Below are 48,818 nucleotides of genomic sequence, written 5' to 3'. Positions count from 1 at the left end.
GACAGTGCGTTCTTGAGATGATAAACTAGTCATGAGTCGCAGTTCCTTTATGGTTGTTTTAGACAATTACCATTAAAGGCGCTGCGGCTTTTTTATTCAAGTGTTCGGTTTAATTTTACAATCTACCTTACATATAATATTTTTGACTTATGTTATAGTTAAAATAGTTCGATATTAAGGATTATTTTATGCGTAAAATACTGATTATCTTTCTAGCCAGTTCTTTCATAGTAACCTCAGCAAACGCAAGTAGCATTCAAAATCCAACCACTAGTTGGAAAAAAATCATAAAAAAAACTAACACTGACGCAACTGTTATTGCTAGTATTCGTGATTTATCGACCGGTAAGACCTATACCTATCGCAATAGCCAAACTAAAAAAATCATGATGGCCTCTACTATCAAAGTTTCGATTTTGGAAGCACTCATGATTCAAAAACAAAATGCGGGCGAACTCTTAACGGCCGATGAAAAAGAAAACGCAACACAAATGATTATCAATTCTGACAATGATGCAGCAACTGTATTGTGGACAGAAATCGGCGGTGATGATGGTCTAAACAATTTTTGGCAGAGTATTGGTGTTAAGATTACACAAGCCACTTATTTTGGCGAAACAATGGCTACTGCCAGTCAACAAAACAAAATACTAGATCAGCTATACAACACAAAGTCACTGTTAAATACAACCTCAAAAGCTTATATTTTGTCACTGATGAGTCATATCTCAGAAACGCAAGACTGGGGCGTTAGTACAGGGGCTAAAGATGTTGCGTTAAAAAATGGTTGGATGACAGATTACAACGCTAATAATGGCACTTGGATTGTCAACTCTAGCGGTATTATTGATGATAAATACATTTTAACAATTTATACAACGGGCAATAGTGATTACCAAACCGGGGTGACATTAGTCAATAAATTAAGCAAGGCCGCAAACAAGCAGCAAAATAAAAAAGCAACAACCCCTACCAGTATTTGGGACCGAATAAAAGCGTTACTAGTTTGATTAGCAACTCAATTCCTCGTATAATAGATTTAACAACTATGAAGAAATGATGGAAATTATGACACAACTTGTAACTGCAAACGAAATGCAACAAATTGATCAATACACAATTGATGTCATTGGCATGCCACAAGATGTTTTAATTGAGCGCGCTGCAATGGCGGTAGTTGATGTCATCGGTGCCGGCAATTTTGATCTCAACCATGTTCTTGTATTAGCTGGTTTAGGCAATAATGGCGCGGACGGTGTCGCCATTGCCCGTCTGCTCTATGCACAAGGCATTAACGTTTCGCTACAATTTGTAGGCAACGTTAATCGGGCTAAAGATAGTGTCAAACGGCAGTTGTCTATTATTGAGGCCTATGGTGTTGTTCGCTCTGAAAAAAGTGACTTCAACGAAGCAACATTAATTATTGATGCTATTTTTGGCGTCGGCCTAAATAATGATTTACCAGAAGGACTGCAGAAAATGATTAAGGCAGCCAATCATATTGAAAAGCCAGTTATTGCTGTTGACATGCCCACAGGCATTGACGCAACTACTGGCGAAGTAAGAGGGGCTGCATTAAAAGCCCATACAACCGTGACTTTTGGTTTTAAAAAAGTAGGACTAACAAAACGCGTAGGTGGCTACTTGTCAGGTGATACTATCGTAAAAGATGTTGGTATGCTTGTACCAGAAGATTTTGAAATTAGTCTGCCACTATCACAGTCCGCCACACATGAGAGTGAAGCCATTTAAGCATTATAAAAAATCCACCCACTGGGGTGGATTTTTTTTGTACCAATTCTTATTTGTGATAAGGAGACCCTTGTTGAATCATAAAAGCACGATATATTTGCTCAATTAGTACTAGTCGCATTAGTTGGTGTGGCAGGGTTAACAACCCAAAACTCATCTTAAAATTAGCGCGATGTTTCACTTCTGGTGACAGTCCTAATGAACCACCAATTATAAATGTCACATCTGAATAACCATCCACCGTAATTTGATTCATTTTTTCAGCAAAAACTTCTGAAGGTAGTTGCTTACCCTCAATGGCTAAAACAATAACATAATCACGTGCACCAATTTTTTCCTGAATACGCTGACCTTCTTTAGCCATAATTTGTGTATTCTCGGCTTCACTAGCCTTTTCTGGTGTCCTTTCATCAGGCACTTCAATTAAATGAACTTTAGCAAACCGGGATAACCGCTTGGTGTATTCTGCAATGCCATATTTTAAATATTGCTCTTTTAACTTGCCTACTGTGATAATTTTAATATTCAATGTCTATTACTTATTTAACCTTTCTTAATTATTTTTAGATTCTTGTAACTGCAATTCTAATTACGTTATCCACACGAACAAATTTTATTTGTTTTTAAATAAATGCCTTTATATCAACGTTTCTTCTGTTCGCTTGTAATAGTTATCCACAGTTTTCAACTTTTTCTGATAATAAGTGGATAACTTTATAAACTCATTTTGCATTTAATTAACTGAATTTCTGTCTCTAAAACACTACTTTTCCACAGTTATTCACAATGTTATCCACAGATGTGGATAAGCACATTTGTTCGCCAAACATTATGCAATAAATTGTCTACAATGTTCGTTAATTTTAAAATTAAGACTGATTATAAGAAATAAACACGATAGAATACAGTTTACACGAACATTACAATATCTACTCACTATTTTTGTGGATAAGTCTGTTTTTGATCGGTCAATCACCAATAATTTACTTTTTTTTTAAAGAACAGGCTTTCTTATCCACTATTATACTTGATTTTTCCACATTTTTCAGGAGTTTTCCCCCAAGTTATTAACATTTACACACAGTTTTCAACATTTTCTGAAAACACACGTTATCGTCTCGTTGTCAACTAAAGGTAAAGAAAAAGCTAACGATAATCGTTAGCTTGCTAATTTTTGGGTTAATTTAACTTTAACAGTTTTCTTATTACTGTGGTGGTAGTATGTCAATGTGATCGTATCACCTAATTTGTGTTTGTATAGGACTTCACGCAGATCGGCTTGTGTCGTCACTTTCTTGCCATCGATGCCTACAATCACATCATACTTTTTCAAACCAGCATTGTCAGCCGGTCCTTTTTTCGTCAAACTCATGACCACAACACCGCCTGTGACACTATCGGGAATTTTGAGTGTAGACTTTTGATCGTCAGCAGTCACTTCTGACAAATTAACTAAACCAATGCCTATGGCTGGCCGTGTAATTTTGCCGTCCTTGACCAATTTATTGACAACGTCTACCACTTGATCTGAAGGAATCGCAAATCCCACTCCCTCAACACTAGTACCTGATGACGAAGTAGCTAATTTCATTGAATTAATGCCAATTACTTGTCCGGCAAAATTAATCAACGGACCACCAGAATTACCTGGATTAATCGCGGCATCCGTTTGAATAACAGTCGAGCCACCGTAATTTTGACCATTTTCAGAAGTCGCTTCAACGAGTCGTTTTTTAGCAGAAATAATGCCTTGTGTAACTGAAGAGGCATACTCTGAGCCCAAAGGAGAGCCAATTGCTAACACATTTTCTCCAACCGCTATTTTACTGGAATCACCAAACTCAGCTGTTGTCGTCACATTGTCACTTGCAATCTTGAGAACCGCTAAGTCAGTCATAGCATCTTTACCAACCAAAGTGGCAGTCACTTTTTTCCCATTGTGGAGCATCACTTGAATTTTAGCTGCACCGTCAATGACATGATTATTTGTCACAATAAACGCCGATTGATCTGATTTTTTGTAAATGACACCAGATCCCTCAGACGATTCTTCATAATTCTGTCCCGATTTACTAAAATTCAACACAGACACGACCGCATCTGAAACTTTATTATAAGCTGTCGTAGCAGTTGCATTTTTAGAAATCGACGACGTTTTGGTTGCCGTTGTGCGTACTGTTTGTGTGGTACTTTTTTCAAGTCCCTCTTGCGCGTATAAAATAACGCCTCCGCCGACTAAACCTGCAATGACGCCAGTTAACACTGTTTTTGTTAATGTTGATTGTGCCATATATTACACCTCTTCATGTCGTTATGTTTTACTTTATCAAGTTGAAATTAACCTAAAATTAAATTACTCTGACAAATTATCCCCAGTAAAAGCGTTGATTTTCAACGTATCTCTCTCACCGTCACTGTGAGTCACTACAAACAGCCAAACTGGTGTATAGATATCATACCCATTCACTTTCAAGGCGGAATCATAGGATAACATTCCTTTAGATAACTTATCACCAGAATTTAATTCGTTAAATCTGTACAAACTAACAATCGCGTCCTCTTCACTCAACGTAACACGTTCATCCCTTAATTCAGTGATATGGGATATTTTGGTTTGTGTAAATCCAGTGGCTTTCCCATCCTTATCATAATTCACAACGAATAACCCTTGCTGTGAAACAACAGGTAACTTATCAATTTTTTGCGAGTAAATACCTTGTTTGGCACCTTGTTCGTAAGAAAGAATCTTATTATATTGATACCCTGCACTGTATGCTAAGGCCGTTGGGTCAATCTGATTACCAATATATTTACTTGTCTCGTTTTTACTGCCGCTACTCTTAATACTTTGTGGTGTTTTGAAATTGACAGAAAGCTTCTGATTTTTGACACTAGCATCATAATCGGACACTTTGCCCGATAATGAGATTAATTTGTCAGATTGCTTGCCAGCTAAATAATTTGCATACGGTATCTTGGTGCTAAACTTGGACAACTGGATGTTTTGATGCTTCATTTCAGCAATAATACTGGTATTGGCGTCGGTTACTTGGACACTGTCTGGGCGATTACTTCGCCACCACACGAAAAGAAAGGTATCTAAAGAAATAAATAAAATGATCATCAAAATTTTTAATCTTTTAAATTGCATTTTTTAAATTGTGACTGATACTATCATCACATACCAGTCAACAGCCTTCCTTTCTTAAATATATTGTTACCCTAATGGAATTGCTTATTGATTAGCACGAGTTTTCAAATAATCATCCACACTCAACCAACCACTAGCTGTTTCAATCATCCAAGTTGGGCGCATATTAACTGCCGCATGACTATCTTTGTTGACCAGCCACTCATAACCGGGTGTTATAAAATAATAATCGCTTTCTTTGACACCAGCCTGTCGTAAACGATTAAGGACATCCGATGACTTAGGTAGCGTAACTTCTTTTTGATTGTTCGGCACGGGTACACCCAGTTCATTCAACGAATACGTGCTAATCAAGTTACCATGATTGTCCAATGTCATGTGAATCGCGCCACTTTCAGATTGATAATATACCGGCATTCCTTCAACAAATGTGCGATAGGTGACGTTTTTACCAGCATTACGGCTTTCATAAAAGCGTGTATCAGTTAAGTTAAACTGCAACAAATTAATCTGAGAAAACCCAATATTTAATCTCGCAGCATAAGTTTTATCTAATTTGCCATCAGCCTTGTTGTCTTTAAAGGTAACCGTATCAAGATCCGGATCATAGGTGACTTGTTGGTCGCTAAATTTATTCGTATAGATAACTTTATTGCCGTCGGTTGTCGTTGTTAGTTGATTCGTTGTACCCAGTAATGCTGACACATATGTCGTTGGATCGCGGTGATTCACTAAATAAGAATAAACAGGTAATTTAATATCTTTTGGAAAATTTAATCGCACGCGATTGTTCAAAAATTTAAAATTGACTGTGAGTGATTTAGGCAACTCTTCAGCTACGGCCCACATGCTGGCCGTATTAATTTTACTCAAACTCACTGTTACCATTGTTTTCGTTTGGGTATTTATAAAGTAGGCTAGATTGGATTTATCAAGTGATAACACAAAGTAATCAAAATTAAAATTTTTAATTGCAGCAATGTGTTGGTTATATCTTGCGTTAAAATAATCAATCGGCACCACATCCGGATAACGATAAACCACTGCTTGTTTTTTACTAATTGCAGCAATAATCATTGTATTTGAAACTTTTTTCTTATGAGGATTTTTAATCTCAGCAGATGTTAAATAGCTGCGCATCGTTTTGATTTGCTGATTATCAGCGTGCATCACCATATTCTGGATGCCATCCTTATCGTTGACAATATAGTTTGTAGGTCTAAATGCCGTCACCGATTGTTGATCTTGCTGACCAGATGGGCTCACATTTTGTTGTTGCCCAATAGACATAAACACAAAGGCCGTCAGTATAATCGAAATTAAAATAGCCACCGTAAGTATGACGTTCATCGTAATTCCTTGAACAGATCGATTATTCCGCATCCCAATCATCCTCCGGAACTTCGTCCACATAGGCTAACGAAATATAGAACGTTGAGCCTTTGTTTTCCACAGAATCAACCCAAATTCGACCATTGAATTTCTCAACAACTTCCTTAGAAATGGCTAATCCTAAGCCTGTACCGCCTTGAGCGCGCGAACGAGATTTGTCCACTCGGAAAAACCTGTTAAAAATGTTGTCCAAATCCTTGCGTGGAATACCTAATCCTTGATCTGAAATACTCAAAATAGCGCGTGTCTTAGTCTTAATTAGACGCGCTGTAATGGTGCCACCATCTGGCGAGTATTTCACGGCATTATTCATGATATTGTCTAGTACTTGCGTAAATTTATCTGGGTCAACTTCAACCCAAACATCTTCTTTAGTAAATTCACGTAAGATATTATATCGTTTTGACGGTGATTCATCATTTTTAGCATCGTTTTCCAAGATCATATCAAAACGATTCAGCACAAAGTTAAACAAGCTATTTAAATTAATGACTTCTAATTTAACATCCATCGTGCCCTGATCAAGTCTTGATAATTCAAGCAAATCATTAATCATACGAATCATACGTTGCGTTTCATCTTGCACAACGCCTAAAAAGTTCTGCGCCATGTCAGGATCATTGATTGCACCTTCAGCAAGCGCGTCCACATACGAACGCACAGATGTTAATGGTGTGCGCAATTCATGAGACACGTTCGAGACAAACATTCGCCGTTCAGAATCTATACGTTGCTGTTCTGTAATATTGTGTAAAACTACAACTAATCCGGAAATAAAACCAGATTGACGCTTAATTAATGACACATAGGCTTGTACTAATAAATCCTTGCTATCATCCGACAAATCAACCCGAAAATCATCTAAGTTCTCAAGCATTTCCCGCAAAGTACGCTTGTTTTTCAGATGTAATAAATCAATAACATTCTTTCCCAAAGCTTCTTCACGGTCAACACCAACAAAATCAGCAGCGGCTTGGTTAATGATGGTCACTTCACCACGTCGATTAGCGGCCAAAACGCCATCGGCCATGTGTGTCAAAACCGAATCCAAACGATTACGTTCTGCGTTAACTGTTTCCGTTGACTCTTCGATACGCATTGAAAGTTCGTTCACCGACATCGCCAATTGACTCAATTCATCGGAACCATAAATATGATTAACCATTGAGTAATCACCATCAGCAATTTTGGTCGTCTGTTCATTAATTTGCTCAATTGGTCGTGTTAGCGTTCGCGCCAAAAAGAGAGCTAACGCAATACTAGCGACAAGCGCAACCAAGCCTGCAATGATAAACAACTTCATAACGTTGTTAATGTTTTTATAGACTGGCGATAGACTCGCTTTGACCACAATCACGCCGGGGACATCTTTAAGGCGACCGTTAGTCACGCCAAGCGGTGTTGTCATCAATTCTTTGCGATCGCCACCTTCATTAATGGTCCGTGTTTGTAAATATGATTGATCACCAGCCAATGCTTTTTGGGCGTTGATGTCCGTCGTTTTTTGTCCAATGGTCTGCTGTCCGGAAACAGAAATTGTCCCACGGATTGTTCCTGTTTTGTCAATAACTTGCGCTTCTTGTATATTTGTATTATTTAATCCAGACAAAACATCCTGAATTTGATGATTGCCAGATTCTGTATCCTTGTCTCGGAGCGCTGTTGTAATTTGATCCGTCAAATATTTTGGCAATGTAATTTGCTGTTGAAAGGTCGCTAAATTTTGCTGTTCCATTTGCCGTACGAAAAACGCACCCAATAATTCGAGTGCGATAATCATTAGCAACACGAATACGAGTGCAATACGAAAGCGAATAGATTGAAAGAATTTAGTCATTGCCGTCATGTCAGTTGTGCTCAGATAAGAGCTACGATCTCCCTAGTTATGTACGCGGTCAAGCCGCTTATTTTTTACTCTTCTGATGGGCGCAAATAATAGCCAACACCCCGTCGAGTGGCTAACCAATTAGGATGGCTGGGATTATCTTCTATTTTTTCACGCAAGCGACGCACGGTAACATCAACGGTGCGAACATCCCCAAAATAGTCATACCCCCATACCTGTTGTAGCAAATGTTCCCGCGTCATAACCTGGCCAATATGTTGTGCCAAATAGTAAAGCAATTCAAATTCTCGGTGAGTCAATTCAATGTCAGCACCGTTTTTGGAAACCATATAAGCTTGAGGATGAATAGTCAGATCACCCAAGTGAATGTCTTCTGTACTATTAAATGACTCTTCTGTACTTTGAGCAACTGATTTACGGCTACGTAAATTAGCTTTCACACGTGCTACAAGTTCACGGTTAGAAAAAGGTTTAGTCACATAATCGTCAGCGCCCATTTCAAGCCCTAGCACTTTATCAATTTCACTATCTTTAGCCGTTACCATGATAACTGGGATATCTGACTTCGAGCGAATTTGACGCAATACCTCGATGCCATCGACTTCTGGCAACATTTGATCAAGCAAAACAAGATCAGGATTTTCATCGTTGTACATGTCCAACGCTTCACGTCCGTCAGCTGCCGTCACAACATCGTAACCCTCTTTTGTTAAATTAAATTTGATAATATCTGAAATTGGCTTTTCATCGTCTACAACTAAAACTTTACTCATGCAGAACTCCTATCATAATAAGTGTATTCTAAGTACATTATAACATTTTCAACAGCTAAATGTGTTTATCGTCGGTATGTCCTACATTATAAACAAGCACCTCATTACTCTAAAGCAATCATGATGTTCACAATTTCGACACACCACGACACTTTGATTGCAAATTCATACTTACAAAAAAACCAATCACATCAAATGATTGGCAAGATTGCTTGAGACAAGACTTAATGACTTCTGCGATGGAAACGTGTTTTGAAAAGAGAACTAATGGCTTCATTGTTACTGATGCGACGAATAGCTTCACCAATTAACTCACCAACAGAAACAATTTCTAGTTTTTCAAACTTCTTTTCTTCTGGTAAATTAATTGAATCTGTCAAAATAACCTTTGTGAACACTGAATTTTGCAAGCGTTCCACTGCTGGACCTGAAAATACAGCGTGTGAGGCCACAACATAAACCTCTTTAGCCCCATGAGACATGATTAATTGTGCACCCTGAGTAATGGTTCCTGCTGTATCAATCATATCATCAATCATAATGGCAGTTTTACCTGCGACATCACCAACAATGCTGCCAATTTCAGCAACATTTGGCTTTGGTCTGCGCTTATCAATGACCGCCACTGGTGATTCTAATCCTAACATGTTGTTAAGGTTACGCGCACGTGTCATACCACCATGATCTGGTGAGACAACAACCGAATTTTGCTTGTTAGCTATACCTGACTCAATCAAATAATCAGCTAATAAGGGTGCCCCTTGTAAATGATCCATTGGAATATCAAAAAATCCTTGAATTTGGGCAGCATGCAAATCGAGTGCCAGCACACGCGTTGCGCCAGCACGTTCCAGCATATTAGCGACAAGCTTGGCAGTAATTGGTTCGCGAGAGCGTGCTTTACGGTCTTGACGTGCATAACCATAATAAGGTAATACAACATTAATTTGATTAGCGCTAGCTCGACGCAAGGCATCAATCATAATCAACAGCTCCATCAAATTATCATTGACAGGCGCAGAAGTGGACTGAATCACAAATACATTATCACCACGAATACTTTCTTCAATGTTAATTTGCACCTCACCGTCAGCAAAGCGTTTAACAGAAATTTCACTCAATGGCACGCCCACTGAATCAGCGATTTTTTGAGCAAGTGGTTCATTTGAACTCAACGAAAAAAGTTTCAATTTAGGTTCCGGCATGTCTAACTCCAAATTTTTATAGGTAAAATATCACTACTACACCCATTCTATCAAAAAAAACGTCTTAAATACATAGCTAACCGAATTTTAAAGTCAGTTTATTATGCCAGAATAAAACGACCACAGATGAAACTGCAATCGTCGATTAAAATTACCATATTTATGCTTCTAAAGCTTTTGATAAGGCTTGTAGGGCATCATCATAGTCAGGCTCTTCAGAAATTTCCGGTACAATTTGTGCATAAATCACAGTACCTGTTGCATCCAAAATATAAACAGCACGTGTGTCAAAGCCAGTATCTGGCACATATAACTTTGTTGCATAGCCAAATGATTCTTGTTCATCTGACAACATTCTCAAATTGTGCACACCTTCTGCAGCACACCAATCGCGTTGTTCAGCAACTGTGTTTGTTGATACAGTGATGAAATTAACACCATCGAATTGATCAACAGTTTGATTAAAATGGCGTGTTTGCAGTGAACATGTATCAGTGTTTAGATCTGGTACAACAGAAATAAGCGTGACTTTACCTAATAAATCAGCCGTTTTAACTTTTTCACCTGATTGGTCCAGCAACTTGAAGTGTGGCATTGCCTCACCAACTTTTGTTGGTTCCCCTTCTAACTCAACTTCTTTTCCACTTAATGTAACTTTCATCTTCTGCCTCCTTGGCTTATATCAGTAATCATTTTTAGATGGCACTATTTTAGAACATACTTCTCAAGTGCTCTTGCAACGCCGGATTCATTATTGGAAACTGTCTCAACATCAGCAATGTCTTTAATCTTTTTAATAGCATTACCCATAGCAACGCCCAGACCCGCGACTTCAATCATTGAAAAATCATTTTCTTGATCACCAATTGCCATTGTATCTTCAATATCAATATTAAGGGACTGTGCAAGCGCAGCTAAGGCATTACCTTTTGAAGCCTTCTTATTAATAAATTCCAAATTATTAGCAGTTGATCGAATAACGGAAACTGATTCAGTAATCACTGTTGGAATCAGTGACTGAACATGGTCTAATGCATCAGACTCATCGTTGGCAATGCCTTTAATGATTTCAACTTTTGCCAAATCGTTGATATCGTCAACGACGTGCAATGGTAATTTGACTAAAGCATTTTCAAAGCTCGCCCATCGGTGAACCAGATGGTTGGTTGTATAAGCAGCATTTTGACTTTCTGCCTGAATATATGTGTTTTGTTCGCGCATGAAATCATTAATTTGCTGATATTCCGATAAACGCAGTGCTGCTTGAAAGAGAATGCGAGAACCATCAGCAGTTTGCATTAAACCACCATTATGTGTAATGACAAATTGCTCACTACCGGCAATTTCTAACTGATCTAAAATATCTTGCACACCTGGTAAAGGACGTCCTGTTGTAATCACAATTTTAACGCCTTGTGCCATGGCTGCTTGGATAGCTGACTTCACGTCAGGTGTAATTTGTCGATCATCGTTTAATAGCGTGCCATCAATATCAATGGACACAATTTTTATTTCTGACATGTCTGAGCTCCAATTTTAGTGTAACTACATTATAGCAAAAAGTAATCGCTTTCAAAACATGGATTACTATTTTATTAATTAAACTGTTCTTTTTTCACGCAACATCACAACAGATAAATACGTAAACCAAATGCTGATGCCCGTTGCAATCAACAAAATAATTGCGGCGCCGACATTGCCGATAAACGCGGAAACACTTACAATCGCAGATGAAATAATAAAACCTACTGGTCGCATTGCGGCACTAAAACCACTATAAGTACCAATTTTTTGCTGATTCATCATTTCCGCGCGCAATGACTGCTGCGCTGGTGTCACAATCATTTCACCTAATGTCAGAAAAATTGCCACCAAAAATAATGGCCAAAAATCATTCAATAAAAACGACAAAGCAAAACCGGCCCCTTGCATTGCAGTTCCTACGGCAGTTGCTTTCATGTTTGACCACTTTTGAAAAAGCTTAGTCATAGTTCCCATTAATAACACAATCATTAATGTGTTGGTCACAGTAATTACGGAAAGCATTCGTTGACCGAAAATTTGCACGCCAAATATAGTTGTATTATTAAAGCTCTGTCCTAGGTGCGCTGCTAAATAATAATCAGGTGACGAAAAAATAACTGTCGCTCCGATAGCAGCAATCATAAACTTAAGATAACGTTTATCGGCAAAAACTTCTCGATAACTTTTAACTACTGACCAGACTGACTGGCCATGAACCGTACGCTTTGAGGCGGGAAAAGTTTCAGTAATCCATAAGACAACAATTACCAAACTCAACAGCGCCCCTAATGCTGTGCCCAGAAGCAACTCGAAACGGGCTGTTTTGAAAAACCAGCCACCCAAAGCCGCCCCAATCATGACCGCCAAATTAATGACCCAATAGATCATGGCATAGATGAATTTACGATTTTGTAATGTCGATACATCAATCATCATTGCTTCTTCTGCTGGTGAAGCAAAGCTAATACCCAAAGTCGCCATTAAAAAACCAAAAAAAGTTAGATATGGATTAATGTACAATGGTGAATTCATTGCAGCTGCTAGAATATAACCAACTGTCATGGTCGTAATGCCACCAATCATCACTCGTTTTCTGCCCCAATTATCAGCTAAATGACCACCATATAGACCGGCTAAAAAGCCAGCCACTTGCACTGCCACTAATAATATACCAGTTACAAGAGGACCAAAATAATCCACATAATATATTGTCATATTTGGGCCCACTGAAGAACCGATTGCAATTGTGATAAACATCATCACAATTCGCAATTGAATATTGCGATCTAATTTAAAAAAATCAGACATAATTTCTCCCTCGAGCCTGTGATTTATCACCAGACAATTTATACTTAAAATAATAAAAATAAATTATATCATATTAAGGGCTATGCGCTGTGCTTTTATTAGAATATCGTCGTCTAAATAATTTGGGTCACTGCTTATTTTTTGTGCGTCTTTGATTGATAACCAAGTCACTTGCTCAACTTCAGAAGTTTGAATTTTTAAACTGTCCAATGGCTGAGTAATGCTAGTGACATATAAGTCATCAAACCAATCTTTTTCCCAACTAGTCCGAATTCGTTCAAATTGCGTTGCCTGTGCACCCAATTCTTCGACAACCTCTCGTTGAATACCTTCTAATGATGTTTCCCCTTGCAAAACTGACCCACCAGTCGCCAAAACCCAGCCACCTGGTAATGCCATTTTTTTGAACGATCGCTGCTGAACAAGTAATTCCCCGTCTTGGTTAAAAACTAGCGCATTAGCAACCATATGGTAATCACCTTGTGCCAGCGGTTCACCACGTCGATGGGTTCGCCCAGTGAGTTGTCGTTGACGTGTATAAACGTCCCATAATTCGCCTAATTTATCAGCACGTTGATCACTCATGAATAATGATCTCCGTTAATTTCTTCGCATCACTAATGATATAATTAGGCTGAGATTTTTCCAAAATCGCCTGGTCATGCGATCCCCACGTAACTGCAATTGTATCAATCCCTGCAGCATTGCCAGCGTCAATATCAAACGTTGCATCGCCTATCATTATAGCTTGCCTGTCGTCAATATGGTGCTCTGCCATAGCTTGCAATAAACCACCAGGTAATGGCTTAAATGCCACAACGCGATCAGAACCGTAAATATCGCTAAAATATTGGTTAATATTAAGAATCGCTAAATTGCGCTGCGCTACCGCAGACTTTTTACTTGTCATAATAAACATCTCAACACCAGCACTTTTTAGTTGTGCCAATGCTGACACTATTCCCGGAAATACTGTTATTGTATCTGCGGACTCGCCACTTTGATAAGCGGCACGAAAATTAGTATATAATGTCTGCAGTTCTGACGGGTTTAAATCTTTAGCACCTAATTTAGAAAATGATGTTTCAATCGGAACACCCTGATAATGCACAATGTCTTGCGCGTCAGGAACGGGTAATTTTATTTGTTTAAATGCTTGTTGCGTTGCCAATACTGATAGTTTTTCGGTATTTGCTAAAGTACCGTCAAAGTCAAAGAATGCTGCTTTTTTCATTTGATAACCTCTTCTATTTCATTGAAAAACTGACCCACCTCACTAACACTCTGGGCATGAGAACTATAAACAACGTCAATACCCATATCAAAAGCTGAGGCAGCCACATCTAACGCTGGATAGGTATCACCATAACCAACGTCATTGAATCCAGCAGCATTGATTTCTAACTGATAGTCACGCGTCGCCATCATTTGAAATATATCACCTATCTGTTTGTAAATACTATCATCAAAATCAGGTAAATTTAATGTCTGTTGGAAACGCTTAATAATACCAAAATCAGCAATTCGGATAGGTTTATTGACACCAATAATTGCTTCAACACTCTGGGCCATTAATGCAAAATAGCGTTGGTAGAACACCTGAGGTGTTGTTAGCGTCTCAGCAAAATACCTGCTAATGGTATCAACATTATCATCAATACGACGCAATATACCCATATCATCTGGCATAAAGTGCACTGACAAAATTACTTCATCTACCCACTCTGCTTGTGAACGCAAAAATCGACGCATTTGATTTTCATAATCCGAAAAGTAGTTGATTTCAAATGCACGTTTAATAAGGATTTGATTTTGATACTTATCAGCTACCCGATCCACTGCTAATTTGTAAGTCGTCAAATCATCTGACGTGAGACCTAACTGTGATCGGTTCACATTTGATTCATCTGGTAAAGGTGCCATTGCAGCGATGGTGTATTCTTTAAATCCAAGTGAGATTGCACGTTCAATTAAATCATCTAAGTTGTCATTGTTTTTGTGATCTATTAGATTAGGAATGTGTGTATGTCCGTCTTTTTTTAACATGATTTTTCACCTTAATTTTACTCAATACAACCATTCTACATATTTGCAAAGCAAAAAGCGAACCAGAGTTATCTGATTCGCTTAATCTCTCACTCATGGTGAAGTCGCACTTTGTCTTACTTAAGTGCTGACCACTTCCAGTCAGTGAATTCTTCGATATCACGTCCTTCGTTACGAGTGACTTCGAAATGCTTTGCCAATGTTTCATCCATCTTAGCGATAAATGTATCAGCGGCTGCTTGATCAATCTTACCATTTGCTGACAAGATTTCTGCTGCTTCCTTAGCTTGGTGGAAACGATCCAAGTGTGAGTAAACACGCATGTCATATGTCGTTGTGATGTCACCATCTTCACGATAACCATGAACGTATACATCACCTTCAAACTTACGCTCGAAGAAGAATGATTCAATCAAATCTTCATACGCGTGGAAGCCAAAGATAACTGGTGTTTCAGGTTGGAAGAACTTGTTAAATTCTTCGTCTGACAACTCACGTTCGTCGTTCATGTTAGGTTCTGACTTCTTCTGCAAACGTAGCAATTCAACAACGTTAACATAGCGGAACTTAACTTCTGGGAACGCCTGGTTAATCAACCACAAAGCTGCCAAAGTTTCGATTGTTGGTTCTGTACCAGCAGATGCAAATGTAATATCAACATCACCAGAAGGTGCAGTAGAAGCCCAATCTATAATCTTCAAGCCTTCGTTAGCCAATACATCAGCTTCGTCAGTAGTAAACCACTGTTGACGTGGTTGTTTTGAAGCAATCAACAAGTTAACCTTCTGACGTTCTGAGAATGCACGTGCTTGAACGGCCAACAATGTGTTACCATCGGCTGGCAAGTATTCACGGATGAAGTTTGACTTCTTTTCAGCCAAGTGAGTCAATAGACCTGGATCTTGGTGAGTGTAACCATTGTGATCTTGTTGGAACGCCGTTGACGTTGCAATCAAGTTCAATGATGGGTAATCATTACGCCATGCTTGCTCTGAAGCGTGACGCAACCACTTGAAGTGTTGTGTAATCATTGTGTCGACAACACGTAGGAATGATTCGTATGAAGCAAAGATTCCGACACGACCTGTCAATGTGTAGCCTTCCAACCAACCTTCTGCTTGGTGTTCTGACAATTGCGAGTCAATAATACGACCTTCAGGACCTACATATTGGTCATTTGGCTCTTTAACTTCTTCCATCCATTGACGGTTAGTACTGTTAAAGAGACTCCACAAACGGTTTGACATCGTTTCATCAGGACCAAACACGCGGAATGATGTTGGATTCAACTTTGAAACTTCTTCCAAATAATTTGAAAGTGTTGTCATATCCATGTTTTGTGTTTGCTTTGGCAATTCAGTACCACGATTATCATCTGTGATATCGTTGGTAAATTGACGCCAATCAGGCAAAGTCAAGTCTTGCGCCTTTTCACCACGACGACGACCGCCGTTAGCAATTGGGTTAGCTGACATGCGCTTGTCACCCTTAGGTGCAATTGCCTTCAATTCATCTTTCAATGAACCGTCTGCGTTGAACAATTCTTCTGGCTTGTATGAATTCATCCATTCTTCGAATTGTGTCAAAGTTTCAAGCTTGTTTTGTGCCAGAGGCAATGGCACTTGGTGAGCACGGAATGAGTTTTCGATTGGATCACCATTCTCATCATGTGTTGGACCACCCCAACCCTTTGGCAAACGAGCAATGATAACTGGCCATGCAGGAATTGTACCATCTTGGTACTTACCGTTTTCACGCGCATCCTTTTGGATAGCTTGGATATCTTCAATTGCTTGATCCAAGACCTTAGCTGCTAATTCGTGATAAGCAGTGTAGTCATGAATATCATCGTTTTCGATGAAGCGTGGTGAATAACCCAAACCTTCAAAGAACTTTGTGATTTCTTCATCAGACATACGTGAGAAGATTGTTGGGTTAGAAATCTTAAAGCCGTTCAAATCCAAAATTGGCAATACGGCACCATCGTTCTTGGCGTTCAAGAACTTTGTTGAGTGCCATGATGTCATTGATGGACCAGTTTCGGCTTCACCATCACCAACAACTGCAAAAGCAATTTGGTCTGGGTTGTCCAAAACGGCACCAAAGGCGTGTGATAATGAATAACCTAATTCACCACCTTCATGCAGTGAACCTGGTGTTTGAGCTGTCATGTGCGATCCGATTCCACCTGGGAATGAGAAGCGCTTGAACAAACGGCTCATACCTGCCAAATCTTGTGTGATTTCTGGGTAATCCTCTGTATATTCGCCATCCAAATAAGCGTTTGTGACCATAACTTGACCACCGTGACCTGGACCACCGATATAGAACATGTTCAAATCATACTTGTTGATCAAGCGGTTTGCATGTGCATACAAGAATGTTTGACCTGAAATGGTTCCCCAGTGACCGATTGGCTTTACTTTAACGTCTTCGGCTTGGATTGGTGTGTTTGTTACTGAGAACAGTGGGTTACTCTTCAAGAAGATCATCCCAGCTGACAAGTAGTTGGTTGCACGCCACCACTTATCAACGAGTTCTAAGTACTCTTTTGAATCGAAATCTGCCATGAGATTAAGTACTCCTTATTTTTTGAGAGAATCGTAAACCACGAACCTATTTCCGTTATTTACTCTTACAGTATAACTGATTTTAGTAGTGAGTTCAAGAAGAAAGATTAGATTGGTTCTGGTCTATTGTTTTTTTGGTTGGCGCAGATAAGATTTTGGTACGGTCCAATTTTTTGGACTCTAAAAAAAAACTGCTAAATGCAGTATTTCATTCTGAGTCAAGACTGACAAAGGCATTATAACGAAGATATTTATAGTGCAAGCGCATTGTTGAAAATTCAAGTGGCGTACCATCATCCATGAAAAAAATACCTTCCATAATCCCAACTGGCTCTTTTTCCGATAATTTTAATAGCTTCTGATCTTCTTCAGTTGATGGTTCTGCCATAATTGTCATAAACGACTTTGTAACTGAACGGTGTTTATTTTTTTCAATATATTCATAAACTGAACCTGAAACAATATCACGATTCAGACCTGGTAAAACGCTAATCGGCACATAACCACGCTCAATCATAAATGGCACACCTTCCAAACGACGTAACCGTTTTATTTCATAAACAAAGTCACCCTCATTTAAGAAAAGTGCTTGTTGCTGCTCTGGCGTTGCTGGGATGACCTTGAAATCTATTAATTCAATTGCCGGTGCTTTGCCGTCGACACGAAAAGAATCAGAGACACCAAGATTTGATCCTTCATGTTGGAAAATAGCGTGGTTCTTCAAATATAATGGATTGACAAAAGTACCACTGCCACGTTTTTTGAAAATGACCCCTTGTTGAACAAGCACATTGAGCGCTCTTTTGATTGACGAACGTGAAACATCATACTGTTCAGCTAATGATCGCTCATCTGGAAGTTTCAAATTAGCAAATTCGCCTTGATAAATTTTTTGTTTTAAGTCCGCTTGTACGGTAACATAGATAGGTTCTGACATAATGTTAATAAGTATATCACATATTGGTCTGACCAGTCATTTCATTGGTTGTTCCAATTGTGGTAAAATATGAGCATGAGTAAAAAGAAAATGAAAAAAACATTGCCCGAGCAGGTAATGGATAAGCATAACATTCCATACGAAGCGCTGTCTCTCAACATTATTGACAAATCAGAAGCCGAACGTGATGCTATTTTAGAAACGTTTCACGTGAAACATGATGATATTTATAAGACCTTAGCCGCAGAAGGTGATAAAACTGGTCCAATTGTTGCTGTGCTCCCTATTACATCACATCTATCGTTAAAAAAGTTAGCGGCAGCTTCTGGTAATAAAAAAGTCAGCATGTTGCCATTAAAAATATTGCAAAAAACAACTGGCTACATTCACGGGGCCAATAATCCTGTCGGTATTTGGCAAAATAAGCACTTCCCAATTTTCTTCGAGCAAACTGCTCAAAATGCACCGTACATTTTGGTAAGTGGTGGTGAATTAGGTCGCTCTGACAAAATTAATCCCGTAGATGTTGCATTACTGGTTGGTGCCTCATTCGTAGATTTACTAGAACATGACTGATTGGCTAAATATGGTGGGCGAGCAACTGCTTTTTTTCTTTATCCTACCAATTATTATTGTTTATTTAGTAGGTAGTCTCTCATCCTATTTGACAGATCAACTCAATCAGCGACTAGGTCATAATCTTACGGCTATCTTAAGCTTTTTTGGCGTCGTAATACACGAATTAAGCCACTTGACTGTCGCCTTGATTTTTCGGCATCACATTGTCAGCTTTTGTCTCTGGCAAATTAGTGAGGACGGCATATTAGGTTATGTTAATCGTGAATATAATCCAAAAAGCTATTATCAACGCCTAGGCAATTTTTTTATTAGTTTAGCACCCATTCTTGGTATATGCCTAACTATTTGGTTCTTGTTATCCTTTGGCTGGATTACTGGTTGGCACATTAGAAATATCATTATTGTCTTCATTTTAGTCAGTCTGTTGTTGGGATTTCATCTTTCTCAAGCTGACTGGCAAAATTTTTGGCGAGGAACACCTTTTTATCTGACACTCATTGTAATCATCACTACCATCAAATTTATATTTTTCCAATAAAAAAAGCGCATTCGCGCTTTTTTTACCAACCAGAACTCATATCAGGAACGCCAGCATTCATACCATCACGATATAATGGCGCCATGGCATTAAATTTGAAAGTTGGCTTGTTAAACATTAATGTCGCAGTCCCTCGTGCACCAGCACGATTCTTTTCAAAAATCACTTCAATCGGCACTGCTTCTTGTTCTTCACGGGGATCCCCTTCGCCGTCTTCACCGTCATCACGAGAATAATCATCACGATACAGGAAAGCAACAATATCAGCATCTTGTTCGATAGAACCTGAATCACGCAAGTCAGAAAGAATTGGACGTTTATCTGTACGTTGTTCCACGCCACGGCTCAATTGAGCGAGCGCTATGATTGGCGTACTTAATTCTTTTGCTAACTTTTTGATTGATCTTGACACTTCAGAAACTGCTTGTTGGCGGCTTTCGGTGTTGTTTGACTCAATCAAGCCTAAATAATCAATGACAACGAGTCCGATTGGATGCGGATTTTGGACGCGATCTTCTGGTGACATTTCATTCAACAAATCACGTTCAAGTTGATGCAGTTTTGCACTAATTTGATTGATTTTAATGCCTGCGGTATCGTCCATGTAGATTTGCATTTGTGCCAAAGATTGCATAGCCAATGTGAGTGCTTGCCAATCTTCTTGCGTCATTTGCCCAGTTGTCAAATGGTTAGAATCAATAGATCCTTCGCCAGCTAATAAACGGCCAACAATGTCGGTCGCACTCATTTCCATTTCAAAAATAACTACTGGCACTTGTTCATTCTTGGCAACATTACGCGCAATGTTAAGTACAAAAGCTGTTTTACCGACTGCCGGGCGAGCACCAAAAACGATCATTTGATCATTACGAAAACCGTGTGTTATTTTATCCATTTCTGGAAATCCTGTGGATAACCCAACCACATCACTATCGTTTTTCACAGCCTCGTCTAGATTAGCTTGATATTCCCGAATGACATCTTTAATTTTTCGAAAATCCTCACTACCTCTATTCTCGGCAATAGTATCAATGCTACGTGATAATTGATCTAATAAATCTTCACTTGGTTCTGACGCGTCGTAGGCTAATGACATGCTACGCGTTAACGTATCAATCATTTTGCGTAAAATCGCCTTTTCTCGAACAATATTGGCATAGTGTTTTAAGTTAGCTGAAGATGCCGTTGACTCAGATATTTCTGCCAAATAGGACATGCCACCAACATTGTCAAGTTGTTGCATGCTATTTAATTTGTCTTGCAGTGTCAACATATCAATGGGGCGGTTGTCCTCAACCAAGGATTGCATCGCCTTAAAAATCGTTTGGTTCGCTTGTCGATAGAAATCTTCCGGCGCCAAAATCGCACTCGCCTCAATCATGGCGTTCTCTGATTTGACATCAAAAAAGATGGCGCCAAGCACTGCTCGTTCAGCGTCAATATCCTGTGGCACCTGCCGATATTCATTTGATACCGGATTATCCATCTTAACCCTCGCTCACATGCACACGCAAGTTAGCTGTCACTTGACGATGAAGCTTAACAGGGACATTCGTATATCCCAAAGCATGAATTGGCTGGTTTAAAACCATCTTACGTTTGTCAATTTTAATTTTATATTGTTTTTCAAGTCCGGCAGCAATTTGTTTGGTTGATATTGCACCAAATAAACGGCCATCTGCACCGGACTTACCAGTCAATTCAACGACTGTCTTCTCGTCCTCAAAGAACTGAGCTAACTTTTGCGCATCTGCTAGTTCTTCCGCAGATGCCTTTGCTTCAGCCTTTTGACGACCCTTAACAGCACCTAAATTCTTCCCCGTCGCTGGTTCAGCTTTTTTATTTTTTATCAAAAAATTATTGGCGTAGCCATCAGGAACTTCCTTGACTTCACCTTTTTTACCGCGACCTTTAACATCTTCTAAAAATACAACTTTCATTTTAAAACCTCATTCTTCTTTTTGCTCAGCCAATACGTCTAATAATTGTTCCTTCACTTCATCAGTCGTGACGTCAGCAATTTGAGTAGCAGCATTGGACAAATGACCACCACCACCTAGAGCCTCCATCACGCGTTGAACATTACGATCACCAGTTGAACGTGCAGAAATTCCGACACGCCCATCTTGACGTTTAGTAATCACAAATGAAGCATCAACACCACTAATTTGTAATAGTTCATCTGCTGCCTGAGCTGTAATTAACCCTGAATAATTATTTTGGTTTTCACCAGTCACAATCGCATTGCCATCCTGAATTTCCGCTAAGTTAATTAAGTGAGTTCGTGCTTTGAAATCCGTAAACTTTTCTTTCATGAATGACTGAATTAAGTTACTATCTGCACCGTTGGCACGCAAATAACTTGCTGCATCAAAAGTACGTGAGCCAGTACGTAAAGTAAAGTTCTTTGTGTCAATTTGGATACCACCAAGCATCGCTGTGGCTTCAATTTTTGTAATTGGCGCATTTGATTGATCTTGATACTGCAGCAATTCAACCACTAACTCCGAAGTTGATGAAGCGTATGGTTCAATATAAGACATTAACGGTTTATCTTTTAACCCTTGCTCAGCCAGACGGTGATGGTCAATAACAACAACACGATTTCCTAGTCGTGCCAATAATTGTGATGCACCCGATATATTAGTGTTAGCGTGATCAACCAAAACGAGTAAAGTATTATCGCGTACTAATTTAAGCGCGCGCGTTTCATCAATAATGGAATCATTAATATTTGATCCGGGTGCCACAAAGTCAGCAGGACTTTTTCTAAGTTCGGCCAGTAATAATTTGATATCACTGTATACCTGCTTTTCATCTATCACGAGAAACGCCGGTTTGTTTTTGGTCTGGGCTAGTCGCCACACACCCAATCCAGCACCTACTGAATCCAAATCTGGCATCACATGACCAGCGATCATAATGTTATCAGCTTGTTCAATTAATTCAGAAATGGTCTGTGAAACCATACGTGCACGGACGCGAGTTCGCTTTTCCATAGGATTGGTAGCACCACCGTAAAAACGTGCCGCCGAATCCTCAGCCTTAACGACGACTTGATCGCCGCCACGCCCCAATGCCAAATCAAGATTGGTTTGAGCTAGTTTTGCCAGCTGATTAATATCTGGCGTGCCATACGCAATACCAATTGATAAAGTCACCGGTAAGTTTTGTTGGGCAGTCGCTTCACGAATTGCTTTCAAAACACTGAATTTGTCAGCTTCTGCCTCTTCCAAGGCGGATTGATAACCAAACATTACGTAATGCACTGTGTTTAAGCGACGAATATAGATTTGATGATCTGCTGCCCAATCAGACAGTGAGCGCGTGACAAATGTTCGTAACGTTGAGGTCTCTGATTCACTCATCCCCTCAGTTACTTCCTCATAATTATCCACCGATACCAGACCGCTGAACAATTGATGATCCTCATATTGTTTAGCAATGGCAGCATATTCACTGATGTCCATTAAATAAATAACCCGTAAATTTTGTTGAACAAATAATGAAAATTGTCGCTCTTGCCAAGTAATGGTATTCGTGTCAGACGAATCAGCATAACTGTTAATTTCCTGTGCAAGCGTACCATCAAGTTCTGATAATTCCAAACCTAGCACATCTCTTTTGTCCAAATAAGACTGCATATAGGGGTTAATCCAGTCAATTTTTTGGTCTTGGTTCAGTAATATAATACCAATTGGCATACGAATCAAAGCTTCTTGTTCACTACGGGCAATACGATAACCTAATCCTGATAAGTATTCCTGTGCGTTTTCGCTAACCTCTTTGAACGCTTGCCCACTGAAGACAAGCCCAATCACAACTACCACCAACCAAATTAAACCAAATATCCAGTTAATAGCCACCGCAAAAACAACACTCATCACACTCGCTACTAACAGCAGCAAGGCAACCGTGCCTAGTTTTGTGTTTTGGAAAAAAATAGGTAAGTTTTTAAAATTAAAAAATCGTTTCACGCGTTACTCCTCGTAACTTTCATATCTACTATTTTACCACAGGGTGGCCTGTGGTTAAAATGAGATGGTCTGGTTAAAAAATACAACAAAAAAACCCAAGAATCATTTCTTGGGTTTTAAGCTGAATTAGTCTTCCGTAACGAAAGGCAACAAAGCCATGATACGCGCACGCTTGATAGCAGTTGTTACCTTGCGTTGGTTCTTGGCAGAAGTACCAGTTACACGACGTGGCAAAATCTTACCACGTTCTGAAATGAAACGCTCCAACAATTCAGTGTTCTTGTAGTCGATGTATTCGATGTGATTAGCAGCGATAAAATCAACCTTACGACGACGACGTGGGCCGCCTTGTGGACGACGTGAACGTTGTGGACGTTCAGAGTTTTGTGGACGTGAGTTTTGTTCTGACATAATAAAGCTCCTTTCTTAGTGTTTAATTTAATTTAAAATGGTAAATCATCATCTGATATATCAATTTCAGTGTTGCCACTAGCCGCAAATGGGTTAGGGGCATCGTTTTCAGATGTTGCTGACTTATTAGCTGAACCTTGGTTCGCACTAGCAAAGGGATCAACACCACTAAACGAATTATCATTACCGCCAAATGAATGGTCATTTGAGCCATTATTATAGCTACCCGCATTGCTGTTAGAAGAGCCGTTTTGTGCACGACGCTTTTCACTTTCTGCACGGGATTCTAGTAATGAGAAATTATCCGCAACAACTTCAGTCACGTAAACACGTTGACCTGCGTTGTTTTCATAATTTCTTGTTTGCAAACGACCTTCAATCGCAACAAGTGCGCCTTTTCCAGTAAAGTTAGCAAAGTTTTCAGCTGCTTTACGCCAAATAACTGCGTTAATAAAGTCAGCTTCACGTTCACCACTCGCGTTAGTGAACTGACGGTTAACCGCCAAGCTAAACGTGCCGACAGCTACACCCGATTGGGTATAACGTAATTCCACATCGCGGGTCAATCGCCCAATCAATACTACTCGATTAATCATTTAAAAGCTCCTTTCCCAGTGGAAATTCAGATTACTCTGCGTCGCGCTTAACAATCATGTGACGTAAGATATCTTGTGAGATCTTAGCCAAACGATCAAATTCATTAGTAGCAGCATCGCCTTCAGCTGTGAAGTTGATAATGTGGTAAGTACCTTCACGGTAACCAGCAATTTCGTAAGCAAAGCGGCGTGTTGCCCAATCTGCTGACTTTTGAATTGTTGCACCGTTGTTTGTCAAAATGCCGTCAAAACGCTCAACAAGCGTCTTTTTAGCATCCGCATCCAAATCAGGGCGAACAATATAAGTCAATTCGTATGATGTAGCCATTGTATTTCCTCCTTTTGGTCTCTGGCAGCCTTAGCTGCAAGGAGTGCACGCATAATTTTATGCATTCACAGGTATTAATGATACTACATATCGCCTATTATTATCAAGTGTTTCGCAAAATTATTTCCACAGGTAACTTATTTTACGGTTTGTGTTGAATTTTTACTTATGATTCAATTTTACCGAGAAATTTCATATAACGCATGAGCAAAAATTGATTGGGTCTTAGGAATATTGTCAATCAATACGTACTCATTGGGTTGGTGGCTCATGACCGGTACATCTGGGAATTGACCACCAAAAGCAACACCACGCTTGAGCAAACGCGCATATGAACCGCCATTAGAAATTTTGTATTGCTTAACTGTGTGTGTATGTTCGGCATAAACATTTTCTAGTGTCGTCACAATTGGATCGTTCAAATCGACCATGTGTGGTTGATTACCAAAGGACTCTTGCTTAAATGTTTTGCCGACCAAATCACCCATGTGTCGTTGTACCTGTGTCAAAATCGCCGTCTCAGTAATACCCATTGGATATCTAAAATTGATTCTGATTTCTGATTCAGCGTTTTTATTAAACGTCATTTGCCCAATATTTAGCGTCAAATCACCCATAATGTCATCGTGATACACTAGTCCCAGTTTCTCACCGAAAACATTTTGGTGGTTAGCAATCCCCAAAAATTCCAAAAATGCATGGGCTTGCTGATTGAAACCATAATCGACCAAAAAATGGGCCAAGTACGTTCCAGCATTCAATCCAGTTTCAGGATAAGCGCCATGAGCTGACTTTCCGTATAACGTTAATAAGATATGCCCATCATCATATTGACCAACACCAGAAATTATTGGTGTGTCATTCAAATAACGCTCATAGGCGCCCAAAAAACCGTTGATGTCAACCTGACTTGGTAGCTCGATATCAGCTGTGGCCATGCCCGGTACGACATTATCACGTTCACCAGCATGAAAATGATGCAATTGCCATGCGCTTGTCGTGACGCCTTGAAATTTGGTCGCCAATGTTAGCACACCCTTTTCACCCGGTACGACTGGAAATGCTCCGTCCGGTGAAAATCCTAATGTTGGCTCGCCAACTTCGCTTAAGTAGGCCTGCATATCACGCCAATCTGACTCCTCATCACTCCCGAAAATCAACCGTATTTTTCGTTTGGGTTGAAATCCCATATCTTTGAGCTGCTTTACCGCATAATAGGCAGCTAGCAGGTCGGCTTTCATATCGTGAGAACCACGCCCGTACAGTCGATTGCCTTCAATTTTGGGACTAAATGGCAGTGTCACCGTCCACGCATCCCCTGCGGGAACAACATCAACATGCGATAATACCCCTACGGTTTCCGACGCGTCTTCCGGACCATAGTCAACAACAACAATCATGTTATCAGCCACCCGATTGACTTTGAAACCGTCACGCTGCGCTATATCACTAATAAATTTGAGTGCCATATCAATGCCTGTGCCAAACGGGCGTTGGATATTAGCTGTTGTTGGATCAAGCACTGATGGAATAGCCAAAAATTGAAGCAAATCAGCCATTAAAGCTGGTTGATACTGTTGGGCATTTTCTTGCCACTGTGATGATGTTAATTGAATGGATTCCACAAGCGCCCCCCATTTTGAAATACTAACAAAATACCAATCGCGACAATGATTAATGTACCAATTATCATGCCAAAGTCACGACCAGAAAATTTTTGATCTTGATACCAAGTACGTTTATTATACCGGCCAAAGCGTCGTAATTCCATTGCCTGACTAATCGTATCAATGCGATCTAAACTAGAAAAAACTAATGGTAAAATAATTTGCACAGCGCCTTTCATACGTTTTGTTAAGGATGCTTTTTTAGAAATTTCATAGCCACGCGCCTGTTGCGCCAAACTGATTGTGTGGTAATCACTTTGAACATCAGGAATATAACGAAGTGTCAGGGCAACTGCGTAAGACACTTTGTACGGCACCCCAATTTTGTTTAAGCCAGAGGCAAACTCGCTTGGATTAGTCGTAAATAACAATACAATTGATAATGGAAATGAAAAAACATACTTTAATAGTAGATTTAATTCATAAAACAACTGCTCTTGTGTGATTGTCCAATAGCCAGTACCAAATAGGACGTGTTTTGAGCCATACAATTCTGCACCGTATTGTGGCGCTAAAACTGTAATCATAATTAAATTAAGGACCCCAATAAAAATCACTAGTTTCAATAACAAGGCATATTCGCGATATTGAATGTGCGAAACCTTAATCAGTATAAAAGATAAAATAACCAGTGCCACGAGAAAACGCGTATCGTAAGAAACCATACCAACTGTTGTCAACGCCAAAAAACCAACTAGCTTAGCTGTGCCAGTTGTTTGGTTCATCCATGTATCACGCGCTTTGTATCCAAATAACGAATTGTTCATATTACTTCCTTATCGCAGCATTGAGTTTTTCCGGTTGATTAATCGCCAATCGTTTCGCCAAACGATAGATACTCGTTGTCCGCAAGCTTGCTGCTGTGACCAGCTTTTCGTCGGCCAATAATTCAGCCGGCGTAGTTTCTGCTAGTAGCTGGCCGTCAACAATAACCAACACACGCTGGACAAAATTTGCCAGCAAATGCATGTCGTGCGTGATGATAATTATTGTAGTCTGCTGTTGGGCATTGATTTTCTGCAAAAAAGTCAGTAGCTGAGCAGTATGCGTCGCATCTTGTCCAGCTGTTGGTTCGTCCAAAATTAAAATTTCCGGTTGTAAGACTAAGACAGCAGCAATCGTCAATCGCTTCTTCTGACCAAAACTAAGTGCGGAAATTGGCCAGTGGCGCATGCCATCTAAATCAACTAATTTGAGCATATCACGCACACGTTGTTCAATTGTGTCAGCATCGACTTGGCGTAATATCAAACCACTGGCAACTTCATCATAAACTGTTGATTTCGTAATCATGTGGTTGGGATTTTGCAACACGTAGCCAATGTGGTCGGCGCGTTCTTTAATTGATTGCCCTAAGACAGACTCGCCATGCAATAAAACATCACCACTACTTGGTTGTAAAAATCCTGTTAGTAAATGTGATAATGTCGTTTTAACAGAACCATTCTTACCGACAATGCCGAGAATTTCACCGGTGTGGATTGTCGTTGACAACGCGTTGAACAATGGTTGTCCCGCACTGTAACCAAATGAAACATTTTGAATGATTAGTTGTGGATCGGCAAGTTTGGCTGGTGTTACAGATTGACCAATAGCTGCAATTTGTCCACGATATGGTGTCACATCAATTTGATCCAAATCAGACACATGTGGCAAATTGGTAATCGCCACACCAGCTTGGCGCAACAATTGCACATAAAGTGGCTCATCTAGCCCATTATCCAGTAATACGCCAGCTTGTACGATCTCGTCTGGTGTGCCATTCGCAACAATTTTACCGTCAGACATTACAATTACACGGTCAATATCTGCCCCCAGCACTTCTTCAATACGATGTTCAATGATGACCACTGTCAAATCACGTTCAGCCTGCAATTCAGCAATCATTTTCATAGCAGCATGTCCAGCAGCTGGGTCCAAACTCGCCAAAGGTTCGTCAAATAACAGCAACTTTCCGTCGTCAATTAACACACCAGCCATTGCAGTGCGTTGCTTTTGCCCACCTGATAAATCTTGTGGTGCCAAATTCAGGCGTTCCCCTAGACCAAAACGTTGCGCCCACTTTGCAACTTTTTGTTTGATATTGTTCACCGGTTGTGTATCATTTTCCAATGCAAAAGCGATATCTTCAGCCACAGTCATACCAACAAACTGCGCATCTGCATCCTGTAAAACAGTTCCAGCTTGTAAAGAGAGTTCAAATAGAGATTGATCCAAAATATTTTTGCCATTTAATAATAATTGACCTGTCACATCTCCCTGATAAGCTTGAGGAATCAAGCCATTAAGCAACCGCAACAATGTGGTTTTACCAGAGCCTGAGGCACCAGCAATCAAAACCTTTTCACCCGGATAAATCTGAAAACTCACGTCATGTAAAGTTGGTTCGGCTTGTGCATTGTATTTAAATGTGACATGTTGAAAATCAATTAACGGTTCCGGCATGATGACTCCTATGTACGCGGCAACTGCCGCATGAGAACTATTCGCTACGTAACGAACTCTTTTTGGGACGTGACTTCACATAAGCCACAATTAAAATTGAGCCAATGATTGCCACTGACAAAATATTCACAATTGCTGCCACAATGCCTTGCAAAAAGACTTTGTTAGCTGGCTGCTTATAAATTAAAATATCGCCAATTGGGGCAATCACTACCCATGACACAACGTTGGCAACAATTTGCCAAACGTTGAATTGAATCAGCTTTTTAGCCGTTAAATCCCCACCTTGCAAATCTAAAAAGCGTTTGCTCAAGCCAAGCAGTAAGCCAAAAACACCATCTGCCAACACCCATGACCACCAAGGCGCACCATAAGTGGCATCAGTCAACGTATGCCCGATAATACCCACTAAAAAGCCAACTACTGGTCCAAATAACCCAGCTATCAAAGCCAACCAGCCTTCAGCCACGTTAACGTTGGTGTTAGGAACACCTGTTGGAATCGCAATATACTTCATCAAAATGAAGAAAACTGCTGCGCCGATTCCAGTTGCGACTACTGCCCGTACAGATAGTCCTGATTTTTTGCGTTGTTCACTCATCGTTTTTCTCCTAATTATTCTATCATCTACTGTGCTTCTTTGGTAAGTACGACCGCCCAATTTTGACCAGCACCAACGTGATACGTCTGCTCAAAACTACCAGTGTGGACGCCAAAAGCAACTGTATACACCGAGTCAATATAAATCAACGGTTCTCCCGGATTAACATCTGTAAAGGTATGCACATAAGGCAAGACCTCATCAAACAAAACATGATCATGATGCGTTATCTGAACACGCAAAGTATCACCATATACCAGATTCAGCTTCTCAAACTCACTGATAGGAATGTTAGACCATAGTGAGCCAAAGTTAACATCGGTAATATCAATGTTACCAACGAGTTGTGGCTGTCCGTACTGCGTTTCTTGATAACGCCCCGGTGTAATTGGCAAACGTACTAAATCATCTACTGACACACTCTGATGATAATCCTCAAATTGTGTCTGCCCACTAGCTAATTTGGCCCCATTAAAAGCATAAATATCGCGCCCGTGGAACGTCGCTGATTTTTCTGATCCCGGCAACCGTTGCGTTGTTTCGTCAATCACACGTGCGCTTTCAATCAAACCATTAGTTAATAAATGAGACAAAGTACCATTATCTGGTGTCACAATATAATGCCCTGTTGTTGTCTTAGCAATGATAGATAGCCGATTGGACCCCACGCCGGGATCAACTACCGAAACAAATACCGTACCAGCTTGCCAATAGCGAAATGTCTGGAACAGTCGAAAGGATCCTTCAAATATATTAAAAGGCGTGATCCCATGGGTTAAGTCACTGACGACAATGTTATCAGCCACGCCGTAGGCAACGCCACGCATTGAGCTTACCGCACCATCTTGCAGGCCAAAGTCAGTCTGTAAAACGAGATGTCTACTAATCATTATACTTCTTCTTTCTTTTTTTAGTCGTTAAAAATGAAAAGTCCCTGTTAATCCTAAGATTAACAGGGACGTCAAAACGTGGTACCACCCAAATTCAGCACAATGTGCACTCATCACGATAACGGTGTTCATCCGGACGCACAGCTTGCACCATACGACATCATCCACGTTCATCTTCAATAAATTGCGTCATACCGGCTTTCACTATCCCGACTCGCTATATTGCCACGCCTTATCTACTCTTCGCTTCATTGATTTATTAACTTATCATTATTTTAAGATAATTCTTATTTATTGTCAATAATTTTGTTAGTATCAATGCTTTTTTAATCACAAATTATCATCATATTGATATTTAATCATCATAAAATCAAAAGCTCATGAGATTTGAACATCTCACGACTTTTTAGCTAACAACATAATCATTAATCACAGCGGCAAAATCATCATGGTAAATATCAAACTTTTTTTCACCAACACCAGAAATGGCCAAAAATGCTTCGTCTGTTTGTGGCCGATTTTGAGCCATGGCCATGAGCGTTTTATCGGAGAAAATTAAGAACGGCGGAATACCGGCTTCACGCGCCAATACTAAGCGCTTTTCTTTCAACTGAGCGAACAAGCGATTATCATCATCTGACAATTTCAAGCCCTCTTGCGTCGCTGATTGACGAAGAATACGAACCTTTTCCAATCGTTTGGTAACATTTCCCTGTCCTTTAAGGACATCGGCGCCAAGTTTAGTGACCTTTAACACCGGATACTCTGACCCTTCAAAACGCAAGTAGCCGTCAGCCGTCAAATAATCAATAAACTGAGTTAAATCTTTCAAAGTGCGCTCTTTCATCAGACCAAATGTGGGTAAGTCACGCAAATACTCATACTTTTTCACACTCGCATCATTAGAACCTTTCAACACTTTGGCAACCATTGTCTTGCCAAAACGCTGATTCATGCGCATAACATTAGCTAAGACTTTTTGTGCATCTACCGTCACATCAACTAATTCTCGCTTATCTAAACAGTTCGAACACCGACCACAGTCTTGTGTTACTGTCTCACCAAAATATTGCAACAAATAGCGTGGGAGACACGTTTGGGTATTCGCATACGCATTCATTTCACGAATTTTATCGTATTCATTTTGCTTGTAAGCTTCGGAACCTTCTGATTTTTGCACGAAGAATTCTTGCAGATGGATATCCTGAGGTGCATACAGCAAAATTGCTTCAGCTGGCAAACCATCACGACCGGCGCGGCCAATTTCTTGGTAGTATGCTTCAATATTGCCCGGTACTGAATAATGAATGACGTAGCGCACATTCGGCTTGTTAATGCCCATTCCAAAGGCATTCGTCGCCACAATGACTGGACTTTCGTCGTAGAGAAAAGCTTCCTGTTGTTTTTGCCTTTCCTTTTCTGACAAGCCCGCATGATAACGAGCAGCATGAATCCCAATTTTATTGAGGTAGGCTGTCAACTCGTCAACTTGTTTGCGTGTTGCCGCATAAATAATACCAGTTTGGTCAGCGTTTTCACGCAGATATTTAGCAATATAATCACGTTTATCTTGGTTGCGGACTATTTTCAACGCTAAATTATCCCGCGCAAATCCAGTAAGTACAGTGTCATCGTCACTAACGCCCAAAAGTTCTTGTAAATTTTCACGGACACGTTCAGTTGCTGTGGCCGTCAAACCAAGAATTGCCGGATTACCGGGAATTTCGGACAACAAAGGCAAGATGTTAAGGTAACTTGGTCTAAAGTCGTGTCCCCATTGCGACAAAACATGTGCTTCATCAATGGCAATTAAGTCCACCGGTAACTGTTGCACAAAGCTAAAAAAGCTTGGTACTTCAAGGCGTTCAGGCGCAACATACAACATTTTATAAACACCATGACGTAGATCCGACATGCGTTGGGCTTGTTCCTGACCATCGACTGTTGAGTTCAGAAAAGTTGCCGGGATCCCTAATGTATTTAAACCGTCAACTTGATCCTTCATTAAGGAAATGAGCGGTGAAATTACTAACGTTAATCCTTCAAACATCATGGCTGGCAACTGGTAGGTGATTGATTTACCACCACCGGTTGGCATGATGGCTAAGGCGTGCTTGTGCGCTAATACCTTGTTAATGACTGATAATTGACCAGTTCTGAATTGGTCATATCCAAAAGTTTCTTTTAAAATTGTTTCCGGCGTTTGATTCTGCATACTTTCCATTATAGCATGTGCTACCATCACTGATTTTTACTGGGATTAAGCTGGAATTTGATTGGTGAAACACGCCTAAATAGCCAATTCATCACAGCCAACACGGCAGAAATCACAACCAACCACCAGAATGTTTGTGCTTGAAAATCAATCACTTGTAAAATAATAAAGCCAATCGTAAACCAGCCAAAATAGGCGGCCATCAGATTACCACCAATGCGTAATATGATATCAATCAACGTTTCTTGTCCGTCTTGCGCAAATTTGTGATGAAGCCAGTCAAAAAATAGCATAATGAATACAAAACTAATGAGATCCATTGCCACAAATTTGGCAATTGTTGGATAATCTTGCGCCCGTAAGAAGTGAGTGTGATGGGCAATATTAATCCCATAGGTCATCATAATATCTGACCCGACAATGAATAACAACCAACTAATTGGCTTAGTGCGCACCATATCTCGAATTAACATTTTATACCCCCATCAAACAGTTACCGCAATTATATCATTTTTCAAGTTGCTTCAAACCAATTCCCGTCAAAGCCGACAGCAATGACATAACTGGTGAAAATAGTGCAAAGAAAGTGAATGGCGCAAAAGCAAGCACTGATACACCAAGTGTTTGCGCTGCAAATGCACCAGCAACACCCCACGGCACCAAATAATTCATCACAGTACCACTATCTTCAATCGTACGACCTAACGCTAGCGGTGATAACCCGACACGCTTAAAACTATCTTTGAATAATTGACCCGGCAAAATGGTTGCAAGATACTGTTCACCAACTAAAAAGTTCGCCGCAATCCCTGTCAACAATGTCGTCACAATCATAGCACGTTGTGTTTTTAAATAGACAACCACCGGTGCCATGACACGCGACAAAATCCCTAAACCACTGAGCAAACCACCAAAAGCCAAGGCAAGCATGATCATCATCACTGTTGGCATCATGGCAGACATGCCACCACGATTCATCAAAGCCATCAAAGTAGCGTTATGGCTACTTGTTTTGAAGCCATTAACCAATAAATCAGCCCAAGCTGTCAAACTATGTTGCGTTACAAAAACGATACTTGACACCAAAATATTAATCATCAAAGCCGGAATAGCAGGTACTTTTTGCCAAGCTGTGATGACTAACAAGCCAAGCGGTACAATAGCCCACCAAGTAGGCGCTAGTAGTGGCAATAAACGGCTAATTTTAGCGGTCGCTTCCCCACTTGTTTGATGACCAAATCCCAATATAATAGTCATCACAAGTGACAAAATCAACGCAGGTAAGGTTGTCCACATCAAGTTTTTAATATGTGCAAAAAGGTCTGTTTCAGAAATCGCGCTGGCCAAATTAGTCGAATCTGATAGCGGTGAACTTTTGTCACCAAAAATTGCCCCAGATAATACTGTTCCAGCAATTAGGGCAGGATCAAATCCCATCAACGTTCCAACACCCATTAGTGCAACGCCAACTGTCGATAATGTCGTAAAAGCACTACCAATCAAAGTACCAACAATTGCTGTTGATAATAAGGCCGTGGGTAAAAATAGTTGTGGACTGAGTAATTTAAAGCCAACCCAAATCATCGTTGGAATGACACCGGTTGCTAACCACAGTGCAATTAACGAGCCGATCAATAAGAACAAAAATAACGGTGCAATACCAGATGACACACCGCTTAACAATGCTTTTTGACTGGCTTGCCAGCTCACGCCAAAACAGCGTGCAACAACGATAATGATACCAATTACCAACATTAACGGCGCAATCGGAGATAATCCGAATCCAATCACACCCACTGCTAAAATTGCGACCGCCACTAGCAGCAGCGTCACAGAAATTTTAGTCTTCAATTTTGAAACCATAGTATTCTCTCCATTTTATGTCAAATAAAAAACGTCCCTGCCGTCATAATGACAAAGGGACGAATTGACATTTCATTAAGAATCCGTGGTACCACCCAGCTTATGCGTTATAAAACGCATCACTTTGGCATTTGTTAACATGGTGCTGCCACGCTTAAATGGATAGCTGTACTTCAGATTATGACACCTGTGCAGTTTTCACCAACCACTGCTTCTCTTCACGCCGAGTGTCGTCTTACTTATTTGTGCTAATTTCAAGTAAACCTAGTGTAACTGATTCAATTACTTTTTTCAAGTGGTACATTTAAAGGTTAAAGTTGTGCCAAACCTTGTTGAAAATCCGCAATTAAATCTTGGCTATCTTCAATACCAACTGAAATGCGAATTAATTCATCAGTGATACCGTGTTCATGACGTATGTCAGCCGGAATAGACGCATGTGTCATCACCGCCGGCACCTCTACCAAGCTTTCTACACCGCCAAGGCTTTCAGCCAACGTAAAAATTTTGAGACTTTCCACAAATTTTTTGACATCTAATCCTGCCTGTAATTCGACTGAAATCATCCCACCAAAACCACCCTGCATTTGTTTTTGCGCAATCGCATATTGCGCCGATGACGCGTCACCCGGATAATAAATTTTAGCCACTTGGGGTTGCGTCTGCAACCAGTTGAACAAAGCTTGCGCATTATCATTGTGTGCTCGCATACGCAGTGCAAATGTTTTGAGACTACGCAAGACTAAATAACTATCTGACGCACCCAAAGTTGCACCAATTGGCATTTGTAAATGTTTGATTTCAGCTGAATGTCGATCGTTATTTGTCACTACAAAACCACTCAAGACGTCAGAATGACCACCAATATATTTGGTACCAGAATGTATGACGAAATCTGCACCAAGATCAAGGGGCACTTGGTTATAAGGGGTCGCAAATGTGTTATCAACTGCCAAAGTGGCCTGATGCTTATGAGCAATTAATGACAAATCTTGGATATCGGCTAACTTCAACAAAGGATTCGTTGGTGTTTCCAAAAAAATCATCTTCGTATTCGGTTTCAACGCGCTAGTGACTGCCGATAAATCCGCCATGTCAACCTGATTATACGTAATACCTAAGCGCGCTAATATCGAATTAACTAACCGAAAAGTACCACCATAGACATCATCAGCCAATAAGATATGATCGCCTGCTGACAAGGTGCTCATTACCGCATGAATCGCACTCATACCAGATGAAAAGGCAAAACCAGCAGTGCCATGTTCCAAACTAGCAATTAACTCTTCTAAGGAGGCGCGCGTTGGATTTTCTGAACGTGTGTATTCCCACTTCGCGCCACCTCCTAATTCTGTCTGCTTGAACGTTGTCGTTTGATAAATAGGCATGTTAACAGCGCCTGTTCGTGGATCAACTTGATGGCCGCCATGAATTACCTGCGTTCTAATATTCATATTTTTGCTCCTTATTACAATGAATTATCAGTTATTATTGTACCTTGTTCTACCAATTATATGCCAACGTACGCTTACCAAAAAAGCAGATTGTATTGCTACAATCTGCTTTTTAAGATGTTTTAACATGTTTGTTTTTAAAAATAGTCCAAGCTAGACTTGCTGTAATGAGCAACATCATCACAAACACAGACAAGAACATCATATTCATCAGGCCACGATCCATCATAATACCCGAATAAATAGGACCAATCACACGACCTGAGCTAATCATCATTGAGACAAAACCTTGTGCCTGACCAGCCACTTCTTTTGGTGTAATTTTAGCAACCCATGCCGGAACTTGCGGACTTTGTAACATTTCACCAATCGTCAGCAGTTCAAACACTAGCACAATTTGCCAAAACGCTTTGACAAACACCAAAAAGAAAAAGCTGGAAGCAAAAATCAGACTACCAAGAATTACCGAAACTTGGTAAGGGCGCTTGTTGGCCCAACCGGACACCACTTTTTGTAACAAAATAATCGTAATGCCGTTAATCATCCATAAGTCTGCATAATTCCGTGTTGGCATACCCAATGCTTTCATGTGTGGTGCCATCACCGTTTCCCACAACATATAGGAAAGATAAGTAATAAATAATAAGGCGCCAATCCCCACTAATAAGGGCGTCAAACGAAAAGTCGGGCGTACTTGGTTCGTCTCCACGGTAGCATTTGCCGAATCCACAATCACTGTTTCCCCACGCACATGAGCAATCGGTACATTGAACTTAGTCGCAATAATCAGCATTAGGAAAAAATATAACACAGATGAAATAATCATCAACAGACTAAAGCCGTAATCAAACAAATAGCCCACAGCCAATGTTCCCAAAACAACACCAATATTTAGCACGATATACATATTATTGAAAACAATCCGTGTTTTTTCACCCGGAACAGTGGTAGCAAAGGAATTGACTAGCGTTTGCTCAACACCCATGCCAAAATTAGCCAACCAAATTAAGCCGGCAAACGCTGGCCAATCATTCCACACAATCAAACTAGATACCGCAATTAAAATGATGAAGCTAGTTATCAGCAAGGCTTCATAAGGTCGCCAGTGATCAAATAATTTACCACCGACAAACGAGCCAATCATACTGATAATTGAACCAATCATCAAAACAATGCCTGCGGTTGTAAATGTCTGATGCAATACACCGGTCATATACAGCGTTGTCACTGGCCAAATCATTGAGTTACCAGTATTTGATAGTAATGTTCCAAAAAGCAGCCACTTCTCATTAAGTGGCCGCGGTCTATCAGTTAAGTCAATTTGCATAAATTCTCCGAATATTGAATGCTTTTACAATAACCAATTGTATCATGAAAAGTGGCTATCAGCACACGCAGGCCCTACTGGTTACGCAATTTTTTAGCGACGTGAGTCGCGCCCGTTAGCCATCAGTTTAATGACCACATAAATCATGCCAGCGACAATTAAACCGGCAAATGCCCAACCAATACCCACAGTAAATGTCACAATCAAAAAGGCAGCTAATCCTATCCAAAACCATTTCATTGGTTGTACTCCTCATTTGCTTTTTTATTATTGTGTAACGAACAGATGATAAGGTCAAGTGCAAAATTTCACGACAGATATCCAATTTTAGATGATAAACGTTTAAAAAACGCTGAAAACGGTTACTTTTTGCGCTATTTTGCGCTATAATAAAAAGTGAATTTAACTAAAAATAAGGGGTACATCATGGTTTCAGAAATCAAGACGTTAGTAACTTTCTTTGGTGGCACTGGTGACTTGGCCAAGCGTAAGCTTTACCCATCAGTTTTCAATCTTTATAAAAAAGGCTACTTGCAAAAGCACTTTGCCATTGTTGGAACGGCCCGTCAAGCCCTCAATGATGACGAATTCAAACAATTGGTTCGTGATTCAATTAAAGATTTCACTGACGATCAAGCACAAGCTGAGGCGTTCATCGAACATTTCTCATACCGTGCACACGACGTAACAGATGCAGCTTCATACGCTGTTTTGAAAGATGCGATTGAAGAAGCTGCCGACAAGTTTGATATCGATGGCAACCGAATTTTCTATATGTCAGTTGCGCCACGTTTCTTTGGTACAATTGCCAAATATCTTAAGTCAGAAGGCCTATTGGCTGACACTGGTTACAACCGTTTGATGATTGAAAAGCCTTTCGGTACATCATATGACACAGCTGCCGAACTCCAAAATGACTTGGAAAACGCATTTGATGATAACCAACTATTCCGTATTGACCACTACCTTGGTAAGGAAATGGTTCAAAACATTGCTGCCCTTCGCTTTGGTAACCCAATTTTCGATGCTGCTTGGAACAAAGATTATATCAAGAACGTTCAAGTAACATTGTCAGAAGTCTTGGGTGTCGAAGAACGTGCCGGCTACTATGATACAGCCGGTGCATTGCTTGACATGATTCAAAACCACACCATGCAAATTGTTGGTTGGTTAGCAATGGAAAAGCCAGAATCATTCACTGACAAAGACATTCGTGCCGCTAAAAATGCAGCCTTTAATGCTTTGAAAATCTATGATGAAGCAGAAGTTAACAAATACTTTGTTCGTGCACAATATGGTGCCGGTGATTCAGCTGATTTCAAGCCATACCTTGAAGAATTAGACGTACCTGCTGATTCTAAAAACAACACATTCATCGCAGGCGAATTGCAATTTGATTTGCCACGTTGGGAGGGTGTCCCATTCTATGTCCGTTCAGGTAAGCGCTTAGCTGCTAAACAGACACGTGTCGACATCGTCTTTAAGGCTGGCACGTTTAACTTTGGTTCAGAACAAGAAGCACAAGAAGCTGTCTTGTCAATTATCATTGATCCAAAGGGTGCTATCGAATTGAAGTTGAATGCCAAGTCAGTTGAAGACGCCTTCAACACACGTACAATTGACTTAGGTTGGACTGTATCTGATGAAGATAAGAAGAATACACCAGAACCATACGAACGTATGATTCACGACACTATGAATGGTGATGGTTCTAACTTTGCTGACTGGAATGGCGTTTCAATCGCTTGGAAGTTTGTTGATGCTATTTCAGCCGTTTATACCGCAGATAAAGCACCACTTGAAACTTACAAGTCAGGCTCAATGGGTCCTGAAGCATCCGACAAATTATTGGCTGCCAATGGTGATGCTTGGGTATTTAAAGGTTAATTAAAGCAAAAAACGATCGATTGTGATCGTTTTTTTATTGCCCAATTTACACAGTTTCATCAAGAATCCGTTTTGTTTCACGAAAAACAGCCGATAAGTTTTTGTACTGATCCGCATGCAGCACAACAGTCACATAATGATGTTTTTTGTACGTAAAGAATCCAACAAATGACACACCAGATTTGACAGAAACACCTAGTTTACCACCAGTGACCTGATATTTTGTCTGACTAAAATAGTTATTCATTAATGAAAAATTTGACGCTTGGGTTGTGCCATTGAAAGTGTTAGTTGTTTGACTCAATATTGCTATTATTTTTGGCTGATGCTTCAAAATTTGCTCACTCATTTTGGCAACATCAATTGCTGACATCATGTTTTCAGCACTGTTGGGTGCGTTGACTTTGTCATCTTCCATTTCATCATTACGTATGCCCGCTGCATTGTACCATTTTGCTGTTTTGATGTTCCACTGCTTGGCGGTTGCTGCCATTAACTTTGTAAAGCGTAATTGCGACCCACTTATTTCATCCCCTAAGGCAATCGCGGCATCATTAGCAGATAATTGTAACGCCGCGTTGAGCAAATCATCAGTCCGATAGGTGGTTGCAGCGTTTAGCGGAACAGCTGCTAACTCAGATTTTTCACCAATTTTAACTGTATTAGCAGATGGTTCAATCATGTCTGTCATTGCTAATTTCTCCAACGTTAAATACCCAGTCATTAACTTACTAATCGAGGCAATCGCTAATGGTTGCGTTCCATTTTTTGTCCCTAATATTTTCCCAGTTTCACGATTCATGACAACTGCTGCTGAAGCTGTTGTCGTTAGTTTTTTGACTGTTAGTTGTTTAATTTTTTTAGTTTTTGCTATTCTTTTTGCCCCATCATGATGTGCCTGATTAAATGAACTAGCAAACCACAAAACACTCATTACGCCCGCCATAACTTCGATTGTTAAGCCGATTTTTTTCATAAGTCTAATTGTACTCAAAAACTGATGATTGACAATATTCAGTCTGACAAGATATACTTAACTAGTTAATTAACCGGTTAAGTATTGGAGAATATATGTCTGAAACAAATGAAATCATGGCCGCACTGAATCATTTCGTGCAAGAGTATGCTAGTCATTCAGAAGTCATCACAAGTACAGCGGGGCAAAATATCAACGCGACACAAGCTCATTTACTCATGCTATTACGCACACAATCGCTGACTAACACGCAACTCGCCACATCCGTTGGCCTGTCACGTCCAGCTATCACAAAAGCCATCAAAAATCTCATCACTCACAACTATGTCATCGCAACCATCGACGACACAGATAAACGCAGCACTTTTTATTCATTAACACCAGCGGGTGATCAGTTGGCAGTACGCCATGAAGCTGCCCATCAATCCATGCTAAATCATCTCAATACAATTATGACCAATTTTACCCCTAAACAACAAAAAACAATTACCAAATTTTTAGAACAGCTCAACCAGATTGGAGACAACTAATGAAAAAAGTTATCACCTTATTAGCTATTATCATGATTATTGTAATGGGGTTTGCTCTCATTAAAGGACAACACACTTCTTCAAAAAATAACCAGCATCGCCAAATTACAATTGTCGCATCCACTGATTTCTATGCCGAATTGGCACAAACAGTTGTCGGATCACATGGTAAAGCGACCGCTATCATCAAAAATCAAAATATTTCGCCCGAGGATTATGAGCCCACAACAGCAGTTGCCAAAGAAGTTAGTCAAGCTGATATCGTTTTGGCAAACGGACTTGGTTATGACACGTGGCTTAATAAATTAGCTAAGGCTTCTGACCAAGCAAAGCTCATTCGTGTTGGTGAAACTGTTTTAAAGCAAAAAACTGGCAATAATCCTCACCTTTGGAATAACCCCGAAACCATGATTAAAACAGCACACTACCTCGCTAAACAACTCGGCCAGCAAGATCCCACACATAAAGCCGATTTTCAAAAGAATGCCAACAAATATATTGCAAGCTTAAAGCCTATTCAATCACTAATCACCCAAATTTCAAAAAAATCTAACGGACATGCCGTTGCGCAAACCGAACCCGTGTTTGAATATATGCTAAAAGCAATGGGCTATCACGTCATGGATTCAGATTTTTCTGAGGCAATTGAGGCGGGTAATGATCCTTCACCCACAACATTGGCGACGCTCAAGTCAGCTATCGAGAACCACAAAATCACTTTTATTGTCAACAACAAGCAAACATCAAGCACAACTGTCAGTAACATCATTAACCTCGCTAAAACACACCACATACCCGTCGTAAACGTCACTGAAACAATCCCTAATGGCGAAAACTATGTGTCATGGAAATTATCTGAACTCCAACAAATTGCCAAAATTACGCAGTAAAAAACCAGCAATGCTAATAAGCAATTGCTTTTTTTATAGCCATTGATTAATTGGTTTTCCCGTCAAGCATCTCATACGATTCTGAAATGCTGCCAATAGCTCTGGATTGGGTTGACTGAGCCAAACAGATATAAAGGCTGTCAAAACTTCAATCAAATACTCTAATGCCAACCCTTCCTGCTCGTCAACTTGATGATGTGCCAACAAAATGCGCTTATACTTTGATTTAATGAATGCCAACCAAATCCCTTTAATATAAGGCCGGGTATATAAAACATGCAGCTGGACTCGTTTGTCATTGAGCAAAGGTGCCATATTATTGATAAAAATAGTCATCAAATCATGGTGCGAAACGATTTGTGCTTCAATTTCAATTTTGATATTGCGATCAACTTCATTGAAAAATTCATAGATTAATTCATCCGAATTAGCAAAGTATAGTGCGACATGTTCAGGTTCAAGCGACGCAACTTGTGCTACCTTTTTGATTGTTGGCCGCTTATCATACGAAGCAATCATACTTTCTAAAAAGGCATTCAAAATGACCTCTTTGGCTGTATATTGCGATTGCTGTATGACTGGGTCCAAAAAAAAATCGAACGGCAGTTGATATTTATCAATAATCGTAAACATCATTTCCGCCGTCGGTTCACTTAAATTTCTTTCCCACTTTGACACCAGTTGATAAGAAACAAATATTGCCTTTGCTAGTTCAGTTTGAGTCAATTTTTTTGCTCTTCTCAATAACTTGATGCGTTCTCCAATAATCAACGTTTTTCTCCCAATAATGTAACTACCCTCATACCATATACTGACAATCTGCTCTTCGACATAGATGGCATCGATTTTATTCTTTCAATGATATCATTTTATTAATACAAATTCTTGCAGAAAAAGTACCTATTTATCGGACAAAACTCATACCATGGCTTACTTGGCGCCCCCAATTCACAAAATCTGGCTTTGTCGTAACAGTAACATATTTATCAAAAATGTTATTTTAAATCTTTATTTATCACATTGAGACATATATAGTTGAATTGTGATATTTTTAGGTATAAAATTAATTTGTAAGCGCTTCCTAAACTTTGGAATTCGCGAAAAATGATCACATAACAAAAAATCTGGCAGGATAATTATGAAAACTAAAAAAATTAACTATGTTAGCATCATTTTCTTTATAGTGACAGCAATAATACCGTTTGTTTTCCTATTGGGTAGTCTGAAATAATTAAATTCACGACTAACTTATAACAGATCATGTCAGCATCAATTCACTGGCCTTTACCAAATCAGCTTAACTATCCCAATGCCCATTTCATTTTGTTGTCGGCGATACAGTTGGGCAGCCAGTTATATCCTAATAATGGCACGTTTGCAAAATTGATTAACTACCGAATGATTGCAATGATTTCAGACAATCAACAAGGCGTCAATCAGTTTGTCACCAACACAAAATATGAATTTTTAGATGCAGATCGACTGGCAATCTAAAAAGATATTTTCATTTTAATCAGAGAGGAGGTGTTATGATGTGGCAATTGATTATCGGTTTACTACTAATTTTGGCTGCCGTTTGGCAAGGTTTTGCTTCACACAAAGCATTTAGAACCTATCGCACAAACGCAACAAAAACAGATAGTCCTTTTAGAGTATTTGGTTACTTGTACGGTTTCTTTTTCACAGCATTGTTGGCTATGTTTGGTATTATAGAAATTCTAATTTTTTTGGGCTAAAAAACAACTTAACTTCAACAAAAAAGGTCAAAACCATTAAATTAGTTTTGACCCTTTTTTATTGTCATGTGGTGACCCAAGCAAACAAAAAACAACCCACCCAGAAATAATACTTCTCAAGTATAAAACCTAAGCAAATATCATTAATTATCAAACTAGCTACAATGTACAGCTATTCTCATAGCCGTACCCAGCAGTTTTCACTGAGCAAGTCGTTCTTAGATTGAAAGAAACCCATTCCTGCCATCGTCACTGACGGCGTCAACAAATTTGAATGTTATTAGGATCTCCTCCTAATCTCTACCTAAATTATAGCATGTCTTTTTTGCTTTTGCAAGCGCTTACATATATTTATTTTAAAAAGGTTACAGTATCTTCCTACTGTAACCCGTTAAATTTTAGTTCAGTCACCTTATTGGGCAACCAAAGAGAGGTTCCCATCTTGATCAGCATAATACCAAGTTTTACCTTGATCAACTGTGACAAAATTATTTTTCACCAAATTGCCTGAATCTGCGTCGTAATAATGCTGTTTATCACCATCAGCAATAATTTGGCCCTTTACTTGACGACCATCTGTCCTAAAGTATTGCGTTTCGCCGTTGATAATTTGTTGACCTGTTACAAGAACACCTGTTGCGTCGGCGTAATACCAACTATCATTGTAACTGATATATCGATTTGTGACTAAATCACCATTACCACCTTGATAATAATATTGTTGCCCATCATTTGATATGATTTGGTCTTTGATTTGTATCCCATTATCATCAAAATATTGATTGTGTCCATTAATATTCTGTACACCTGTCACGAGATTACCGTCTTGATCGGCATAATACCAAGTTTTACCTTGATCCGGTGTCAAAAAATCATTTTTGATAAGATTTCCAGTGTTGGCATCGTAATAACTTTTCTGATTACCAGTCACGACAATTTGACCTTTAATTTGTTGCCCATTGCTGGCAAAATATTGAACGTTACCATTAATACTCTGAGCGCCGGTCACTAACTCGCCCTTGGCGTTGGCATAGTACCAGCCGTTGTTGTAGCTGACATATTGGTTCGTTGCCAAATTACCGTTCCCAGCTTGATAATAGCGTTGCACGCCGTCAAGTGTAATGATGGCACCTTTTGTTTGAACACCATTCACATCAAAATATTGCGCATGTCCATCGACTGTATAAGCACCAGTTACCATTTCTCCATCACCATCAAAGTAATAACTATTACCTTCTGTGTCAGTCACATAGGCGTCCTTAACCTGTTCCCCAGTAGTCGCATAGTAATTGACGGTCCCATCCGCTGTTTGTAAAAAGGATCCTCGTAACTCTACGCCATTTGGCAAGAACATATAGTTTTTACCATTGATTGTCTTACTGCCAATTGTCATCAGACCATTCTTATTGAAATAGTAGTAATTGCCAGAAACATCATCTTTGACAAATTGATTTTTATCCTGAATACCGCTCTTAGAGTAATATACAACGCCCTTACTCGTTTGTTCAAATCCCGTCGTTGTGGGTTGCCCAGTCAGTTGATTAGGCAAAAAATCATCATCTGTACTGTTCGAAATCACTTTAAAGTAGTTCTGTGTGCCACCATCAGATAGCACATATCCAAAACCACGTCCTTGAATATTTGAACCATTAAAGTATTTTGCTGACCACTCTTTAATCTTAGTTGAATCATCAATTGGTAGTCCTGTCGAAACCTGAATTGTTTTAAACAAGCTTGGATATTTAGACTTAATAAGCGCTAAAAATTCGCCCCCATACTTGCTTTGATATTCACCACCACCAACTGTATGAGATACATACAATACATTGGCTGCATTTGAATTGGCTGACTGATTACCAAGACTATCGGTGCGTGATACAGAAACCAGTTCTGTTTGAGGCAAATTATAAATCTGGTCTGGCACAAAGTCAGCCATTGCTTGTATACCATTAGCATGCAATGCTTTAATTGCATCACGCAATTGCTGGTCCGTCCCATACTTCGTTGGCGTTTCAAATCCCAAATCGTAACGGTCAGTGAAGGCATAACCATTTTGAATAATTGAATCCAAAAAGCTTGTATCGGTGCTCGAGCGATATTGAGGTGCCATTTGGAAACTGGTGACACCCCAAGATTTAAACAGATTAACATTAGCAGCTATTTTGACATTTGCAAATTCACTTTCTGACTGAGGTGTAGATTGAAAGTTTGAAAAGCCTTCATAAATCAGGTTGGAATCTAAGGCAGCATTTGAATGAAGCGTATTACCATCATTAGAAGTCGATTCACTAGCAGTAGTACGGACATCTTGATCATCCGCAGCATCTTTGGGTGCCCAAACTGATAAAAAGCCTGATACTTGAACATTACTATACCCATGAATTTCAGAAGCTGTGAAAATCAAGTCACCATTGCTATCTGTTGTTTTAAAAATATCGGTATTATTTGCAATACCGTTGTCGGTTGTCTCAAGTATCTGACGATACACTTGATTTGCGTGTGCAATGCCCATATGGAGCACGACGGTTTCACCAGACGCCAACGAAAGATTGGGATTATTAGAAACAATGACACCTATGCCTGAGTTAATACTGGTTAAATCATCTGATGTCGCATTAGCGTCAGCCAAATTTTTGCCATAACGCACACTTGTTAAAATATCATGTTGATCAACCGCCATTGACTGTCCACCTGCAACATATTTAACGCGAGACTGCAATAGATTAACGATAGCATCATAATAGGGTGTTTGCGTACCCATATACTCACCATCATCTGTGTATAAATCACCGTAATACACACGTGGAATCGTATCTTTATTGGTCAAAAGCATGGCATAAGCACTTGGCATATTATATTGGGTATATTGTTTATCCACCCGATTCATATCAGCGTTATACACGGCAAATGCCTCTTCTAATTGTGCTTGATTTGGCGCAAGACTATTCACAACATCAGGATGTAAATCTTTAATTATCGTAGCAATGACCGTTTGAACTTCACTATCATGCGCACGAACAAATGAGTAATTTGGTGTTGCCACATTTTCAGTGGCATCGTTAGCACGATTAATCATAAAGTATTCTAGGAAACGTCGCATGTCAGCACGATTACCAACTGTTTTTGTCAATGAAAAGAGTAATTGTTGCTGCGTATACGTGTCCATTGTCAATTGATTACTACCCGTTTTTGACATGTATTCCGCATCATTAGCAGACCAATCTTACAAAATTGATAAATGTTGGTTAGCATTTGTATCAGATAAACTAGTGCCATACGCTAATTTAAAGTAATCCGATGCGATTTGCAACAAGTCAGCGTCTACGTTATCAACAGCATCAACTCTAATACCATCAAAATTAGCCGTTGGATCATTAGCTGTAATTGAGCCAAAATTCATTAAATAGTACAACCAGTTAAGTTGCTCAGCTTGAACTACTGGGTTTGAATTATCAACATCATTGGCTAATAATAATTCAAAACCACCTTCAGATTTGTCAGTATCATAACGCGTTGTGCCAGATTGATTAGTCGGGGTCCGATTAAGCAAACGAAAATTAGAATTGGCATCTGGCGTCAATGGACTATTGACATAGGTTAATGCACCGCCTTGCAAGTGATCATTGCTTGGTGATTCACTCACCTCATTCCACTGCGGTTGTGTATTAATAAACTGAGTCATCAGTGTTTTTAACCAATCAGTTGATTTTTCTTGGCTAATCCGTATTTCAATATTCTTTTGAACAGCTCTGACAGCATCATTCATAATGGCAAGGTCACTAGCAGTTGTAAATGGTGCGTTAATCGAGAGCAAACCATTTGCAGCCATCATGTTGAGATAATTGACCTCGGTCACAATATCAGGTTGCCAAGTAATTAAAATGGGACGTTTATCTTCAGTAGTAGACGGCCGCCATGACTCACCATTTTCCAGTATTTCTTTAGGTCTATACCAGCTTTCTGCCGTCAAATAACCATTGATATTATCAAAACTGGCGGCTGTATTATCATAGGCGGCATTATGCGTTGTGTAATCTGAGTTGTCAATTGTAACACCAGTTTTAATGGTTGAGGCGTCAGTATTATCTGCTTCACCCGTTGTGCTGTTGAAGAAAGTTACAACACCATTCAAGACTGCTGTATAGCCCTTCATTAATTTACCAGTACTGTCAAAATAATAGGTTTTGCCATTAATTTGCTGCACACCAGACACCGTATTACCGTCAGAATCAAAGTAATATTTGTCACCGTTGACTGCCGTTAAGTAATCTCCTTTGACTTGGACACCAGTAAGACCAAATCCCTTAATTGATTCTCCAATTTTATGTATGCCTATCAGTGCGTCACCACTATTATCATCAAAATAATAAGTGTTACCATTGATTGTTTTGTATGCGCCTTTCAACACTGTGCCGTCAGGATTAACGTATCTGACTTGATTATTAACTGTCACTAGTCCTGTTTCAGTTGTTGCATCACTATTTTGTATTGTTTCTGTTTGATTCGTTTGAGCTGTCACTGCTGTTGTGTCTGTTGATTGACTATTCGTTGTAACGTCCGTTTCAACTGTTTGCGTGGTGCCTTTTGAATCATCTTTTTGATCTGTTGATGCCTGAATATTGGCGTTATCAACTTGAGTATCATCCAAATTTGGACTAACTGTCGTCGTTACAGATGCGTCAATACCAGTGTCCTGATCTGTTGTGACATCCTGCGTTGTTGTTGTGACCGATGTATCACTTACATTTTGATCAGCGCTTACACTGGCTTGATTCACCATCAAAAAGGCAGTAGTCAAACCAGCTACCACCCAACTCTTTTTCGCCTTATAAAGCTTCTTTCTCGCCACGACTTTCTCTCTCATAACATTCGTTCTCCATAATTTTTTAACCACGTTTTAATTTAACGCGACTTGTAAATTGTATCACAATTTTTGCTAAACGTTTGTCAAAAATTCATAAAAATACTGTGCTATTAATTGCTCATTTGAAAATATAGCATGGCCGAAATCATTGACAAACCCTTATTTAGAAGCTTTTTAGATTTTATTCTGATAATGTTGCCAGAAGTGTTCACAATATAGTATGAAAAAACTTACTAATATTAAAGGTGAAGATTATTCTCGACGGAGATGATCTTCACCTTTTTTAGATTTATTCTAAAATTGGTTGTGAAACTTAGGTCGTTGGTCCTTTTGACACCAGATGTCGTAGAAAAAAATGGCCATTTCACTGGCTTTACCACACAATTTGATCTTAGTAAGTTAGGCACTAGACGTCGAGTATAGAAAATTAAATGGTCGTGAGGTTTCAGTGATTGTTTCAAATATTTTTTAAGGAGGTGCTATTATGCACTATGTTATTGGTATTGATGTCTCTAAAGCTACTAGTCAAGTTGCGGTGGC

At 39.6% G+C, this 48,818-nt stretch carries 43 protein-coding genes and 1 pseudogene; 9 read left to right on the top strand and 35 right to left on the bottom strand.

Annotation, left to right across the window (positions count from 1 at the left end; genetic code table 11):
• The first annotated feature begins 188 nt into the window (after positions 1 to 188).
• Positions 189 to 1,010: a serine hydrolase gene (locus tag BMG01_RS04965; protein WP_036068397.1), complete on the top strand. Its 822-nt coding sequence runs from the start codon at positions 189 to 191 to the stop codon at positions 1,008 to 1,010.
• 58 nt (positions 1,011 to 1,068) lie between these two features.
• Positions 1,069 to 1,752: an NAD(P)H-hydrate epimerase gene (locus BMG01_RS04960; RefSeq protein ID WP_036066484.1), complete on the top strand. Its 684-nt coding sequence runs from the start codon at positions 1,069 to 1,071 to the stop codon at positions 1,750 to 1,752.
• Positions 1,753 to 1,801: 49 nt separating this feature from the next.
• Here BMG01_RS04960 and rlmH read toward each other — a convergent pair whose 3' ends face one another.
• The 15 genes from rlmH to BMG01_RS04885 form a co-directional block, all read right to left on the bottom strand.
• Positions 1,802 to 2,281: a 23S rRNA (pseudouridine(1915)-N(3))-methyltransferase RlmH gene (gene rlmH, locus BMG01_RS04955; RefSeq protein ID WP_004911067.1), complete on the bottom strand. Its 480-nt coding sequence runs from the start codon at positions 2,279 to 2,281 to the stop codon at positions 1,802 to 1,804.
• Between the two features lie 630 nt (positions 2,282 to 2,911).
• Positions 2,912 to 4,042, bottom strand: a complete 1,131-nt coding sequence (locus tag BMG01_RS04950; RefSeq protein WP_004911070.1) for a S1C family serine protease — start codon at positions 4,040 to 4,042, stop codon at positions 2,912 to 2,914.
• A gap of 63 nt (positions 4,043 to 4,105) precedes the next feature.
• Positions 4,106 to 4,837: a two-component system regulatory protein YycI gene (gene yycI / locus BMG01_RS04945; protein WP_188349630.1), complete on the bottom strand. Its 732-nt coding sequence runs from the start codon at positions 4,835 to 4,837 to the stop codon at positions 4,106 to 4,108.
• Between the two features lie 150 nt (positions 4,838 to 4,987).
• Entirely contained in the window at positions 4,988 to 6,286 is a 1,299-nt protein-coding gene (gene yycH / locus BMG01_RS04940; RefSeq protein ID WP_036066464.1) for a two-component system activity regulator YycH, read from the bottom strand.
• Positions 6,276 to 8,141, bottom strand: coding sequence for a cell wall metabolism sensor histidine kinase WalK (gene walK, locus BMG01_RS04935; RefSeq protein ID WP_036066468.1), 1,866 nt, complete (start codon positions 8,139 to 8,141; stop codon positions 6,276 to 6,278). Before walK ends, yycH begins: the two co-directional genes overlap by 11 nt.
• Before the next feature lie 65 nt (positions 8,142 to 8,206).
• Positions 8,207 to 8,914 carry a response regulator YycF gene (yycF, locus tag BMG01_RS04930; RefSeq protein WP_004911084.1) on the bottom strand — a complete coding sequence of 236 codons (708 nt, stop codon included), beginning with the start codon at positions 8,912 to 8,914 and terminating at the stop codon, positions 8,207 to 8,209.
• Positions 8,915 to 9,138: 224 nt separating this feature from the next.
• Positions 9,139 to 10,119: a ribose-phosphate diphosphokinase gene (locus tag BMG01_RS04925; RefSeq protein ID WP_004911087.1), complete on the bottom strand. Its 981-nt coding sequence runs from the start codon at positions 10,117 to 10,119 to the stop codon at positions 9,139 to 9,141.
• A 160-nt stretch (positions 10,120 to 10,279) separates the two neighbouring features.
• The gene (tpx, locus tag BMG01_RS04920) at positions 10,280 to 10,780 is read right to left on the bottom strand and encodes a thiol peroxidase (RefSeq protein ID WP_004911091.1); all 501 of its coding nucleotides are present in this window, start codon (positions 10,778 to 10,780) and stop codon (positions 10,280 to 10,282) included.
• Between the two features lie 44 nt (positions 10,781 to 10,824).
• The gene (locus BMG01_RS04915) at positions 10,825 to 11,640 is read right to left on the bottom strand and encodes a Cof-type HAD-IIB family hydrolase (RefSeq protein WP_004911093.1); all 816 of its coding nucleotides are present in this window, start codon (positions 11,638 to 11,640) and stop codon (positions 10,825 to 10,827) included.
• 78 nt (positions 11,641 to 11,718) lie between these two features.
• Positions 11,719 to 12,951 carry an MFS transporter gene (locus BMG01_RS04910; RefSeq protein WP_004911095.1) on the bottom strand — a complete coding sequence of 411 codons (1,233 nt, stop codon included), beginning with the start codon at positions 12,949 to 12,951 and terminating at the stop codon, positions 11,719 to 11,721.
• A gap of 63 nt (positions 12,952 to 13,014) precedes the next feature.
• A complete protein-coding gene (locus BMG01_RS04905; protein ID WP_004911099.1) occupies positions 13,015 to 13,536 on the bottom strand; it encodes an NUDIX domain-containing protein in 522 nt (173 codons plus the stop codon).
• Positions 13,529 to 14,185 (bottom strand): HAD family hydrolase, encoded by a 657-nt coding sequence (locus tag BMG01_RS04900; RefSeq protein WP_004911102.1) that lies wholly within the window; start codon positions 14,183 to 14,185, stop codon positions 13,529 to 13,531. Before BMG01_RS04900 ends, BMG01_RS04905 begins: the two co-directional genes overlap by 8 nt.
• A complete protein-coding gene (gene hisJ / locus BMG01_RS04895; protein ID WP_004911106.1) occupies positions 14,182 to 14,997 on the bottom strand; it encodes a histidinol-phosphatase HisJ in 816 nt (271 codons plus the stop codon). The genes BMG01_RS04900 and hisJ overlap by 4 nt, the downstream gene beginning before the upstream one ends.
• Positions 14,998 to 15,113: 116 nt before the next feature.
• Positions 15,114 to 17,567: a phosphoketolase family protein gene (locus BMG01_RS04890; protein ID WP_004911110.1), complete on the bottom strand. Its 2,454-nt coding sequence runs from the start codon at positions 17,565 to 17,567 to the stop codon at positions 15,114 to 15,116.
• Positions 17,568 to 17,775: 208 nt separating this feature from the next.
• Positions 17,776 to 18,504 carry a GntR family transcriptional regulator gene (locus tag BMG01_RS04885; RefSeq protein ID WP_004911113.1) on the bottom strand — a complete coding sequence of 243 codons (729 nt, stop codon included), beginning with the start codon at positions 18,502 to 18,504 and terminating at the stop codon, positions 17,776 to 17,778.
• A gap of 75 nt (positions 18,505 to 18,579) precedes the next feature.
• On the opposite strand from BMG01_RS04885, the gene BMG01_RS04880 reads away from it, so the two are divergent.
• Positions 18,580 to 19,080, top strand: a complete 501-nt coding sequence (locus BMG01_RS04880) for an aminoacyl-tRNA deacylase (protein ID WP_036066487.1) — start codon at positions 18,580 to 18,582, stop codon at positions 19,078 to 19,080.
• Complete coding sequence (locus tag BMG01_RS04875; RefSeq protein ID WP_036066470.1) at positions 19,073 to 19,621, top strand: hypothetical protein; 549 nt, start codon at positions 19,073 to 19,075, stop codon at positions 19,619 to 19,621. Before BMG01_RS04880 ends, BMG01_RS04875 begins: the two co-directional genes overlap by 8 nt.
• Before the next feature lie 22 nt (positions 19,622 to 19,643).
• Here the strand turns inward: BMG01_RS04875 and dnaB are convergent, their stop codons facing one another.
• The 17 genes from dnaB to BMG01_RS11310 all read right to left on the bottom strand — a co-directional run bounded on the left by dnaB (position 19,644) and on the right by BMG01_RS11310 (position 37,635).
• The gene (gene dnaB / locus BMG01_RS04870) at positions 19,644 to 21,107 is read right to left on the bottom strand and encodes a replicative DNA helicase (protein ID WP_004911121.1); all 1,464 of its coding nucleotides are present in this window, start codon (positions 21,105 to 21,107) and stop codon (positions 19,644 to 19,646) included.
• A 1-nt stretch (position 21,108) separates the two neighbouring features.
• Positions 21,109 to 21,561 carry a 50S ribosomal protein L9 gene (rplI, locus tag BMG01_RS04865; RefSeq protein ID WP_004911126.1) on the bottom strand — a complete coding sequence of 151 codons (453 nt, stop codon included), beginning with the start codon at positions 21,559 to 21,561 and terminating at the stop codon, positions 21,109 to 21,111.
• A 9-nt stretch (positions 21,562 to 21,570) separates the two neighbouring features.
• Complete coding sequence (locus tag BMG01_RS04860; RefSeq protein WP_004911129.1) at positions 21,571 to 23,598, bottom strand: DHH family phosphoesterase; 2,028 nt, start codon at positions 23,596 to 23,598, stop codon at positions 21,571 to 21,573.
• Positions 23,599 to 23,724: 126 nt separating this feature from the next.
• Positions 23,725 to 24,009, bottom strand: a complete 285-nt coding sequence (rpsR, locus tag BMG01_RS04855) for a 30S ribosomal protein S18 (protein ID WP_004911134.1) — start codon at positions 24,007 to 24,009, stop codon at positions 23,725 to 23,727.
• Positions 24,010 to 24,041: 32 nt separating this feature from the next.
• Positions 24,042 to 24,605 (bottom strand): single-stranded DNA-binding protein, encoded by a 564-nt coding sequence (gene ssb / locus BMG01_RS04850; protein ID WP_004911137.1) that lies wholly within the window; start codon positions 24,603 to 24,605, stop codon positions 24,042 to 24,044.
• Between the two features lie 31 nt (positions 24,606 to 24,636).
• Positions 24,637 to 24,933, bottom strand: a complete 297-nt coding sequence (rpsF, locus tag BMG01_RS04845; RefSeq protein WP_004911142.1) for a 30S ribosomal protein S6 — start codon at positions 24,931 to 24,933, stop codon at positions 24,637 to 24,639.
• A 179-nt stretch (positions 24,934 to 25,112) separates the two neighbouring features.
• Positions 25,113 to 26,558 (bottom strand): dipeptidase PepV, encoded by a 1,446-nt coding sequence (gene pepV / locus BMG01_RS04840; protein WP_036068400.1) that lies wholly within the window; start codon positions 26,556 to 26,558, stop codon positions 25,113 to 25,115.
• Positions 26,540 to 27,367 carry an energy-coupling factor transporter transmembrane protein EcfT gene (locus BMG01_RS04835; RefSeq protein ID WP_004911147.1) on the bottom strand — a complete coding sequence of 276 codons (828 nt, stop codon included), beginning with the start codon at positions 27,365 to 27,367 and terminating at the stop codon, positions 26,540 to 26,542. The genes pepV and BMG01_RS04835 overlap by 19 nt, the downstream gene beginning before the upstream one ends.
• Before the next feature lies 1 nt (position 27,368).
• The gene (locus BMG01_RS04830) at positions 27,369 to 29,045 is read right to left on the bottom strand and encodes an ABC transporter ATP-binding protein (RefSeq protein ID WP_036068401.1); all 1,677 of its coding nucleotides are present in this window, start codon (positions 29,043 to 29,045) and stop codon (positions 27,369 to 27,371) included.
• A 37-nt stretch (positions 29,046 to 29,082) separates the two neighbouring features.
• Complete coding sequence (locus tag BMG01_RS04825) at positions 29,083 to 29,646, bottom strand: ECF-type riboflavin transporter substrate-binding protein (protein ID WP_004911153.1); 564 nt, start codon at positions 29,644 to 29,646, stop codon at positions 29,083 to 29,085.
• Positions 29,647 to 29,672: 26 nt separating this feature from the next.
• A complete protein-coding gene (locus tag BMG01_RS04820) occupies positions 29,673 to 30,536 on the bottom strand; it encodes an S-adenosyl-l-methionine hydroxide adenosyltransferase family protein (protein WP_036066475.1) in 864 nt (287 codons plus the stop codon).
• Between the two features lie 406 nt (positions 30,537 to 30,942).
• A complete protein-coding gene (gene recQ / locus BMG01_RS04815; RefSeq protein WP_036066477.1) occupies positions 30,943 to 32,751 on the bottom strand; it encodes a DNA helicase RecQ in 1,809 nt (602 codons plus the stop codon).
• Positions 32,752 to 32,777: 26 nt separating this feature from the next.
• On the bottom strand, positions 32,778 to 33,224 hold the full coding sequence (locus tag BMG01_RS04810) for a hypothetical protein (RefSeq protein ID WP_004911162.1): 447 nt from the start codon (positions 33,222 to 33,224) through the stop codon (positions 32,778 to 32,780).
• Between the two features lie 34 nt (positions 33,225 to 33,258).
• Positions 33,259 to 34,614 carry a Na+/H+ antiporter NhaC family protein gene (locus tag BMG01_RS04805; protein WP_004911165.1) on the bottom strand — a complete coding sequence of 452 codons (1,356 nt, stop codon included), beginning with the start codon at positions 34,612 to 34,614 and terminating at the stop codon, positions 33,259 to 33,261.
• A 311-nt stretch (positions 34,615 to 34,925) separates the two neighbouring features.
• Positions 34,926 to 36,068, bottom strand: coding sequence for a PLP-dependent aspartate aminotransferase family protein (locus BMG01_RS04800; RefSeq protein WP_004911168.1), 1,143 nt, complete (start codon positions 36,066 to 36,068; stop codon positions 34,926 to 34,928).
• Between the two features lie 112 nt (positions 36,069 to 36,180).
• Complete coding sequence (locus BMG01_RS04795) at positions 36,181 to 37,395, bottom strand: MFS transporter (protein ID WP_004911172.1); 1,215 nt, start codon at positions 37,393 to 37,395, stop codon at positions 36,181 to 36,183.
• Between the two features lie 93 nt (positions 37,396 to 37,488).
• Positions 37,489 to 37,635, bottom strand: coding sequence for a hypothetical protein (locus tag BMG01_RS11310; protein WP_004911174.1), 147 nt, complete (start codon positions 37,633 to 37,635; stop codon positions 37,489 to 37,491).
• Positions 37,636 to 37,821: 186 nt separating this feature from the next.
• On the opposite strand from BMG01_RS11310, the gene zwf reads away from it, so the two are divergent.
• On the top strand, positions 37,822 to 39,282 hold the full coding sequence (gene zwf, locus BMG01_RS04790) for a glucose-6-phosphate dehydrogenase (RefSeq protein ID WP_004911177.1): 1,461 nt from the start codon (positions 37,822 to 37,824) through the stop codon (positions 39,280 to 39,282).
• 46 nt (positions 39,283 to 39,328) lie between these two features.
• On the opposite strand, the gene BMG01_RS04785 is transcribed toward zwf, so the two are convergent.
• Positions 39,329 to 40,258, bottom strand: a complete 930-nt coding sequence (locus BMG01_RS04785) for a D-alanyl-D-alanine carboxypeptidase family protein (protein WP_036068402.1) — start codon at positions 40,256 to 40,258, stop codon at positions 39,329 to 39,331.
• Positions 40,259 to 40,353: 95 nt separating this feature from the next.
• Between BMG01_RS04785 and BMG01_RS04780 the strand changes: the two genes are divergently transcribed.
• Together BMG01_RS04780 and BMG01_RS04775 are read left to right on the top strand one after the other, a co-directional pair.
• Complete coding sequence (locus tag BMG01_RS04780) at positions 40,354 to 40,788, top strand: MarR family winged helix-turn-helix transcriptional regulator (protein ID WP_004911182.1); 435 nt, start codon at positions 40,354 to 40,356, stop codon at positions 40,786 to 40,788.
• Positions 40,788 to 41,678 carry a metal ABC transporter solute-binding protein gene (locus tag BMG01_RS04775; protein ID WP_004911185.1) on the top strand — a complete coding sequence of 297 codons (891 nt, stop codon included), beginning with the start codon at positions 40,788 to 40,790 and terminating at the stop codon, positions 41,676 to 41,678. The genes BMG01_RS04780 and BMG01_RS04775 overlap by 1 nt, the downstream gene beginning before the upstream one ends.
• A gap of 33 nt (positions 41,679 to 41,711) precedes the next feature.
• On the opposite strand, the gene BMG01_RS04770 is transcribed toward BMG01_RS04775, so the two are convergent.
• Entirely contained in the window at positions 41,712 to 42,449 is a 738-nt protein-coding gene (locus BMG01_RS04770; RefSeq protein ID WP_036066480.1) for a helix-turn-helix domain-containing protein, read from the bottom strand.
• Positions 42,450 to 42,938: 489 nt separating this feature from the next.
• Here BMG01_RS04770 and BMG01_RS04765 point away from each other — a divergent pair, with 489 nt between their 5' ends.
• Entirely contained in the window at positions 42,939 to 43,172 is a 234-nt protein-coding gene (locus BMG01_RS04765; RefSeq protein WP_036066482.1) for a hypothetical protein, read from the top strand.
• Between the two features lie 35 nt (positions 43,173 to 43,207).
• The gene (locus BMG01_RS04760; protein WP_004911193.1) at positions 43,208 to 43,414 is read left to right on the top strand and encodes a hypothetical protein; all 207 of its coding nucleotides are present in this window, start codon (positions 43,208 to 43,210) and stop codon (positions 43,412 to 43,414) included.
• Positions 43,415 to 43,826: 412 nt separating this feature from the next.
• On the opposite strand, the pseudogene BMG01_RS04755 reads toward BMG01_RS04760, so the two are convergent.
• Positions 43,827 to 48,278 (bottom strand): annotated as a pseudogene (locus BMG01_RS04755) (glycoside hydrolase family 70 protein).
• Between the last annotated feature and the right edge of the window lie 540 nt (positions 48,279 to 48,818).

Source organism: Leuconostoc sp. BM2 (assembly GCF_002095565.1).
Lineage (GTDB): Bacteria > Bacillota > Bacilli > Lactobacillales > Lactobacillaceae > Leuconostoc > Leuconostoc falkenbergense.
Note: the sequence above shows the minus strand (reverse complement) of the source record. Positions and strands in the feature narration are given on the sequence as shown.

Bases quoted from the DNA above. Each gene is read 5' to 3' on its own strand.
- yycH (WP_036066464.1), bottom strand. From the start codon at position 6,286: ATGCGGAATAATCGATCTGTTCAAGGAATTACGATGAACGTCATACTT.
- rplI (WP_004911126.1), bottom strand. From the start codon at position 21,561: ATGAAAGTTGTATTTTTAGAAGATGTTAAAGGTCGCGGTAAAAAAGGT.
- BMG01_RS04950 (WP_004911070.1), bottom strand. From the start codon at position 4,042: ATGGCACAATCAACATTAACAAAAACAGTGTTAACTGGCGTCATTGCA.
- BMG01_RS04825 (WP_004911153.1), bottom strand. From the start codon at position 29,646: ATGAGTGAACAACGCAAAAAATCAGGACTATCTGTACGGGCAGTAGTC.
- ssb (WP_004911137.1), bottom strand. From the start codon at position 24,605: ATGATTAATCGAGTAGTATTGATTGGGCGATTGACCCGCGATGTGGAA.
- BMG01_RS04820 (WP_036066475.1), bottom strand. From the start codon at position 30,536: ATGATTAGTAGACATCTCGTTTTACAGACTGACTTTGGCCTGCAAGAT.
- BMG01_RS11310 (WP_004911174.1), bottom strand. From the start codon at position 37,635: ATGAAATGGTTTTGGATAGGATTAGCTGCCTTTTTGATTGTGACATTT.
- BMG01_RS04910 (WP_004911095.1), bottom strand. From the start codon at position 12,951: ATGTCTGATTTTTTTAAATTAGATCGCAATATTCAATTGCGAATTGTG.
- BMG01_RS04810 (WP_004911162.1), bottom strand. From the start codon at position 33,224: ATGTTAATTCGAGATATGGTGCGCACTAAGCCAATTAGTTGGTTGTTA.
- BMG01_RS04765 (WP_036066482.1), top strand. From the start codon at position 42,939: ATGTCAGCATCAATTCACTGGCCTTTACCAAATCAGCTTAACTATCCC.
- dnaB (WP_004911121.1), bottom strand. From the start codon at position 21,107: ATGGATAATCCGGTATCAAATGAATATCGGCAGGTGCCACAGGATATT.
- BMG01_RS04785 (WP_036068402.1), bottom strand. From the start codon at position 40,258: ATGAAAAAAATCGGCTTAACAATCGAAGTTATGGCGGGCGTAATGAGT.
- tpx (WP_004911091.1), bottom strand. From the start codon at position 10,780: ATGAAAGTTACATTAAGTGGAAAAGAAGTTGAGTTAGAAGGGGAACCA.
- BMG01_RS04885 (WP_004911113.1), bottom strand. From the start codon at position 18,504: ATGTCAGAACCTATCTATGTTACCGTACAAGCGGACTTAAAACAAAAA.
- recQ (WP_036066477.1), bottom strand. From the start codon at position 32,751: ATGCAGAATCAAACGCCGGAAACAATTTTAAAAGAAACTTTTGGATAT.
- hisJ (WP_004911106.1), bottom strand. From the start codon at position 14,997: ATGTTAAAAAAAGACGGACATACACACATTCCTAATCTAATAGATCAC.
- BMG01_RS04965 (WP_036068397.1), top strand. From the start codon at position 189: ATGCGTAAAATACTGATTATCTTTCTAGCCAGTTCTTTCATAGTAACC.
- BMG01_RS04915 (WP_004911093.1), bottom strand. From the start codon at position 11,640: ATGTCAGAAATAAAAATTGTGTCCATTGATATTGATGGCACGCTATTA.
- BMG01_RS04900 (WP_004911102.1), bottom strand. From the start codon at position 14,185: ATGAAAAAAGCAGCATTCTTTGACTTTGACGGTACTTTAGCAAATACC.
- BMG01_RS04960 (WP_036066484.1), top strand. From the start codon at position 1,069: ATGACACAACTTGTAACTGCAAACGAAATGCAACAAATTGATCAATAC.
- BMG01_RS04890 (WP_004911110.1), bottom strand. From the start codon at position 17,567: ATGGCAGATTTCGATTCAAAAGAGTACTTAGAACTCGTTGATAAGTGG.
- BMG01_RS04905 (WP_004911099.1), bottom strand. From the start codon at position 13,536: ATGAGTGATCAACGTGCTGATAAATTAGGCGAATTATGGGACGTTTAT.
- yycF (WP_004911084.1), bottom strand. From the start codon at position 8,914: ATGAGTAAAGTTTTAGTTGTAGACGATGAAAAGCCAATTTCAGATATT.
- rpsR (WP_004911134.1), bottom strand. From the start codon at position 24,009: ATGTCAGAACAAAACTCACGTCCACAAAACTCTGAACGTCCACAACGT.
- rpsF (WP_004911142.1), bottom strand. From the start codon at position 24,933: ATGGCTACATCATACGAATTGACTTATATTGTTCGCCCTGATTTGGAT.
- BMG01_RS04760 (WP_004911193.1), top strand. From the start codon at position 43,208: ATGATGTGGCAATTGATTATCGGTTTACTACTAATTTTGGCTGCCGTT.
- BMG01_RS04805 (WP_004911165.1), bottom strand. From the start codon at position 34,614: ATGGTTTCAAAATTGAAGACTAAAATTTCTGTGACGCTGCTGCTAGTG.
- BMG01_RS04775 (WP_004911185.1), top strand. From the start codon at position 40,788: ATGAAAAAAGTTATCACCTTATTAGCTATTATCATGATTATTGTAATG.
- walK (WP_036066468.1), bottom strand. From the start codon at position 8,141: ATGACGGCAATGACTAAATTCTTTCAATCTATTCGCTTTCGTATTGCA.
- BMG01_RS04830 (WP_036068401.1), bottom strand. From the start codon at position 29,045: ATGCCGGAACCGTTAATTGATTTTCAACATGTCACATTTAAATACAAT.
- BMG01_RS04880 (WP_036066487.1), top strand. From the start codon at position 18,580: ATGAGTAAAAAGAAAATGAAAAAAACATTGCCCGAGCAGGTAATGGAT.
- BMG01_RS04795 (WP_004911172.1), bottom strand. From the start codon at position 37,395: ATGCAAATTGACTTAACTGATAGACCGCGGCCACTTAATGAGAAGTGG.
- BMG01_RS04800 (WP_004911168.1), bottom strand. From the start codon at position 36,068: ATGAATATTAGAACGCAGGTAATTCATGGCGGCCATCAAGTTGATCCA.
- BMG01_RS04835 (WP_004911147.1), bottom strand. From the start codon at position 27,367: ATGAACAATTCGTTATTTGGATACAAAGCGCGTGATACATGGATGAAC.
- zwf (WP_004911177.1), top strand. From the start codon at position 37,822: ATGGTTTCAGAAATCAAGACGTTAGTAACTTTCTTTGGTGGCACTGGT.
- BMG01_RS04925 (WP_004911087.1), bottom strand. From the start codon at position 10,119: ATGCCGGAACCTAAATTGAAACTTTTTTCGTTGAGTTCAAATGAACCA.
- BMG01_RS04780 (WP_004911182.1), top strand. From the start codon at position 40,354: ATGTCTGAAACAAATGAAATCATGGCCGCACTGAATCATTTCGTGCAA.
- BMG01_RS04875 (WP_036066470.1), top strand. From the start codon at position 19,073: ATGACTGATTGGCTAAATATGGTGGGCGAGCAACTGCTTTTTTTCTTT.